We start from the raw sequence: 51,152 nt of genomic DNA, 5'->3' as shown, positions 1-51,152 counted from the left end.
ACCCCGGCGCATGTTCATCGACGGCGCACGCGCCGCGAGCGATGTGGGCCTGGTGTCGGTGGGGGTGCAGCTGCCATGGGAATGGCGCCGTTCCTTCCTGGGCGGCGAATTGACGGGGCACTGGGACGCCCACATCGCCCACTGGCGCGTCCCTGCGGGCTCGGCGGCGTCCGATCGCAGGCACTGGACGCAGCTGGCCCTGGTGCCCACGCTGCGGCTGCGCTTCAATGGCGGGCGTTCGGCGTGGTTCATGGAAGGCGGCATCGGCGTTTCGGTGCTGGACGGGCACTACGCGATGCGGCACAAGGCCTTCAGCACACGCTTCAATTTCACCGACCATCAGGGGATCGGCTTCAACTTTGGCGCGCGCCGCCAGCATGAGCTGATGTTGATGGTGCGCCATGTCTCCAACGGTGGCATCCGCAAGCCCAATCCCGGAGAAGATTTTGTCCAGGTGCGCTATGGACTGGCATTTTGAGCCGGTGCCTTGGTGTAGGCGGTGTCGATGCTCCTCAATTCATAGCTGCCAGGGCTTGGGTGGCGGGCGCAGGAGGCTGTTTTCGTCTCAAGGCCCCGGGGCGGTGGCGCGTGGGCTCCTGTCGGCAGCCGTGCGTGCTCCGTGCCGGGGCGCGTGCCGTCAGCCGTCGATCAGCTTCGGGTCCCACGCAAACACGGTCTGCTCCTGCTCGCCCAGCTTCTCGATGCCCAGGCGCATCACGTCGCCGGGCTTGAGGAACTGCGCCTGGGGCTTCTTGCCCATGCCCACGCCGGGCGGGGTGCCGGTGGTGATCAGGTCGCCGGGCTCCAGCGTCATGAAGCGGCTCAGGTAGCTCACCAGCTGCGCCACGGTGAAGATCATCGTGCGGGTGCTGCCGGTCTGTTGGCGCTCGCCGTTCACGTCCAGCCACATCGACAGATTCTGCGGGTCGCCCACCTCGTCGGCGCTCACCAGCCAGGGGCCGATGGGGCCGAAGGTGTCGCAGCCCTTGCCCTTGTCCCAGGTGCCGCCGCGCTCGAGCTGGTATTCGCGCTCGGAGATGTCGTTGATGGTGCAGTAGCCGGCCACGTGCTGCAGCGCGTCTGCCTCGCTCACATAGCGCGCGCGGGTGCCGATCACCACGCCCAGCTCCACCTCCCAGTCGGATTTGACCGAACCCTGCGGCAGCACCACGGGGTGGTTGCAGCCCACGGCGCAATCGACGGTCTTGGTGAAGACGATGGGCTCCTTCGGGATGGCCATGCCGGCTTCGGCCGCGTGGTCGGCGTAGTTCAGGCCGATGGCGATGAACTTGCGCATGCCCGTCCACGGCACGCCCAGGCGGCCCTGGGGCACGACGGGCAACGTGGCGGCATCGATGGCGGCCAGCGCGGCCAGGCCAGAGGGTGACAGGTTGGCGGGGCTGATGTCGGGCAGCACGCCGCTCAGGTCGCGCACCGTGCCGTCGGTGTGCAGCAGGGCGGGTTTTTCCTGGCCCTTGGGGCCGTGGCGAAGCAGCTTCATGGTTCGTAGTGGTGGAGGGGTTGGATGATGGGTGGCGCGAAACGCAGAGCGTAGATGAAATCAGTTGGACCAGCCGCCGTCGATGACCTGGGCGGTGCCCGTGGTGAACGATGACTCGTCGCTCGCCAGGTACACCGCCAGCGCGGCGATCTCCTCGGCCCGGCCCAGGCGGCCCATGGGTTGGCGTTCGACAAAGCCAGCCTCCACGGCGGCCAGGCTCTGGCCCGTGGCCGCGGCCTGCGCGGTGATGCGGTCCTGCAGCGACGGCGACATCACGGTGCCGGGGCAGATGGCATTGCAGCGGATGCCCTGGGCCACGAAGTCGGCGGCCACCGACTTGGTCAGGCCCACGACCGCCGCCTTGGTGGTGCCGTAGACGAACCGCCGGGGCGCCCCTTTGATACTGCCCGCCACCGAGGCCACGTTGATGATGGACCCGGCGCCGCGCGCCAGCATGCCGGGCAGGAACGCCCGGATGGTTCGAAACTGCGCGCGCACGTTCAGATCGAACGCGAAGTCCCACTCGTCGTCCGTGCAGTCGAGCACACTGCCCGCGTGCACAAAGCCCGCGCCGTTGAACAGCACATCCACCGGCCCCACGGCCGCTGCGGCATCGCGCACGGCCTGGGCCTGGGTCACGTCCAGCACGCGGGTCTCGCAGCCGGTGTCGCGCCGCAGGTCGGCCAGCAAGGCGGCGTTGATGTCGGTGGCGATCACCCGGGCGCCCTGGGCCGCGAAGGCAATGGCGGTGGCGCGGCCGATGCCCTGGCCGGCGGCGGTGAGAAAGGCGGTCTTGCCTGCAAGTCGGTGTGTCATGGAATGCGGGGCGTGAAGAGTGGGTGGGAGTGCTCTGCGGCAGGGGTGGGCGCCGTCAGCCCGTGAACCAGCGCAGCGGCGCCAGCACCGTCTGCGGAAAGATCACCATGATGAACATCACCGCGAACTCGGCCGCCATGAAGGGCAGCACGCCGCGCGTCACCTCGTCCATCTTCATGCGCCCCACACCGGCCACCACGTTCAGGATGGTGCCCACCGGCGGCGTGACCAGGCCGATGGAGTTGTTGATGATGAACAGCACGCCGAAGTACACCGGGTCGATGCCCGCGGCCTTGATCACGGGCATCAGCACGGGGGTCAGGATCAGGATGGTGGGCGTCATGTCCATCGCCGTGCCCACCAGCATCACCAGCACCATGATCGCGATGAGCAGCAGCGTCTGGTTGCCCATGAAGGGCTTGAGCAGCTCCACCATCTGCGCGGGCAGGTTGGCCACGGTGATGAGCCACGACGACACCATGGCCGCCGCCACGAGGAACATCACCACCGCCGTGGTCTTGGCCGCGGTGGTGAAGATGGGCAGCAGCGCGCGCAGCGGCAGCTCGCGGTAGATCACGCTGGCCACGAACAGCGAATACACCGCCGCGACCACCGCGGCCTCGGTCGGTGTGAACACGCCCATGCGCAGGCCCACCAGGATGAACACCGGCAAGGTCAGCGCCCACACCGACTCCCGCGCGGTGCGCCAGACTTCGGCTGCAGTCTTCTTCTCCGGCATGGCCAGCACCTCCTTGCGGCCCACCCACCACCAGGTCACGGCCAGGCCCACGCCGATCATGATGCCCGGCACGATGCCCGCGATGAACAGCTTGCTGATCGACACGTTGGCCGCCACGCCGAAGATCACGAAACCGATGCTCGGCGGAATGATGGGCCCGATGACGCCCGAGGCCGCGATCAGCCCGCCCGACACCTCCTTCTTGTGCCCGGCCTTGACCATCATCGGCAGCAGCAGCGCCGTGAGCGCCGCCGCATCGGCCACGGCCGAGCCCGACAGCGACGACAGCAGGCAGGCGGCCAGGATCACCACATAGCCCAGGCCTCCCTTCACATGCCCCACCAGCGCCAGCGCGAAGTTCACGATGCGCTGCGACAGCCCGCCCACGTTCATGATCTCGCCGGCCAGCATGAAGAAGGGCACGGCCAGCAGCGGAAAGCTGTCGGCGCCATTGATGAAGTTCTGCGCCAGGATCTGCGCGTCGAACAGATCGAGTTGCCACATCAGCGCGACGCCGGCGGCCAGCAGTGCATACGCGATGGGAATGCCCAGCGCCATGGTGCCGATGAGGGCCCCCAGAAAAATCAGCACGGTCATGTGTTGTCTCCGTTATTTTTGATGTGCCATCTGTGCGTGCGTGCATGCTTACTTGCTCACTCGCCGCGCTGCTTCGGCGCCTGGCCCAGGGCTCGTGCGGCCGCATCTTCGCGCGCCAGTTCAGCCTGCAGGGCTTCGAGCTCCGCCTGTTCTTCGGATTCCTTGACCATCACCAGTTCGTCCTCGCTGGCCTTGCCGGTCAGCACGCGCAGCAACTGCAGCGTCAGCAGGAAGCCGGCGCACACCGAGAACACCACGCCCGAGGCATAGAAGATGGCCATCGATGCGCCGGTGACCGGGGCCTCCACATCCCAGTTGATCTTCATCTGCTGCCAGCTGCCGTCGAAGAACAGCCAGGTGATGTAGAGCATCAGCACATGGCCCAGCGCCATGCAGGCTTTCTTGCCCCGCACAGACAGGCGCGACACCAGCATGTCGGTGCCCAGGTGCGCGTTCTCCTTGATGGCCGCCACCGCGCCCAGGAAGGTGATCCACACGAAGAGCCAGCGCGACAGCTCCTCGCTGACGGCGATGCCGGAGTTGAAGACGTAGCGCAGCACCACGTTGCCGAACACCAGCACCACCATGGCGGCCAGCGCCAGCGCGATGAAGAGGTTGATGGCCCGGACGTAGCGGTCGATGAAGGTATTGAGCATGCTGGGGTCTCCGTGGATGGCGGGCCGGTCTGGTTTTTTTGAGGCGTTCAGAGCGCCGCGCCCTGCAGCAGCCCGCGCGCGGCCAGGTTGGCGATGAAGGCCCGCAGGCCGAAGCGCCAGGGCGGCGCGCTCTCGCTGTGCGTCACGGTGTTGTGCAGCGCGCCCAGCCAGGCGCTCTGGATCGTGACCACGTCGCCCAGCTTGTGGGTGAAGCCGCCGCCGGGCTGGTCGCGGTCTTCGATGGGCGCGAACAGCGTGCCCAAAAACAGCATGAAGCCGTCCGGGTACTGGTGCGCCGCCAGCGTCTGGGCCACCAGGTCGGCCGGGTCGCGGCTGATGCTGGCCATGGTGTTGATGCCCCGCAGCGTGAAGCCGTCGGTGCCCGCCACGCGCAGGTGCACGGTCTCGGCGCGCACCTGGTGCAGCCCGAAGCCCGCGTCGAACAGCCGGATGAAGGGGCCGATGGCGCACGAGGCGTTGTTGTCCTTGGCCTTGCCCAGCAGCAGCGCGCTGCGGCCCTCGATGTCGCGCAGGTTCACATCGTTGCCCAGCGTGGCGCCCACGATGGCGCCACGGCTGTTGACGGCCAGCACCACCTCGGGCTCGGGGTTGTTCCAGGCCGAATCGGCGCGGATGCCGATCTCCTCGCCCGTGCCCACCGCTGCGAGCACCGGCGCCTTGGTGAAGACCTCGGCGTCGGGGCCGATGCCCACTTCAAGGTACTGCGACCACAGGCCCTTGCCTTGCAGCAGTGCTTTCAAGGCCATCGCCTGCTCGGAGCCGGGACGGATGTCGGCCAGGCTCTCGCCGATGAGCCCCACCACCTGGCTGCGCAGGCCCTGGGCCCGGGCCGCGTCGCCGCGCGCCTGCTCTTCGATCACGCGCTCGATCAGGCTGGCCGCGAAGGTCACGCCAGCCGCCTTGACCACCTGCAGATCGCAGGGGGCCAGCAGCCAGGGGCGGGACGTGTCGCGCACGCCATGCTGGCCGGTTTGGCTGTTGGCCAGCAGTTCGTCCACGCTGCACAGGTACTGGCCCTCGGCGGCTCGCACTGCCTCGGTGGGCGCGGGCGTGTCCAGCAGCGTGCTCATGGTGGGGTAGTGCCGGCTCAGGTCGAACACGCCACCGGTGCGCAGGGCCACCACCGCCGGGCCGGGCACGGCGCCGTGCACCCAGGCGCGGCCGACCAGGGTGCCGGCCAGGCCGTCGTCGGGAAGAATGTGGGCGCGCGCCGCCCCACCGGCCGCTGTGGCCGCTGTCGTTTCACTCATGGGAGTTCCTTGGAAAAGGGTTCTGAATCGGTGCCGCGCCCGCCCAGGCGCAGCGTCTCAATGGTTGTGGCGCGGCGTGTGTTCGGAAATGCGCCGGTAGTCCAGCGCAAAGTCGAGCGTCGCGCCATCCACCAGCTGGCCGGTCTTCTCGCGGTACAGCGCTTCCCAGGGCGACTGGCTCCTGGGGATGGGCGGCGCCGGCAGTTCGCGGCGGCGGCGCTCGATCTCCTCGGGGGCCACCAGCGCGTCGCACCGGCCGGCGTTCAGGTCGATGCGGACCATGTCGCCGCTGTGCAGCCAGGACAGGCCCCCGCCCATTGCGCTTTCGGGCGAGACGTTCAAAATCGACGGGCTGTCGGCCGTGCCCGACTGGCGCCCGTCGCCCAGCGTGGGCAGCGTGTTGATGCCGCGGCGGATCAGCGCGTCGGGCGGCTGCATGTTGACCACCTCGGCCGAGCCGGGCCAGCCGATGGGGCCCGCGCCGCGCATCACCAGGATGCAGCCTTCGTCGATGCCGAGCGACGGGTCGTTGATGCGTGCGTGGTAGTCGTCCGCGCCTTCGAACACCACGGCGCGTGCTTCGAAGATGCCTTCCGCGCCCGGTTGGCTCAGGTAGCGCTGGCGGAAGGACTCGGAGATCACCGATGTCTTCAGGATGCCGAAGTCGAAGAGGTTGCCGTGCAGCACCAGGAAGCCGGCTTTTTCCATCAGCGGTGCGTCGAAGGGGAAGATCACCTCGCGGTCGCGCGTCTCGCGGCCCTGCAGGTTGTCGGCCAGGGCCTTGCCGGTCACGCTCAAGGCATCGGCATGCAGGCGGCCCGCCTGCTGCAGCTCCCACATCAGCGCGGGCACGCCCCCGGCGCGGAAGAACCTCTCGCCCAGGTATTTGCCGGCGGGCTGCATGTTCAGCAGCAGGGGCAGGTCGTAGGCATGCTGCGTCCAGTCCTCGGCGCGCAGGTCCACGCCCGCGTGGCGCGCCATGGCCATGATGTGCACCTGCGCGTTGCTGCTGCCCCCGGCCACGCTGACCACGGCCAGCGCGTTGAGAAAACTCTCGCGGGTGAGGATGCGCGAGGGGCGCAGGTCCTCGTAGGCCATCTCCACGATGCGCCGCCCGGTCTCGTACGCCATCTGCCCGCGTTCGCGGTAGGGCGCCGGAATGGCGGCGCAGCCCGGCAGCGAGAGGCCCAGCGCCTCGGCCACCGCGTTCATGGTGGACGCCGTGCCCATGGTGTTGCAGTGGCCGGCCGACGGCGCGCTACTGCAGGCGCGCTGCAGGAATTCTTCCTCGTCGATGTCGCCCGCGGCCAGCTGGCGGCGGCTGCGCCAGATCACGGTGCCCGAGCCCACCAGTTCGCCGTCATGCCAGCCGTCCAGCATGGGGCCGCCCGAGAGCACGATGGCCGGGATGTCCACCGTGGACGCCGCCATGATGCCGGCCGGGGTCGTCTTGTCGCAGCCGGTGGTCAGCACCACCGCGTCGATGGGGTAGCCGTACAGGATCTCCACCAGCCCCAGGTAGGCCAGGTTGCGGTCCAGCGCGGCGGTGGGGCGGCGGCAGTTCTCGAAGATGGGGTGCACCGGAAACTCCATCGGGATGCCCCCGGCGTCGCGGATGCCCTCGCGCACGCGCCGCGCCAGGTCCACATGGATGCGGTTGCAGGGCGACAGGTCGCTGCCGGTCTGCGCGATGCCGATGATGGGGCGGCCCGAGCGCAGCTCCTCGGGCGTGAGCCCGTAGTTCATGAAGCGTTCGAGGTAGAGCGCGGTCATGTCCGAGCGTGCGGGGTCGGCAAACCACTCGCGGGAGCGGAAGGGGCGGCGGGGTGTTTTGGTCATGGATCGCGATGTGTCAGCAGGCGGGAAGGGCGCTGCAACAGGGGTTGGCATGTTTGACTCGAACCACAAACCGTTCGGGCTGAGCCCGTCGAAGCCTCGCGCGGCGCTTCGGCCGCTCGGTGAACGGTTGTGGCGGAGCAGAAAAGTTACTTGCCGCCCCGCACCTTGGCAAGTTCGGCGTTCATCTCGCCGGTGGTTTCCTCGCCGAATTCCTTGGCGTACTTGGCCAGCACCGGCTGCAGCTTGGTGCGCATCTTGGCCTGCTCGGCCGGGGCCAGCTCGGTCACCTGCATGCCCACTTTCTTGAGCTCGCCCAGCGCCTTGTCGCTGAACGCGCGGATGGTCTTGCGCTCGAACAGGGTGGCTTCGCGCGCGGCGTCCTGCACGATCTTTTGCTCCTGCGCCGACAGGCCGTCCCAGGTCTTCTTGGACATGAGCAACACCCAGGCGCTGTACATGTGGCGCGACAGCACCAAGTGCTTTTGCACTTCATAGAACTTGCTCGACAGGATGGTGGCGGGCGGGTTCTCTTGCCCATCGACCGCCGCCTGCTCCATGGCCGAGTACAGCTCGGTGAAGGGCATGGGCGTGGCGTTGGCACCCAGGGCGTTGAAGGTGTCCAGGAACAGCGGGCTCTGGATCACGCGCAGCTTCAGGCCCGCCAGGTCTTCCGCCTTGGTGATGGCGCGGCGCGAGTTGGTCACGTGGCGAAAGCCGTTCTCCCAGAAGCCCAGGCCCACCAGGCCCTTTTCGGGCAGCTTGGCCAGCAGCTTCTGGCCGAACGGGCCGTCGAGCACCGCGTCGGCCTCCTGCTCGTTGTTGAAAGTGAGCGGCAGGTTCAGCACGCCGAAGGGCTTGATCAGCGCCATCAGCGTGGAGCTGTCGGGCACCGTCATCTCCAGCGTGCCGCCGCGCAGTGCCGAGGTCATGCTCACGTCGTTGCCCAGGGAGCCGCTGGCGTACAGCTTGGCCACCAGCTTGCCGCCGCTCTTGGCCGAGAGCTGCTCGGCAAAATGCTTGACGGCCTGCGCCTGGGGGTGGTCGTCGTTCAGGCCGATGCCGACCTTGAACACGTGGTCCTTGATCTGCGCCGACACGGGTGCGGCCACGGCGGCCAGGATCGTGGCCGCCAGGGCCAGGGCTTTGAATTGCATGGTGTTTGTCTCCGGATATGGAATGGCTGGGGCACGGTGGGGCACGGCCAAAAAAAGCGGTCCACCGGCGCCATCGGGTCTCTGCGGGACCCTCCCGACGCAGGCGAGAGATTAGGTTTCGCGGGGCGCGGGGTCCACTCACTTTTTTGCTAGCATCCATTCCAAATGCTGATGACTTGCCGTGGCCTCCACCCCCGTGTCGGGTAAACCCCTGTCGATGGCGCAGGCCTGCGCGCGGCTGCGCTTTCGGCACCTGCAGTTCCTGGACATCCTGGGCCAGACGCGCAACCTGCGCCTGACGGCCGAGCAGATGCACATCACGCAGCCGGCGGCCACCAAGATCCTGATGGACATCGAGGACATCCTGGAGGCGCGGCTCTTCGAGCGCCTGTCGCGCGGCATGCGGCCCAACGAACTGGGCCTGTTCACGCTGCGCTACGCCGCCAGCGCGCTCGCCGGCCACCGCAAGTTCGTCGATGAGTTCAATGCGCTCAAGGAGGGCGGCCACGGCCACCTGGCGATCGGCGCCATCACGGGATCGGCCGCGCACGTGCTGACGGCGTCGGTGGCCGAGATCCAGCGCCTGCGCCCGCTGCTGGTGCTCAAGGTGCTGGAGCAAAGCAGCGACCAGCTGATCGTGTGGCTGGCAGAGCGCAAGATCGACCTGATGATCGGCCGCTTCACCGACGACGCGCACCGCACGCAATTCCACTACGAACACCTGTCCAGCGAGCCGCTGCTGGTGGTGGGCGGCCTGCACCACCCCCTGCGCGGCGCGCGCGACCTGGACATGGCCGAGCTGTCGCACTGGCCGTGGATCCTGTACCCCGCGTCCACCGCGGTGCGCAAGGTGTCGGACGACATCTTCGGGCGGAGCGGCCTGGCACTCGGCTCGGGCGTGGTGGAGACCCCGTCGTTCCTGTTCGCGCTGGAGATGATGCAGGCCACCGACATGCTGTCGCTGCAGCCCCAGGCGCTGGTGGAGCGCTACATCGCCAAGGGCCTGCTGGCCCGCATCCCCGTGGACCTGCCGGACCGCATGCCCGACTACGGCCTCATCACCCGGCTGGGGGAGCCGCCCACGCCCGCCATGCAGGCCTTCACAGACGTGCTTCGCGAGGTGGCGAACCCGGTGACCGATGCGCCGTGACGGGGGCTGGCGCCGGTCGCCATCAATAACCAGCGGTTATTGAAAATGCATGCTCCCGCCTCCGTGCCGGGGCCGTTATGCTCTGCGCCCTTTCCCTGAATCTTCTGCGACCCTTTTCCCCATGCAAGACACCCCCGACACGCCCGACACCATCCAGGAGCCTCGCCGTTGGAGCGACGGCCAATGGACCGCGCAGGTCATCAAGAACGAAGACGACGACGGCTGGGCCGTGTCCATGACGCTGCGGGGCGAGGCCGAGCCCGCGCTGGTGGGGCCCTGGACCATGGGACGCGACAAGAAGAACCCCAAGCCGCTCGATGTCTCGGCCTTCCACACCCTGGTCAAGACCGCCAGCGAGGTGCTGCGCCGCCACGAGCAGCAGTTGCATGCACAGCTCCACAAGAACGTCGCGGTCACGGTCAATGGCCAGCGCCTGCGCGTGCAACTGGCCATCGTGCCCGACGAAGAGGGCGCCACGGCCACCCTGAGCGCCCAGGATGAACTGGGCGAGGAACTGGCGCGCGTGCCCGTGCAGCCCACGTTCAAGCTCACGCCCGCCAGTGCCACCGCCTGGGCCGAAGCCGGGTTCGAACGGCCCCGCTGACGGTGCAGGCAATCGCCTGGGCGACGGCCCGCCCCGCGGGTAACCCCTAGAATCGCGCCGCTGGCCTCCACAGCTTGTGGGGGCCGGCAGCGTTCTCAGGGCGGGGCGGAATTCCCCACCGGCGGTATCTGCGGGTGGCTGTTGCTACAGCCGCACCGCAGCAGCCCGCGAGCGCCCGGGCCGCGCCAGGCATGGCGGCGGCCCGGGGTCAGCAGATCTGGTGCGATGCCAGAGCCGACGGTCACAGTCCGGATGAAAGAGATCGCGAAGCCATGGCCGCCCATCGGGATGGGTGCCCGTGTGCAGTGGTGCGGGTGTTCGCTGGTGCGGGCGGGCGGGCGCGGTTTGCCGTGCGCGCCGCCGTGCGGCTGCCCGGGCCCGGCGCGCGGGTGCCTGCTTGCCGTTGTGGTGTGCCTTGTTCGCGCGCGCCCTGATTCTGGTAATCCTTTTCTTTGCTACGAGAAAATCCATGAATCAGTCCTTCCATTCCCACCATGCCGCCGCTGCCAATGCCGAACAAGGCCGTGCAGACTCCGCGCGCCGCAGCGAACGCGTTGCGGTCATCTGCGCCGGCTGGCACCGGGACATCGTCCACCAGGCCCGCGACGCCGCCGTGGCGGAGTTCGCCCGCAACGGCCTGGCTGCGAGCCAGATCGAGCAGTTCGAGGTGCCTGGCGCCTTCGAGATCCCGCTGCTGGCCAAGCGCCTGGCGCAAAGCGGCCGCTACGACGCCATCGTGGCCTGTGCGCTGGTGGTCAACGGCGGCATCTACCGCCACGAGTTCGTGACCACCGCCGTCATCGACGGCCTGATGCGCGTGCAGCTGGACACCGAGGTGCCCGTGATGTCCGCCGTGCTCACGCCGCGTGACTTCCACGAGCATGAAGACCATCTGAAGTTCTTCCGCGAGCATTTCGTGAAGAAGGGCACGGAGGTGGCCGACGCGTGCCTGCGCACCATGGCGCAGTTCAAGGCGCTGGAAGCGGCGCACGGCGACTGACCAGCCCCCATGGGGGGGCTGGCGCGCTGGCGGGGCCGCGCGCCATGGCACCGGAACAGGCTCAGGTCGCTATTAAAAACATAGCTGTTTGCGCTGGATGGTTGGGCGTTAGAGGTCGTTTTGATTCAATTTTCTTCGACCCCCGGCCCGCCCGTCCTGTCAGGCCGCCGCCAGCCGGGGCACGCGCGCCCCCGCCGCCGGGTGTTCGCCGGGCGACAGGCGGAACACCGAGACCGCGTCCACCAGCTGCTGCGCCTGTACCTTCAGGCTGTCGGCCGCCGCCGCGCTTTGCTCCACCAGCGCCGCGTTCTGCTGCGTGGCCTGGTCCATCTGCATCACGGCCTCGCCCACCTGGGCCACGCCCGCGCTCTGCTCGCTGCTGGCGGCGCTGATCTCGCCCACGATGTCGGTCACGCGGCGGATCGAGGCCACCACTTCCGTCATCGTGGCGCCGGCCCTGTCGACCAGGGCCGTGCCCTGTTCGACCCGCTCCACGCTCGCGTGGATCAGGCTCCTGATCTCCTTGGCCGCCTCGGCGCTGCGGCCGGCCAGGCTGCGCACCTCGCTGGCCACCACCGCGAAGCCCCGGCCCTGCTCGCCGGCGCGGGCTGCCTCGACGGCGGCGTTGAGCGCAAGGATGTTGGTCTGGAAGGCAATGCCGTCGATCACGCTGATGATGTCGGCGATCTTCTTGCTGCTGTCGTTGATGCCCTTCATGGTGGTCACCACCTCGGCCACCACGTCGCCGCCCTGCACGGCCACGGTGGACGCATTGACGGCCAGCTGGTTGGCCTGGCGCGCGTTGTCGGCATTGGCCTGCACGGTGGAGCTGAGCTCTTCCATCGACGCCGAGGTTTCCTCCAGCGCGCTGGCCTGCTGCTCGGTGCGCGCCGAGAGGTCGTTGTTGCCCAGCGCGATCTCGGTGCTCGCGGCGGCCACGTTGTCGGCGTTGTGGCGCACGTGGCTCACCACGCTCGACAGGCTCAGCTGCATGCCGTGCAGCGCATTGAGCAGCAGCGCGATCTCGTCCTTGCCGCGCACGGGCTGCGCCACGGTCAGGTCGCCGCTGGCCACGGCCTGCGACACCCGCACCGCGTTGTCCAGCGGGTTCACCACGGTGCGGCTGAAGGCGATGGCGCCGGCGATGCCGAGCGAGCACACCACCAGCATCACGGCCAGGCTGATGGTGGTGGCGCGCTGCGCGGTGGCGGCGGCGTGTTCGGCCACTTCGCTGCTGGCCCGGGCGATCAGTTCGCCCGCCTGGTCGATCAGTTGCGAGGGCTCGCGGTCCATGCCCTGCACCGCCTTGTCGCCGGCCTCGGCATCGTGCCCGGACGCCTTGAAGGCCTCGAAGCCCTTGCGGTAGGCGGCGCCCATGCGTTCGTGCGCCTGGGCGAACTGCGCCACGCGGTCGCGGCCCTCGCCCGGCGGCAGGCCAGCCAGCAGTTTCTTCGCCTGCAGGCCGATGGCCTGCTCCTGCTTTTCAAACGCTGCCCAGTAGCGCGTGAGCTGGGCCGGGTCCTTGCCGCGCAGCAGTACGTTCTTCCACTCCTGCACCTGCACCTTGAAGTCATTGAGCATGGAGGAGGCCAATCGCTCGTGCTCGAAGCTTTGCGCCACGGTGGTCTGGTAGGTGCCCAGGGCCTGGTTCAGGCGGCTGATGCCGAACAGCGCCGCCGCGAACAGCAGCAGCAGCGCCACGGTAAAGGCCAAGGGGAGTTTGAGGCTGAGCTTCATGGCGGACTCCTGAGGTTCCACGGAACGGCGCCACGGCATGCACCCATGGCGCGAAAATGAAAGCTGCAAAGTCTCTGCGGGCCTGCCATCGGGCGTGGCGGCGGGGAGACTCCCGCTGCCATTATGGCGACGGATGTAATTTTTTGTACACGGAATTCGCGCCATGCCGCAAGGGGTGCGCTGCACGGCGGTAAGATGCCTCCCCGCGGTGCAAGCCGCGCCCGGGCCCGCGGGAAGGGTTGAACCCACTTGCCGACTCCAGGAGCACGTTCGTGCTCCTTGCAGAGCTGACTTTCCATCCTTTGTGCTGCCGGATTTGCGGGCCGTCGGCGATCCATGCACGGAGGTTCTCGTGAAACGCATTCCCCCACGGCCCGACCTGGGCCATCTCAAGAAACAAGCCAAGGACCTGCTCGCCGGCTACCGCAGCGGCGAGCCCGAGGCGCTGGCGCGCTTTCGCGCCGCGCTGCCGGCGGCTGCGGGCCAGGGCGATGCCGCCATCGCCGCCCTGGGCCTTCGGCTGCACGACGCGCAGTCCTGCCTGGCGCGCGAGCATGGCTTTGCGTCCTGGGCCGACTTCCAGGGCTTTGTGCTGGCGCGGCGCGCGCTGGTGGACGACCCGGTGCGCGCCACCCTGCAATGGCTGCGCCTGGTCTACGCGGGCGACATCGCGGGCGGCAACCACAGCGCCCGGCCGGGGCTGGCCGAGCGCCTGTGGGCCGATGGCGCCATCCCCCGGGACGAAGACCCGTGGCTGGCCTGCGCCGTGGGCGATGAGGCCCGGCTGCGCGAGGCCATCGCGCAAGACCCGGGCTGGGTGCACCGCCCTGGCGGGCCCTTGCAGCTGCCGCCGCTGGTGGCCGTGGCGCATTCGAGCCTGGCGCGGCTGCAGGCCTTTGCCGACCGCCTGCAGGCCTGCGTGGCGCTGCTGCTGGAGGCCGGGGCCGATGCGAACCAGTGCGTGGCCAACCGCTGGCCGCCCGCCTCGCTGGCCGAGCCTGATGCATCGCACCCGCTGTCTGCGCTGTATGGCGCGGCCGGGCAGAACCAGCACGCGGGCATGGCGCGCCTGCTGCTGGACGCGGGCGCGGACCCCAACGATGGCGAATCGCTGTACCACGCGCTCGGAAGCCTGGACTGCACGCGGCTGCTGCTGGAGGCGGGCGCGCGGGTGCCGGGCACGAACGCGCTGTGCCGCGTGCTCGACATGGACGACCTGCCCGCGCTGCAACTGCTGCTGGCGCATGGTGCGGACGCCAACGAGCAGCCTGCCGATGGCGCGGCGCCGGGCGGTGCGGCGCCGCTGCTCTGGGCCATCCGGCGGCGGCGGTCGCTGGCCCATGTGCAGGCCCTGGTGGCGGCGGGCGCCGACCCGGCTGCCTGTGCCGCCGATGGCACGCCCGCGCACATCCAGGCGCTGCGCTACGGACTGCCCGGGGTGGCGGCCTTTCTGCGCGCGGCGGTGGGCGAGGGCGACGTGCCTGTCGACGAGCGCTTCGTGGCCGCGTGTGCCCAGGCCGACGAGGCGCAAGCACGCACGCTGCTGGCCGCGCGGCCCGGGCTGGTGGACGCGCTGTCGCTGCCCCAGCAGCGCCTGCTGCCCGAGCTGGCCGCCCAGGCGGACTGCGGCCATGCCGTGCGGCTCATGGTGCGCCTGGGCTGGCCCATCGACACCACAGGGGGCGACTGGGACGGTACGGCGCTGCACCTGGCCATCTTTCGGGGCGACGCGGCGCTCACCCGCTTCCTGCTGGAGCACGGCGCGCGCTGGCGGGCCCGGCATGGCTTTGAGGACAACGCCTGCGGCGCGTTGTCGTGGGGCTCCATCAACACGCCCGAGCCCGATGGCGACTGGGCGGGCTGCGCGCAGGCGCTGCTGGACCATGGATTGCCACCCGCCGCGCCGGACCCCCAGGGCTCCGAGGCCGTGTGGCTGGACGGCCGCCCCATGCGGTTTTCTGACGAGGTGGCGGACTGCCTGCTGGGCGCCGCCGCGCCGCTGCCGCAAGCACCGAAGTAGCGTGGCCGCGAAAAGACCAACGCCCCGCGGCGGGATGCCGCGGGGCGTTGCGCAAGAGCGGGTAAATCAGTGAGGGGCTACACCACGCCCGAGGCCCGCAGCGCCGCGATGCGCGCCGCGTCCAGCCCCATTTCGGCGAGCACCTCGTCCGTGTGCTGGCCCAGTGCCGGCGGCGCGTTGCGCAGCACGGGCGGCGTGGCCGACAGGCGCAGCGGGCTGGCCACGCCGGTGATCTGCCGCACGTTGTCGGTGGCAGCCTCGCCGTCCTTCCAGCGCGGCAGCGTCACGGCCAGGCCGCGCGCCTGCACCTGCGCGTCGTCAAAGGCCTGGGCGATGGTGTTGATGGGGCCGCAGGGCACGGCCTTGTCTTCCAGCAGCGTGATCCAGTCGGCCGTGGTGCGCGTGCGCGTCACGGCCTCCATCGCAGGGATCAGGTCGGTGCGGTGCTGCACGCGCAGGGTGTTGGTGGCGTAGCGCGGGTCGGTCGCCCACTGGGGTTGGTTGGCGGCGGCGCAAAAGCGCTGGAACTGCCCGTCGTTGCCGATGGCCAGCAGCATGTTGCCGTCCTGCGTGGCGAAGTCCTGGTAGGGCGCCAGGCTCGGGTGGCTGTTGCCCATGCGGCCGGGCGCCTTGCCGGTGGCGAGGAAGCCCGAGGCCTGGTTGGCCAGCACGGCCATGCCCACGTCGAGCAGCGCCATGTCGATGTGCTGGCCCTGGCCCGTGCCAGTGGCCGCGTTGTCGCGCACATGCAGCGCGGCCAGGATGGCGTTGCTGGCGTACAGGCCGGTGAACAGGTCGATCACCGCCACGCCCACGCGCATCGGGCCGCCGCCGGGCTGGCTGTCAGCCTGGCCGGTGATGCTCATCAGGCCCGTCATGGCCTGCACCATCAGGTCGTAGCCCGCGCGCTCGGCGTAGGGCCCGTCTTGCCCGAAGCCGGTGACGGAGCAGTAGATAAGGCGCGGGTTCAGCGCGCGCAGGCTCTCGTGGTCCAGGCCGTATTGCTTCAGGCCGCCGACCTTGAAGTTCTCCACCACGATGTCCGCCTCTTGCGCCATCTGCTTGATGAGCGCCTGGCCTTCGGGCGAGGCCATGTCGATGGTCACCGAGCGCTTGTTGCGGTTGCAGGCGGTGTAGTAGCTGGCCTGGTTCGTGTCGTTGCCCTCGGCGTCCTTCAGGAAGGGTGGGCCCCACTGGCGCGTGTCGTCGCCCACGCCGGGGCGCTCCACCTTCACCACGTCCGCCCCCAGGTCGGCCAGCACCTGCGTGCACCAGGGGCCCGCGAGCACGCGGGAGAGGTCGAGCACCTTGATGCCTGCGAGGGCGCCTGCGTTGGATGTGGTCATGGTAGTGATTGCTATAACTTGAATAGCTGCTTGCGCTTGTTCAGTAAGCGCTAGAGGCCAAAATCGTGTTGAATGGGCGTGGGAGGCGCGGCGGGCGCGTCTCCAGGCCACCGGCGTCGTCCCCCTTCCCGGCGAGGCCGAGAAAAGGGGGAAGGCGCGCAGCGCCTCAGGGGGATGTCAGCTGAACGCCGCGATGCCGGTCTGCGCACGGCCCAGGATGAGCGCATGCACATCGTGCGTACCTTCGTAGGTGTTCACCACTTCCAGGTTCACTAGGTGGCGGGCTACGCCAAACTCGTCGCTGATGCCGTTGCCGCCCATCATGTCGCGCGCCAGGCGGGCGATGTCCAGCGCCTTGCCGCAGCTGTTGCGCTTGATGATGGAGGTGCCTTCCACGCTGGCGGTGCCCGCGTCCTTCATGCGGCCAAACTGCAGGCAGGCGTGCAGGCCGATGGCGATCTCGGTCTGCATGTCGGCCAGCTTCTTCTGGATGAGCTGGTTGGCGGCCAGGGGGCGGCCGAACTGCTTGCGGTCCAGCGTGTACTGGCGGGCGGTGTGCCAGCAGAACTCGGCCGCGCCCAGCGCGCCCCAGGCGATGCCGTAGCGCGCGCTGTTCAGGCAGGTGAAGGGGCCCTTGAGGCCCTGCACTTCAGGAAACGCGTTCTCTTCCGGCACGAACACGTCGTCCATCACGATCTCGCCGGTGATGGAGGCGCGCAGGCCCACCTTGCCGTGGATGGCGGGGGCCGTGAGGCCCTTCATGCCCTTTTCCAGCACGAAGCCGCGGATGGGGCCCACAACATCCTTGCCATCGCCGCCTTTGATGACTTCCTTGGCCCAGACCACGAACACGTCGGCCACGGGGCTGTTGGTGATCCACATCTTGCTGCCCTTGAGCTTGTAGCCGCCATCGACCTTGTAGGCGCGCGTGGCCATGCTGCCGGGGTCGGAGCCATGGTCGGGCTCGGTCAGGCCGAAGCAGCCGATCCACTCGCCGCTGGCGAGCTTGGGCAGGTACTTCTGCTTTTGCGCTTCGGTGCCGAACTCATGGATGGGCACCATCACCAGCGACGACTGCACGCTGGCCATCGAGCGGTAGCCCGAATCCACGCGCTCCACCTCGCGGGCGATCAGGCCATAGGCCACGTACGACAGGCCGGGGCCGCCGTACTGCTCGGGGATGGTGGGGCCCAGGAGGCCCACTTCGCCCATCTCGCGAAAGATGCTCACGTCCATCTTCTCGTGGCGGAAGGCATCCAGCACGCGCGGGGCCAGCTTGTCCTGGCAGTAGGCGGCGGCCGCGTCGCGGATGGCGCGCTCGTCGTCGGTCAGTTGCTGGCTCAGGAGGAAAGGGTCATCCCATTGAAAGGCGGCGTGGGCCATGTGCGTGTCTCCAGGTGAAAAAAAGAGTGGCAACAAAGGTGTTCTGGGGCAGATCGTAGGCCTCGCGCCAGCGCGCCGCAAGCGAGTTCTTTTCATCCAGATATGCATAACTGGAATGTATGAAATACTTTGAGCTAGAGATCATCTACTTGGCCGGCCCCTTAAAAGTTCATTTTCATCATGCGCCGCAATATCCCATCGACCCAGGCACTGGCCTGTTTTGAAGTCGCCGCCCGGCACGAGAGCTACACCCGCGCCGCGCAGGAACTCTCGCTCACGCAAAGCGCCGTCTCGCGCCAGATCCAGGCGCTGGAGGAGTTTCTGGGCGTGCAGCTGTTTCGCCGCACGCGCCACGGCGTGGTGCTCACGCCCGCCGGCGCGCACTACGGCCGCCAGGTGGCGCGCTGGCTGCAGGGCCTGGAGCGCGACACGCTCGACGTGATGGCCCACCAGGGCGAGGGCGGCACGCTGTCGCTGGCGGCGGTGCCCACGTTCGCCACGCGCTGGCTCATTCCGCGCCTGCCGCAGCTGGCCCAGCTGCACCCCGACATCGTGGTGCACATCGAGACGCAGACGCGCCCTTTTCTGTTCGCCGACACCACCTTTGACGCGGCCCTGTACGCCGGCACCCCGGAGCAGGTGGCCAACTGGCCCGGCGTGCAGGCGCAACTGCTGATGCACGAGGATGTGCTGCCCGTGTGTTGCCCGCGCCTGCTCGAATCCGCCGCGCCGCGCGCGCGCGGGCGCGCCCACCAGCCCGTGGCCGCCGATGCGCTGGCCCGGCTGCCCCTGCTGCAGCAGAGCACGCGCCCCTACGGCTGGCGCCAGTGGTTCGACGCCATGGGGGTGGACGCACCCCATGCGCTGGACGGGCCGCGCTACGAGCTGTTCTCCATGCTCGCCGTGGCGGCCACGCATGGGCTGGGTGTGGCGCTGATTCCGCCCTTGCTGATCGAGGCCGAGCTGGCCAGCGGCGAACTGGTGGTGGCCTGCGCGCGGCCCCTGCGGGGGGAGCGGGGCTACTACCTCGTCAGCCCCGCGCAGGTGCAGCCGCCCGTGCTGGCGGTGTTCTCGAAATGGCTTCAAGACACTGCGCGGGCTGCGGCAGAGTAGGGCGCTTGCCGGCTTGCGCCCCGCGGCGGACAGGGCTACGCTGGTGGCACTCGCTGCAGGCGGCGGGAAGAAGATGGACGGAACGTATGTGGTGTGCAAGGGTCACACCCAGCGGGCGGCCCGGCGGGCCGTACCAGGCACCTCATACCTTTACTATTTCATCAAGGAGCCGTTATGTCATTGAACGCAACCTACCATGCCCCCCATTTCGAGCCCACGGTGGACGAACTCGCCACGCTGAAGCACCTGGAGATGGAGAACATCAGCGTGGTTTCAGCGCTGAAGGAGCATATGTCCGGACGGTTGTACGAACACGGCTTCATCACCAAGAATGCGTCGGGCCAGCTGACCATCACCGACACCGGCCGCCACCTGGTGCGCAGGCAGAACAACTGAGCCGATTTTCCCGGGTAGCGTTCCCGGCGGCCTGGGCCTGCCGGTGGTGGCCGGGCTCGGCCAAGGCGTGGCGCGGGGCCGCGTTCGCCAGCGCAACCGCCCTCATCGGCCCGTGCAGCCGCCCTGCGCGGGTGCTTTGGCGGCTGCGCGCTTACTCCGCCTTGGCGCCGGCCGCCTTGATGACGGGATCCCAGCGCCTGATCTCGGCAGCGGTCTGCTGGCGCAGCGCCTCGGGCTTGAGCCGGTCGCCCTGCGGGATGATGACCCCCATGTCGGTGAAGCGCTTGACCAGGCCGGCATCGGCCAGGGCCCCGCGCACCGCCTTGTTCAGGCGTTCGACGACGGCGGGCGGTGTGCCCTTGGGCGCGTACACGCCGTGCCATACGGCCAGCTCGAAGCCCGGCAGCCCGGACTCGGCAAAGGTCGGCACCTCCGGCATCGTCGGGATGCGCTCCCTGGTCGCCATGGCGTAGGCCTTGAGGGCGCCGGACTGCAGGTGCGGCCCGGTGGCCACGGGCTGGTCGCAGATCAGGTCCACGTTGCCCGCCACCAGGTCCTGCAGCGCCGGGCCGGTGCCGCGGTAGGGCACCATCGTCACGGTGGTGCCGGCCGTCTGGTTGAACAGCATCGCGCACAGGTGCGATGTGGCGCCGACGCCCGCGTGCGAGAACTTCACCTCGCCCGGCCTGGCCTTCATGTGCTGGATCAACTCGGCCACGGTCGCGGGCGCGAAATTCTTGTAGCGCACCAGGATCATGGGCACCTCGCCGGCCAGGGCGATGGGCTCCAGATCCTTGTTCACGTCGAAGGCCAGCTTGCTGTACAGCGCCGGGGCCGTGGCGATGCCCATGTTGTGCAGCAGGACGGTGTGCCCGTCATTGGGCGCGCGCACCACCTTGGCGGTGCCGATGGTGCCGCCGGCTCCGCCCGCGCTGTCCACGATCACCGGCTGGCCCAGGTCGCGCGCCATGGCCTCGGCCAGCACGCGGGCCAGCACGTCGGTGGAGCCCCCGGCCGCATAGGGCACCACGATGGTCACGGGCTTGGTGGGAAAGGCGGCCACCGCCGTCGAGGCCAGGGCCAGCGCGGCCGCGAGCAGGGTCTTTGTCTGGTTGCGCATTGTCTTGTCTCCGGAAAGGGTGAGAGCAGCCAAGGCCCGGCCTGCCAGGCGGTGGCACTTGCTTGTTTGTTTGCTGGCTTGCGGCGGGCGCCCTGCCGGGCGCCCGGGGGGACTGTCAGGGCTTGCCGACGAACCGGTACAGCTCGGTGTGGTCGGCCCTGGGGCCCAGCGCGGCGCTGGCATCGGCCGTCATGGCGTACACCTTCTGGGCCAGGTCCATCGGCACCTGCAGGGAGCGGCCCAGTCCGGCCGCGATGCCCACGTCCTTGGCCTGCAGCGCCAGCGAGAAGCCCGAGTTGAAAGCCTGGTTCAGCATGAACTGGTGGGCCTTGTTCTCGGTCGTGTTGTTCTTGCCGGTCGATGCGTTGATCACATCCACGATGGTGGCCGCATCGATGCCGAAGGCCGCGCCCACGTGGATGGCCTCGGCCGTGGCGATCAGCGCGGCGGCGGACACGTAGTTGTTCAGCGCCTTGAGCGCATGGCCCGCGCCCACGGGGCCCACGTAGCTGATGGCCTTGCCCACCACTTCGAGCACCGGCCGTTGCCGGGCGAAATCTTCGGGGTCGCCGCCCACCATGATGGCCAGCGTGCCATTGACGGCCTTCTTCACGCCGCCGGAGACGGGTGCGTCGATCAGCGCGATCCCCGTGCCGCGCAGCGAGGCTGCGAGGGCCCGCGTGCGGATCGGGTCGGCGGAGCTCATCTCGACGACGCAGGCCCCGGCCCGCAGGTGGGGTGCCAGGTCGGCCACCACCGCGTCCACGATGTCGGAATTGGGCAGCATGGTGATGACCACGTCGCACCCTGCGTACGCGGCATTGTCGGTGGCCACCACGGCACCGGCATGCGACGCGGCGAACTGCGCCTCGGCTTCAGGATGGGCGTCCTTCACCACGAGCGGGTGGCCTGCGGCGTGCAGCAGGTGGGCCATGGGCTGGCCCATCATGCCCAGGCCGATGAATGCGATGCGGCTCATCGTCGCGCCCCTGCTCAGAGGTCCATCTCTTTGAACACTTCCGACGCCACGCGGAACGAATCGATCGCCGCCGGCACGCCGCAGTAGATGGCCGTCTGCAGGAAGACTTCCTTCACCTCGTCCTTGGTCAGGCCGTTGTGGATGGCGCCGCGCACGTGCAGCTTGAGCTCGTGCGGGCGGTTGAGCGCCGTGATCATCGCCAGGTTGAGGAAAGAGCGGGTCTTGCGGTCGAGGCCCGGGCGGTTCCACACATCGCCCCAGCAGTACTGGGTGACGAGTTCCTGCATGTCGATGTTGAAGTCGGTCGCGTTCTTGATCGAGGCATCGACGTACTCTGCGCCGAGCACCTCGCGGCGGGTGGACAGGCCCTGGTCGAAGAGGGCGGGGTTCTTGGGGGCGTAGGGGCGGGTCATGGAAGGCTCCTGGGGTGGCAAGGGATCAATAGATAGAGAGAGAAAGAGGGGGGGAGGCGAAGGCCGGCAACGCGGCGTTGCAGTGGATGAACTTTATTAGGATTGTCAGACAATCATACATATGGAAAATGTGGATTGACGAATGATTCATATGTTTGTATGACAATCAGCGTGTATGAAACCCATTAGGATGGCGCCATGAACCAGATGCTGCTGCGAGTCCCCCGCGAAGAGACCTCCCTGCGCCAGCGTGCTACCCAGACGCTGCGCCAGGCCATCCTCGACGGCCACTTCACGCCGGGACAAAAGTTGTCGGAGCGCGAGCTCTGCGAAAGCCTGGACGTGAGCCGATCCTGCGTGCGCGAGTCGCTGCAGCACCTGCAGGCCGAGGGGCTGATCACCATCATTCCGCACCGGGGCCCCGAGGTCACCACCATTTCATCCAAGGAGGTGCGCGACATCTACGAAGTGCGCGCGCACCTCGAAAGCCTGGCGGGCCGGGGCTTTGCGCTCAATGCCTCCAAGGACCAGGTGCGGGCGCTGCGCGCCAAGCTCACCGAGCTGTCACAGCCCGAGATCACGCAGGACCGCGCCTTGATGCTCAACGTCAAGAACCAGTTCTACGACATCCTCATCGCGGGCTGCGGCAACCTGGTGGCCGGGCAATTGCTGCAGCAGCTCAACAACCGCGTGACGGTGCTGCGCCGCATCTCCATGGCCCAGCCTGGGCGGTTTCCGCACACGCTGGTGGAGCTCGACGCCATCGTGGCGGCCATTGAGCAGGGCGACGGGGAGACGGCGGCGCGTCTGTGCGAGGAGCACGTGCGCAAGGCGGCCGACAACGTGCTGCAGAGCATGCAGCCGGCGGCGGCGAAACTGCAGGCCTGACTGCGTGCGGGCCTTGCAGGGTGATCAGCGTTCAGGCGGCGACACAGGCCAGGCTGGAGGCTTTGCCACCAGTGCTTGCTTGCCCTGGCGATCAAAACCCACGTGCTCGTAAAACCGCAAAGTTGCTTCGTCTTTTCGACCTGTCGGCAACATCACCTTGTAGCAGTTCCGACGCCAAGCTTTGCTCAGAGCATGTGAAAGGACAGCCCGACCCCAGCCTTGACCACGGTGCGCAAGGTCGGTGACGACGTTCTCAATGACGCCATATGGACGGCAGGCGCGCGTGAGGTTGGGTATGACAGCGCGGCGCATTCACCAGGCCGCCGCCCGCCGTCGTGCGGGGGCTCCATTGCGGGTGTCGCTTCCCCGCGCCGGGCCATGTCCCGGCGCACGCGGGTCGCATACGATGTGTTCACCATGGACACGAACGACCCGACCACGCCGCTGCCCCGAAGGTTTCTGCGGTTTCTCGGTCCGCTCGTGGCCACGAACCTGCTTCAGGCGCTGAGCGGCACGGTCGTCACCATCTGCCTGGGCCAACTGCTGGGCGCGCAGGCGCTGGCCGCAGCGGTCAGCTTCTTCCCGTTGTTCATGTGCTGCATTGCCTTCGTGATCGGGCTCGGTGCCGGAGCCTCGGTGCTGGTGGGCCAGGCCTGGGGTGCACGCGACGCGGACAAGGTGCGCCGCGTGGCTGGGGCCGTGCTGCTCGGTGGGTTCCTGCTCGGCTGCGTGGTAGCGGCCGTGGGCGCCACAGCCATCGGCAGCCTGCTGCGTGTGCTGGGTGTCAGTGGCGAGGTGCTGCCGCAGGCCATCGCCTACGCGCGCGTGCTGTTCCTGGCCATGCCCGTGCTGTTCCTGCACCAGCTCAGTGCCGCCCTCCTGCGCGGCCTGGGCGACACGGCAACGCCGCTGCGCGCGCTCACTCTGGCCTCGGGCCTGTGGATGCTGCTCACTCCTGCTTTCATGCTGGGATGGCTGGGCCTTCCCCCGCTGGGCACCGCCAGTGCGGGTTGGGCCAGCCTCATCGGCAATGCCGTGGCCCTGGCATGGCTCGCGTGGCACCTGCATGCCAGGGGCCATGTGCTGGCCTTCTCGCACCTCAGGCCCCACCTGCGCTGGAACACCCCCTTGCTTGCCACCGTGGCGAGGCTGGGCGTGCCCACCGGTCTGTTCTTCGTCACCAGCTCACTCGCCGACGTGCTGCTGCTGCGCTTGGTCAATGGCTACGGCTGGCAGGCCACGGCGGCGTGGGGCACCGTCAATCAGGCCATGGCCTTTGTGCAGCTGCCCGCCATGTCCATCGCCGTCGCGGCCTCCGTGTTCGCCGCGCAAGCCATTGGTGCCGGCAAGCCGGAGGATGTTGCGCATGTCACGCGGGTCGGCCTGTGGATGAATCTGGCGCTGACCGGCAGCCTGGCCCTGCTGGTGGCGGTGGTGTCACCGCAAGTCGCCAGCCTGTTTACCCGCGATCCCGCCGTGGTGGACCTGGCCGCCACCGTTCTGCGCGTCACGGTGTGGGGCAGCCTCGCGTTTGGGCTGGCCAGCGTGTTCACCGGCGTCATGCGCTCGGCAGGAACCGTGCGCGTGCCCACGGTGATTTCCCTGTCCTGCCTCACCTTGCTGCTTGTGCCGCTGGCCTACGCGCTGCAGCACCTGCTGGGCCTGCAAGGCATCTGGGCCAGCTACCCGCTCACGTACCTGTGTGCGCTGGCACTGCAGGCCATCTATTTCCACGCCATCTGGAAGAAGCGGCCGATCAGGCGGCTGGTGTAGCTGGGGGCATGGGGTGGTGCAGGGCCTGCGCTGGGGCCCTCTGTGATCCATCACGCATCCTCTACCTGCTTTTCTTGATGGAACGCCCGGGCCTGGGGGACGCGGGCTTTCAGCTGTAGTCCCTGGGGCCAGGCCCATGGCCGCGAGGCCTGCCAAAGCTTGGCGGGTGGATTGACGCTGCTGGGAGAGGATGGGATCTGAAGGCTTTTTGCGGGGGCGCTCCAGCGCACAACACGTGGCCGGTACGTTGCGTTCCTGTAGCGACAATGCGGCCGAACCCGGCTGAAAGTAGACATTTTTTGGCCGATTCGCTACCTTATGTCAGCTCTCTGAGTGGTGGCCGCGCTCTTTGTCTGGCGTGTATGTGGCCCCAGAAGGCGACTAACCCCCCGCGAAAAAACCGTGTAGTCTTCCGCGGCTGCCCGAGGGCGATCGTGATTTTTGAGCGCCGGTGGGACCGCCATGCACCTTTGTTTCACAAGCCCGACAGAAGGACCTATGAAGTTGATTCGACGCACTGCCCAAGCAACCCCCATTCGGCAATTGGCACGCCCGGCAACCCTTGGTCTGGTGACCCTGCTGTGGCAGTTTCATGCACTTGCCGCGGTCGGCTGGAATGTCGACGCTCCCATGGCGGATCCCCGGGCGCAACACGCGGGGGCGCTGCTGGATGACGGCTCCGTGGCTGTTTTCAACGGCGTTAACCGCCTGGGATTCGTCGCCACCGGTGAGCGATATTCGGGCGGCTCCTGGTCATCAATAGGCGGCACTGGGATTGCCGGCAATGTGACCGAAGCCGTCACGCTGGGCACGGGCCATGTGCTTGTGCGCTCTGATGGCAGCCTGAATGCCCGGCTGTACGACCCTGTGGCCAACACCTGGCTCCCGGCTGGCACACAGTCCGCATCTCGCTCGCTGCCGTCGATGACGTTGCTCGCCAATGGCAAAGTTCTGGTGGCAGGAGGAAGCAATCTCAATACGGCCGAACTGTATGACCCCGAAACGCGCACCTGGACGGCGACTGGGAGCATGTCGGTGGTTCATCGAGCCCATGGCGCCGTGTTGCTGCGGGATGGCCGTGTTCTGGTGGCTTCAGGGTTCAACGCAGGGGGCGAAGTCCCCGTCGCGGAACTCTACGACCCTGTTGCAGGCACATGGTCATTGGCGGCGGCGCCCCTCGTGCCGCGTCACTATGCGAGCCTGACGCTGCTAGCGGACGGCAGAGTATTGCTCGCAGGTGGCTTTACAGCCGGCGGCGTTACAACGCATGCAGAAATCTACGATCCTGTGGCCAATACGTGGACCGCCACCGGGGCCCTGAACTTTCCCCGCAACGGTGCAATGGGCTCGCCGCTGGCCCATGCGACAGTACTTTCCTCTGGCTTGGTGCTGATGGCGGGGGGCTCGGATATCGCAAGAAATACGCAGCCCATAGCGGAGTTGTATGACCCAGCAACGGGAAACTGGTCGCCAGCAGGTTCCATGGGAACAGCGCGCGAGAACGGGACGGCCAATCTGTTGCCCAATGGCGATGTACTGTTGACGGGCGGGTTCTCGAGCAATCCTAGCCTCACTTTCTATAGCGCGGTGGACCGTTATGTCCCAGCCGTGCCGCCTGGGCCTGCTGCGATGACGAATGCATTGCCGCTGCTTCAGCGTGCAGGCGCGGCGTTGATTCTCAACGGAACGGGTTTTACGGGCGGCACAGGTACCAGTACGCCTCAGCTTCAGCTGCAACGCGCGGAGAACGGCGCGATCAGCTTCTGGGCTCCCGCCAGCCATACCGCTACCAGTTTCACCTCGCCCCCGCTGGGCACCTTACCCGCCGGGCTCTACATGGCGCGGCTTGTCGTTGACGGTGTTCCGTCCGAGGGGCGATTGGTTCGTTTCACAGACCCTGTGGGAACGCCAGCCGGTGTCCCCGGCAACGCGCAGGTCACTGTGAGCTGGGCGCCTCCTGTGGACACCGGAGGCAACCCGCCAGACAGCTACACCGTGACATCGAACGCCGGACCGGGTTGCTCCGTGGCAGCACCCGCGACGAGCTGTACTGTCACTGGATTGGTGAATGGCACTCCCTACACATTCACGGTGCGAGCGCAGCATCCAAATGGCCTGGGTCCCGTGTCGTTGACCTCGGCTGCGGTGACGCCCACGGCTATGGCGGGCCCCGGCCCTACACCAGTTCCGGGACTGTCCCCGTTTGGTGTGGCGTTGACGGCGCTGATGGCCGCAGCATTGGCGGGCCTGAGCCGAAGGGGTTGGCGAAGCGCTGGACGATGACCTGATGGCGCAAAAAGAAAAGCCCCGACATCACTGCCGGGGCTTTTTTGCTTTTTGGCGCCAGACCTGTGCCTGGCCCCTGTTCACGTGACGCTCAGGTCGTCGCAGCCGCCTCCACTCGCCGCAACTGCACCCCAGCTCCAGCGCCAATGGCCTCGAGACGCTTTCAGATGAACTTCCTGCGTCGCGGGCCCGTCCATCCTTTGCGTGCCCGCCACTGCCCGAGGGTTCCGGCCCGTGCCCCCTCAGCGCCACGGCCTGCGTGAGCGCTTTTCGAACTCCGCCAGGGTTGCGGCCCTGAGGTGCATCGGTGCCCCCATTTTTTTAGAATGTGCCCCCCAATGTGCCCCCAATTTTCTCGGATGGGGGTGGACTAGTCTGGACGGGTACGGACAGCTAAGATGCTGATTTCAAAGGAGAAATAAAAAAGTCCGGAAGAGTTTGGACTCTTCCGGACTAGTCGATGGTGCCCGGGGCCGGAATATGACACCCGCTTGGGTAAAGGCTTTGCGGATTTCGTGAGTAATCCAGTGCGTAATTCATCGGGCAAGTTTCTTCGCATGCTTGTGCAGCCACGCATTGAAATCCTCGCGGTTCCAGCGCCTGCATTTTTGCGATAAGGCCACCGCAGGGCGGGGGAAGTCTGGCCGCTTTACCAGCCGATCCCGGGTGTACGCGTGGGAAAGATTCAGCACCGTGCTGATGTCGTCGATCGTCATCAGGTCGTTCATCCTGACCTCCAAAAAAAAGCCCCTTCTCGGGGCTAGTGCAGTGTGTGAATAGGCTCGGGCTCTTCAGGCTCTGGCCGGTCGTTGTCGCCGTCTTCAGCGTCTCTGTCGTCCTGCCAGCGCTCTGGGTAGTGCTTTGCTGTGTAGGCTTCCTGGCGCTCACGGGCTCGGCGTGACATTGCTTTCTCCTTGTGCGGCCGTGTCTCCACGCGCCCAGTTGAAGAACTCGCTTGTCATCCGATTGCCCTTCTGTTCTCGCAATCTGCGCAAGCGGTCTTCCAAGTGTTGGACTTCGGCGTATTTGGCATCACGTTCTTGCTCAAGTCGTGGGATGTCGGCCTCGGTGTCAGACATCATTGCTTGCTCCTTCATGTTGAATGGCGACGTCGATGGCAGCATCTAGCGCGTCGCCAGAAAAATAGCGTGTGAACTTGTTGCCCCAGTCATTGATATCCCCCTCAGAAACGCAGATGCCCGAGGTTTCAGAGTCGGGATCGGCAACATCCCGCAGCCAGCGATACCGCTCCGCATACTTGCGCAGCTCCTCTACCTGCACCTTCAATGCGCGGATGTTCTGGTGAATGCTCCCTACGTCTGGCTCGCCATCGTCGTTTGGTGGGAACTCGCTGGCGTAGGCCATCCGCGCGGCGCGCAGCCCCTCTACCTCACGCTCCAGCGCCTCAATGGCGTCTGCTGCGGTCTCCATGGTGTAGTTCAGGCCAGAGATGATCTCGGTCTCGTCCCAGGCTGATGCCTCCGCATCGCTACCTTTGCGCAGCCTCTCAATCAGTTCAGCGTGTTGTGTCATATCACTCCTTCTCGCCCAGGCGGGCACGGGCTGCGGCGATGGCTTCGTTTGTTAAGTCGTGCCAATGGGGAGTTTTGGGGCCGTACCACTCACCATTTCCCCACCATCCATGCAGAGCGTGTAGCGCATCCCTGAGCTGTCGTATCAAGGCCTCATCTTCCTTGCGGACCTCTTCCTCGATGGCTCGGGCGAACTGCTGCCATCCCCAGCCTTTGAGAAATCCATCCATGCCGCCCGGCATGCTCTCGGCGATTTCGTTAATCCGCTCATCGGTCAGCATGCTGTCCTCCTTCCTTTTGGGTGATGCCGTGGGCGCGCTCTCCTGCCCGCACGGCCTTCCGCATGGTCTTGCTGTCGCAGGGGCAGAACGGGTTGTTCGTGCTGAAAGTCTGCTCGCGCAGCATTTCTATTTGCGCATCCGTCAGCGGCTCCCGCGCCGCCTCGGGCTGGGTGGGTGGTGCGGCAAGCATTGCATCAATGCGCGGGACCAAATCCTGCGGATTGACTTCAGCCAGATCTCGCCACCAAAGCAGCGTGTTGCGTGACACGGTGACTTTTGGCGACATTGCCGCCACCGGCTCACCTGCAGGGGATGGCGCACCCCAACGGGCCAGGACTGCGCGGGCGAAGTCAATCATCGTGCCGTTGAATACGACGCGGCTACCAAACATGCGAAGCAAATACGCTTCCGAAAGCTCATTGATCTCTGCATCTGTTGGCGGCTTGATAGTGCTTGTCATGGCTTGTCCTTTTGGGCGGCGCGCCATGCCCCAATGAAGCCGAGGTTTTTGCCGCACTTGTCGCAAATTGCATCGCAGGCCATGGTCTCAAGCACTGCCCCGTCATGCTTGCAGCGCCATTGACGCCACCAGATGCGCAGGTACGCCACGGCAGCGGCCAGCGCAAACAGCACAAATATGGCAATGCCGATAGCGTCAGATATGGTCCAGATGAACATCACGCACCTCCCCGCTGGGCGGCCAGGGCGGCGCCAGCGTATTGCTCCCACTGGATGGCCATCAGGGCATCTTTCCATGACGGCGGAATTGGCAGAGCAACAGCACCATCAAGTGGCTTGACCGTGCCCGCCTCCTTGACGCACAGCCACAGCAAACCATCGACGAACGCGGGGAACGGGCGCGCATCTGCCGTTGCTGGCTGGGGTGCGGCACGGGCTGCGCGGTCGGCGTCAACGTAGGCGCGCAGCATGGACACTACGGCCTCATCTACCGCTGTCGCTGCGGCTGCGGTGTCTCCAGTTGAGATGGCGCGGCGATGGCGGCCAATGGCGATCCATAGTGCTGAGTTATCGCCCAGGTCCGGCAAAGGCGGGTAGTCCTGCCCATCCTGCGCAGGGGCGGCCATGTTCGATTCCTGCTGCGAGGGGGCGGGTGCTTGCCCATGGGATGCGCGCAGTTGGTCAATCAGATCCTTTGCGTCGTCGGCGTCGGCCTGGTATTCGTGCGTCGTGTTGGCATCTAGCATCGCCTCCAACACATCAATCACACGCGCCGCCCCGGTCGTGTTCGATTCCACCCCGGGGGCGGGCTGGGGTGCTGGAGTACCGGGGGCTGCGGCGGCGATGACTTCTGCCGCCATCCTCGCGGCTTCGATTGTTGCGTTCACACAGATCAGATCGTGGTAACGCTGGATTGCCGCGTGTAGGCCGCCGATGCGGCTTGCGGGGCCGATGAGGCCAACGCTTTCGGCAAGCGCCATAGCATCCTGCGCAGTCGCTGGTGCTGCAGCGAGCATTGCGAGTGCGGTGTGAGCATCCTTTTCGTTGCGGTATGCCCCCATCAAGCAATAGGCAGGCTTCTCCCCGCCGTCATCGCACGTGATCGACGCCGTGATTGGTGCGGCAGGCACCGCCCGCTCTGCTGCCCCTTGCGCTGTGAGGGCGGCTACCTGGGCGACGTGATCCGCATAGCGTACCCACGAACCGGATGTGTCAGGGATGCCGCTCGGAGTGCTTGAGCGCTGGCCCCAATCGTCCGACTGGTAGCCGATCTTGTAGCGCTGGATGGAGCGCAGCGCATCGGGTTGGGCGGGCACTGCCGCGCCTGTAGGGGTGGGGGTCATGGCGCTTCCTCGATGTCATTCATTACGTACTGGTGGCGATAGCCGCGTGCCATTCGTTTGAATGCACTGGACGCCATCACGCGCACCTTTGGTTTGCCGAACTGGCGGCCATCTGGGTCAATGAACTGGCGCAGATAAAAGGTGCGCTCTGGGTACTTCCCGGGCTTGAAGGTGCCAAGCACCTCCAGCACCATGAAGCCCTCGCCGTCCGCCACCCATTGCTCATCCGAATACTCGTAGTCGCCGTGTTCGCAGCGGGTTCCTGGCTTCCATGTCTTCACGTCATCAACGAACTCGCCATCCATCGGCCCGCTGTACACCTCGCGGATGAATGGAAACTTGACCTTGTGAACGATGTTGTTGGCATCACCCATGGTCCGCCTCCTTTCCGCCACCAGCGGCGATGGGAGGGCGAACGAACGGTTTCCAGATGTCCAGATCGCTCATGATTGACACCGACTCTTCGGCTGTTTCCATCATGCAGTGCACGTTGCCTGCAATGTCCGCGACCGCGTTGAAGATGCCCGCAAACCCTGCGGTGTTGATGCCGATGTAATCCTGGTCATCGCGGCAAGGTGGCAACTGCTCTGAAGCCTTTGTCCACCCTCCCACCATTCCCTCTGGGGGAGAGGGGTGGGTGTAGAGCAAACTGCCACCCCGGCGCGCGATGTAGTCACGCTCTGTGCCACGGCGGATAAGGCACACCGAGCCTTCGCCATCCAGCACAGCTCCCGCAACAGGCTCACTCCCCGCACTTGCTGCGACACCGCTGCCGTTGCATTCACGGCATGGTCCGTCATGGGTGTGCCCGGCGTCTCCGCATGACTGGTCGTAGAAGCCTTCGGGGTCTTCGCCGCTGCCGCTGCAACGTGCGCAATCGGTCCCCGCACTTGCTGCGAGAGAGGCGACAACCTTCGCGCGGGCTTCTGCAGTCTTGGCGTTGTACGTGTGGCAGCCGGAGATATGTCGTGCTTCTGCGTAAGCGTCGATCAGTTCCATCAAGGTTTTGTCTTCATTGCTCATGTCTGCTCCTTACGGGCGCCTAGCCCTTGGAATGGGTTGCTGTAGTCCTGCCAAATCTGATGCGCTCTGATACGTCCGGCAGTGGCCTTGCTCACGCCATGCTCAATCGCTGCGGCGTTGATCGTTGGTGCATCTCTGATGGCCTGGATTTGGTCAATGGTCAGCTTCGCAAACCTTGCGCGCTTGTCGTCGGAGATGCGCTTTCTCCGTTGTGGCGACCGTGTGTAACCCGTCCTTGCATCCGTGGCCTTCGCCAACGCGCTGCGCGACGAGATAAGCAGGTGATCGGGGCACACACATTTAGGATCGCCACACTTGGTTGTCGCAACGTGGTTGGGCGGGATGCTCCTCCCGAGTTGGATCGCAAGCCATCTGCGGACGGCCTGTTGTTTTTCTCCTGGCGGGTGCATGGTCGGTGTACCCTGGTTTGTGCACCCCAATTGCCAGATCCAGCAGTCGGCATCCTCTTTGACGCGGGCGTGTATGTAGTCAAGTGGCTTCATGGCAATAAAAAAGCCCGCTGTTGCGGGCCTGGGAGTGGGGTGGGGTTGTTCAGAATGGAACGTCCATGTCGTCCCATCCGCCAGGGTCTGCGGTGGGTGCTGGCGCTTTCTGTTGTCTCTGAGGCGCCGACTGTCCAGGCTGCTTGTCCTTGCGCTTGACGGATACGCTCAAAAACGGCGCCCCGGCAGCAGACTTCTTTATCCAGCCATCAAGGAAATACTCCACTCCGTCTACATTCAGCGAGCCAGTGCGGTCCGGTTTATTGCTGCCGGGCTCTTTGCGGTCGTTGACAAACAACGCTCCACGGTTGGTGTTGTCGTAATTGCTCATGGTTTACTTTCTAAAAGTCCCGCCAGCCTGCCCAGCGGGTGTTGGTGTGGTTACCCACGGATGTTTTTCAATGTCTCCTGCACCAGACCGAGAAAGTCTGCCCGCCGCTGGCGCAACCGGGCAATCTCGTCGGCGTAGTCGTCTCGGTACAGCCGATGCACGATCAACTGCTTGCTCTCGGAAAACTCCGCGCAGTAACTGGCGAAGTCCACCCAAGCTCGGTCAGTGCAGTCCAGGTGCCCGATCAACTGCCAGCGGTACGCAGGGTCGAACGAATCGCGCATCAACGTCGCGTAGTGCGTCTTGGCGCCAACTGACTTGACCTCCAGGACGCCATCTGTGCCGATCAGGCCATCTGGCGAATCCCCGTAGGTGCCCCAACAAAAGAACCCACCGTTCTGCACGGTCACAAAGTTCTCATCTTGGTAGAGCATCTTGGCGACTGGCTCTTGTTCATGGCCGCGCTCGGTGTGCTCGTTGCTGAAGCTGTATTCAGCCTTCTTGCCAGTGTCGATTTCCAGGGCTATTTGCAGTGCATAGGCTTTGGCCGGTTCGCCAAATGCCTTACCCTCGTTTGCCATGAAACAACCGAAATTCGAGGCGGTGGCCTTCCCTAGCCGCAGAGCCATCCACGCGTCGGTGTTCTGCTCGACGTCATAGAACGTCATGTTGCAGGCTCCTTGCATTCATCCGCGATTTGTTGCTGGTGCTCCGCGCTCATGTCAACGCGAGACAGTACCTGCGAAAGGTTTCCGTCGCGCCGATATGCCGCCTTGGCGTTATCCCAACCGCGTTTGTTATCCGGAGTCAGGATGCGCTTTTCAGGCGCAAAGGGGCTGATTCGCAGGCCCTCGACCGACTCCTTGCCGAAGCGCACGTTCTGGTCAACGTAGACCGTGATACGCACGTTCTGCCAGTCGTCGATAAAGGCCGATCCCGTCAGGCCCTTCATGGTCTTGCTGTTAGTGGCGTTGAGGATCATCGGCTTGAGCTTCTCGCCTGGGCGCAATTCCTTTTCAACGAACCATGCGGTGTTGAACAGGTCTTTTGTTTTCTTTGTGCGGTCAGGCTCCAGCGTGACGCGCGCCACCGTCAGAACGGTTGGCTCAACAATGTCCGCGCTGCTCAGGTATGGCGAATCGAACGCCTTGCGATAGTGTGTCTTTTCAGTCATCTCATCCTCCAGAAACAATCCACGCCGATCTCAGCGCAACACTGCGCGAAAGACAGCGTCGGTAGATGCGGTAAAGCCTGTAGCAGTCGATAAGCCTTGTCATGGCACCCCCGCTACAAAAGCAAGCAGGCCAGCCCAGGCAATGACTACTAGATAGGCCATCAGGGCGAGAATGCAGCGCTCTGTGTCTGTCATGGGGTGGGCGCCACATGCTCAATCGCCAGCAAGCTCTGGATCTGCCGGTCAATCTCGGTGATGCAGGCTTGGAACTCTGCGCGGGCCTTTTTCTTTGCGGCCTCCAATAAGGCAACTTGCGCCGCAGTCGGGTCGAACACGTCGGGGATATCGACCTCGATGGAGTAAGGCATGACGGTGGCGTATCCGTACCCCTGCATTTCGGATCGAAAGAACTGGTACTCGCCGTCGCTGTGGGTAATAAAGCCCTTGATGGTGGTTTTCATGTATTCGCCTCTTGTGGTTTGGGTTGGCACTTTGCGAGGGCTGCGCGGGCGGCGTCTATGGGCGGCGCAACCGCTTCTGCGAACCACATTTCGCCGCCCTGCGCTTGTTTGGAGTCCGCAGCGCTGATGATTGCGTTAAGCAGCTCTGCAAGCTGGCGAGGCGATAGGCCGGTCTCGTTGAACACTTTTCCGGCTTCTGCGATGAGGCGGGCGTTATCCTTCGCATCTGGTTGGGCGCATACGTCTGCCACTGGGACGACTGCTGAACCGATTGCGACCTCAATTGCAAACGGTATGCGCGAGGCCCAATTGCCGCCTTCATCAACAGCTCGTGGTGTATAGCGCCACTCGCCCGGCGTCGGCTTGATTGCTTCACTCATGGCTCTCTCCCTTGGCTACCTGATAGGCCCGCCCGCGCTTGGGCGTGCACGTGAGTACATCGCCATCCCACTGCGCCAGGGCAGCAGGACCGCATACAGCCTGCCCAGCGAACTCGCGTGATGCCTTCGCAGCTTCCTCCATCTGTACTGCCTGCAGTTCGTCGGACTCGGGCCATTCGTGGCGGTTGTCCTCGTGCTGCACAAAAAGAAAAGCGCCCAGAAGGACGCTTATGAAGAAGAAGGTGCCCCAGTTGGGGTGAAGTCGGTTCATGGCATAGCCTTTCCGATCTCAGCGGCTGCACGGACGATGGCGCGACGGGTGGCATGCGTCGCATCGTTCCCAATGCGTTCATGCGTATCTGGCCTGAACTTGTCGTCTGAAACTACGACTACTGAGCCTACTGGGATGGCGTCGATACCTATCCTCATTTTGAGCTTCACCGCCAGCCGCAGAGCATCGCCGTCGTCTACGATGGGATTCCATATTTCAGGAACGGCATTTGATTCGATATTTGGGCCAGCATCGACCCAGAAAAAATCCAGCCCCGCAGCCTTCGCCGCCAGCTCCAGCATTTCACGGTCTGTCATGGTGTCTCTTCTCCTGTATCTGATGGGGGAGGGGATTGACGGAAGCGTGATGGCGACCAATCACAATATGTGTCGGTTGTCGTATGCCCATAAATCAGAGTGCATCGCCGGATGTGCACGCAATCGCCGCAGGTGATACCTTTTGGTAGGCGCATCTTGTCTGGGTCGGCGGGATCGTAGTTGAGCTCCGCATTCACCCGCTTAGTCTGTTCCTGCATCTCTTTGCTCCGCTTTGCTGCAAGGGCGCGTTGTTGGTCTTGGGTCATGGCTTGGCCCGATCCTGGAGCATTTGAGAAAAGCTAGCGACCATCTGATCGCGGTGTTCTTTCTTCTCAGCATCCAAGTCGTTGAATTTGAGGTTCGCTCTTGAGCGCTGCAGCGTCCAGCCGCGTCGCGCCATGAACCACAGGAATATGTCGATCACGTAGCATTGACCAGCAACCCAGTTCACTACCTTCGCGTATTCGTGGCCTTCGACATTGATGCGGCTGTGCATCAGTTTGAACACGTCTTTTTGATCGTGGAAATCACGCAGCGGTTGCGGTAGGTACTGGCCCGACTTGAGCCACTGATCCATGTTGAACTTTTTGCTCATTCATCTTCTCCAGGATGGTCAGGATCTCTCGGGTCCGGGTGTTCGCGCATCCGGCGTTCCAGTGCTTTCTCACGCTTTGCTTCTTCGCGGGCAAAGAAGTCAAAGCTGCACTCAATGTCTGCCCGGACGCGCAGGGCCTCCAGTTCTTCTGCGGCAATCGGCGGCGGTGCCGCTGGGTTTGTCGCGAAGATGCGGGCGAAGGTTTCGTGCACGTTGTTCATGCGGCTCTCCAGAAATGAAAAAGCCCGGCTATGCGGGCTGTGCGGTGTGTTCAGCAAAACCATCCGGTGATGTAGTCGTAAGTGCCCGGCCCGTGACCCGCGCAGTTCTCTCCGCTGTGCCGGGCTAGATGGAATGGCCCAGCAACCGCGTGATTTGCGCGCAAGTCGTCCGGACTCCAAGAGCCGACACGGCCCTGCCGCTCGGTTATGATCCGGAGCATGTCGGCTGGGGTGATCGGCTCGCGGTATTCATTCCAAATCACAGCCTCAGGCTTTGACCACCGCGTTTTCCAGTCCTCAAGGGTGTTGATCCCCTCCTCCGGGATGATGTGCAAGCTGAAGCACCAGCCCATCGAAGACTTACCAATGTGCAGAGGCTCGTAATCTGGTATATGAGCGCAGTGCGCGCATGTCTCTGGCTGCTTTTCATGCAAGTAGTAATTGGTGCCCATGGCGCTCTCCAGAAATGAAAAAAGCCGCTCAATGGCGGCTTGTGGGGTTTGGGGTTGGGGGTTGATGGTGGCCGGGCTACTTTCACTTCACCGATGAACCGGCTCGCTCGCAAGCGGCACGGAATTCAGGGCTGGGTACTAGCCAGCCAGATCCAGTCATGCGGGCACCATCGGGTAAGCAAGCGACACGGCTTACTCCCTTGCGGGCTGTCGTGAGGACTCTTTCGAGCTGCCTTGCACTTGCTTGCCTGAAAGTCCTGGGCATCCCGCCCAGGTGGTTTGTTCTGCCCTATTGGTGACCGCGCAGTTGGCCTTCGATGTAGTCAATCATTGGGCGCAGTGATGCGGTGGCACGCAGGGCCTCGCCCTTGTCTCCAATCGACATGATCGAGCCCAGCACGATCTCCATTGCGGCGGGGACCACGACGCCAACATTCGACTTGCTGGCAATCTCGCCAAACTGATCTTTCACGCGGTCGATTTCCGCTCTGTACTGCGCATCGTTCATCTCTCATCTCCTTCACTGTTTAAAACCCATAGTCAAAAGCAACGTACTGCACAGTAGGCTGATAGCCTGTCTTTGCAATACGCGCTACAGAAGCGCTCACTTGCTGCTCCGCTATCGGGAAGAACTGCGCGACTTGGAACGCAACCATTGCGCTCTGCACTGGAACTGTCGGGGCTTGTTCTTCAATCACATCTGCATAGAGCGTTGCCCATCCACCTGATATTGGTGTCACGGAAACGCGCAGCCAGTACGCAACCCCAGTCCGCAGGGTGAACCCCGGCGATGGCGTGAGGTAGCCCGCAGCGTGCGGCGTCGGAGACAAGCACATCGACCCTGGTGGAATCGCCCCCAGCACATCCGATGCACACCGCCCGTTTTCCTGCGTCCAGACGATTGCATTGGGCGGATCGTCGTCGTATCCGTTTCCTGCGGTGTCTGAGCGCATCCACAGCTCCAGACCCAGCCCGTGCTCACCAAGAATCGCCCCGGCTCCGTGCGTCCACAGCACATCACTGGATATGTTCTGCGGACCCGTCGTTGCCCCGCGCTGAGTGAGCGCAACCACCGCGTGCTGTGGTGTGGTTGTCTGCACGTTTGTCAACCCATCCCACACGAACCGCGATTGCAGTTTGAGTTGGTGGCCTTGCTGCAGAGAACCAGCAGGTTCAGACAGAGCAGGGAGGTATCTGAAATCTAGGAACGGCTCTCCGCTCAGAGAACCATTCGCAGAGTCTTGAGCCGATGCACAGGTCATGCATGCAGCAGCTATCAAGGGAGCAATGATGTGCCGCATGTGGATGGCCCATGAAAAAAGCCACCCGGAGGTGGCTTGGTTGGTTGTGCGTCCCACTCAGTGAGTGGGGTGGGGAGGGGTTATCTGCATTTGTGGCACAAGGGGTCAGCGTCGATCACGCGCGCCTCGTCTTTGGCCGTCAACGCTGTGGTTTCCTCTGAGATGACGGCGCCGCACTTGGGGCACGACCACTGGAGCATCAAGCGCCCCCAGCTACCGACAACTTGCGCGCCTTGCTCTTGGCCTAAGTCGCCGGAGGGCAACTCGCATCCCTGGCAGTTCTCGCAGACGCTTGTCATGTCCGCTGGCCAGCCGCTGCTATCGAGCGCCCTGGGGCGCAAGATGTTGATGGAGCAATGCCGTGATGGCATCACAGCCAAGCGAGGATGGTGATGTGAGCCGCGCCACGGTTGAAGGTGCGCTCAATGATCACTGGTTGTGATTGGTTGGTGCGGTAGTTCCACATGGTTGTGTGCTCGAACTGATTCATCATGGGAGTGCTCCTTGGTTAAATAGCCCAAGTACCTCTTTCACAGGCACTTGGGCTAGCCCCGCGTTGGCAGGGCCCCGTGACATGCGTCCACCAGCACCCGCCGATGTACATGCCTGCCGGTATCTGCCCGGCGTTCCTCGCAACTTCCGGCGTGCTGCCTCCACCCCCGGCCTCAGAGAGACGCAGACCTTGGCGGCTGCTCAGCTACGGGATTCCTTCGCTGCTCTCGTCATTGGCTTGGCCCTTTCGGGTCTATCGCTGCCTTTTGCTGCGATGGGTGTATTATTAGGCTGTACCTTATTCGAGTCAATAGGCATAGCCTTATTTATGAGGCATGCGAATACGTATAGGACTACGTAGTCCACAGCAGGCAACAAAAAACCGCCTCGGTGGGCGGTTGTTGGTCGGAGCAGTGGGCTTTAGCCGTTGGTCTCAATGACTGGCGTTAGGGCGTTGGTGGATTTCAGAAGGGCAATCGCATGCAGGCAATCCGCTTTGTTGACATAGGCCTCCCCGCTGGCAATGGGCTCGTTGTTGCCGCCAACAAAGCGCCAGCGCCAACCGCCCTTATCGCCTTGTGCAGCAGCTAGTAGGCCTTTAGGGCCATCGTGATAGATCTCAAAACGCATAGGAGTCCTTTCATGGAGAAATACCTTCGCGGGTGGAACGCCCAAACCCTGTATGCCCTGGAATACGAGCATGGCGGCTCAAAGTGGGCGCTGAACTTTTACGCCGTCGACTACGATGATGCGGTCGCCAAAGTGGAAAGCCTGAAAAAAAGCCTGGTGCTGCTGGGCCAGTCCGAAGGCTTCATTCCTTGGGATGACAATGCCAAAAACGACGGCTTCCCAGAGATTGGTGGCCCGATCATTTCCAACCCCGGCATGTAGTCACCTGCAATCCGTATAGACCGTGCGGCTTAGAAAACCCGCTTGCCTACCATCGTGGTCCCTGGTGGCAGCATTGCCGCACATGGAATGTTTTGCAGATAGCCTTCGCGCGTCTGCTCCACCTTGAGAATGGTGACGGTTATGGTGGACGCGCCAAAGACCAACTCATGCGTGGCGTCGCACATCATGTTTATGGCAAGGCCGGTGACAACCGCGCGGTTCCCATTGATTGGCCCCATGTAGCCATCCCAAACAAGAAGCTCTTTGGGTCGTACTGTGATGTCTCCATAGAACATGCCTACCGTCCCGTTTGTGGGCGTGGAGGTGTAGTTCGTCGCCAGAATAGCGCCGCCGTTCTGCTGAACCATAAAGAACGATTTCTCATTCACGACGCTCTGGTACAGCCCATCGAACTGGCCGTTGGCCATGGCGCCTGTTGCTGCGAGCAATGCAGCGGCTGCGATAAGTTTCCTCATAGTCCTCTCCTTTTGGTTGGTTTGAATATTTGGGCGCTTTGAGACATGCCTATGTACTCAGAATTCCTCGCCTCTCCACACTTTGACGACGCGCCCAAATACCTCGAAATCCATCCCATCAACGATGTCGAATGGGTCGTACAGAGTGTTGTAGCTCTTGGCCCGGAGCACCAGGCCGCCTGCCGTTGGAATGCGCTGGATTTGCTTTACAAAACCTTCTTCTCCTACGCGGAAGAAGTAGATCCCATCCACATCAGCCCGCTTGATGCCGCAATCAACCAAGAGCGGATCACCGGGGTTGAACAGTGGCTGCATCGACGGGCCGAAGCCGGTAACGATAGCCAAGTTCTTAACTGACGTAATCCGGTGAACGTTCTCCTGTGCCCACCGATCCGAAACGCGCCATTCTTTGATGACTCCGGGTTGCTCTGCCAAGACGATGCCTCTGCCCATAGATCCGCCCGTACCGAACTGGCGGATAACTACGTCACTACTTTCATTTCGTAACGAATGTGCAGAGGGTATGACGTTTGTGTCGTCTTCCAAAGCACTGGATGGCTTAGACCCCTGACTTAACTCAAATGATTCGAGGCCCCAGTGCTCGGGGCCCACAACATCAGCGAAGTAAGCCCACAGCTTGGGTAGCTTTTCTTTCCCGATAACGCCACGGTTGAGCCAGTCTTGCACAGACGGTGGCTTGACCCCGAAATGTGTGGCAACGGCGACTTGCGAGACGCCCTTCTTCTCGATGGCGGAACGGATGGCCGCTCCTAGTAATTCGCCTGTAAGCATCGCCTTATCTTCCGTTAGGCTGGATCGGTTAGGCAATTCCTATTGACCGCAATAAGGCTTGGCCTCATAATGAGGCTATGTCTAATGCAATTCTGAGAGCCGCCGACATCCTTGGGGGGCAAGCAAGCCTTGCCAGGGCCATGGGTGTGCAGCCGCCTACCGTCAATCAATGGGCTAAGGGCGCACGCCCAATCCCGGCCGAACGATGCCCGCAAATCGAGCGCCTGACCGCTGGAGGCGTGAAGTGTGAGGAGCTGCGCCCAGATGTGAACTGGGCCGTTCTGCGCAAGCCATCTCGCAATTCCACCCCCGCCCAGGAAGTGAGCCATGGCTAAGCCGTATCGCTGGAGCGACATGTCGGCAGGAGACGACCACGTGCGGTTGCTCAAGTCCATGTTCCCAGGCTTTGGAACTCTTGCCGGAACTGCTCTGCAATCTCGTGGATGCCACCCGGTAGTGCTTCTCCGTGCGGCGTATGGGAATGCGCGGCAATTGCCGCTTGCACGAAGTGCTCGAACACTGCGCTCAGTTGCTGTGGGTTCGGGTGTGTTCGCACAACTGCGTAGAGCAGAGCTTGCAGCGCTGCAAAGCCGCCCGTCATTGCGTCGAGTCTGACCGTGAGTGTCTCGATGTCCTCTTTCATGTCTGCCCCTTTCGTTGGTTTGGTTGGTCGCACTTCCATTGTCCAACGTCTGCGGGCGGGCGCCCATTCCCTCCCCAGCCACTTCGCAGTGGCCTTTGCTCAGGCCTTCGGGTCTGGGCGTTTTTCTATTCGTGTTCATGGCGTCCATTGTTTGGCACGCCATTGATAACTAGCGATACCTGGAGATACGACATGAAATCAGCCGCTATCAGCGCTTCTCAACTCACCCTGAACTTTGAGCCTGGGCTGGTTGAGCGCTATGGGTCGTTGCGTGATTGCGTGGCGACTGGGGTGTACCAGCGCGGGCTCAAGCGCGTAGCCATCGACTTGGACCAAGCCCCCAGCAACTTGTCTGTGCAACTGAGCGATGACCCATCACGCCGCTTCTCTGTGGACAGCCTCGAAACCTACATCGAGAAGACTGGCGACAAGACCCCTGTGCTTTATCTCGTGGAGCGCTTCCTGGCGCCTGATCTTGAGAACAAGGGCATCAAGCAAGTGGAGGCCATGAAAGCCAAGCTGGCTGATCTGATGCGCGAAATGGAAGGGCTTGCGCAATGACAACCCTCTGGAACCCCCGCAAACCACTGAATCAGCCTCCGCACTTCCGCAGTGGCGGCCCTATTGCTCCTGGTGGCTCTGCCCCATTCCACACCTACGAACAAAGCAAGCGCGCATGGGCTGATGCCAACCCCGCCGCGACGCCTGAGCAGTACGAAACAGCGATCAAGGCGATTGCCGAAAGGCTGGGGGTCTGATGGCAAACCAGTGGTTTCGGATGTACTCCGAATTCGCCACCGACGCCAAGGTCCAGATGATGACCGAGGTGATGCAGCGTCGTTATCTGATGTTGATGTGCCTGCGTTGCAGTAACGCGCTTGTAACGTTACACGACGAAGAGATAGCGTTTCAACTGCGTATCAGTGATGAAGAACTGGCCGATACCAAGGCTCTTTTCATCAAGAAGGGCTTCATCGATTCCGCTTGGAATTTGCTGAATTGGGAAAAGCGCCAGTTTGCTTCCGACTCCAGCAATGCCCGTGTGGCAAAGCATCGTGCGCTACAAAAACAGAAGCAAGAACAGGCAGGTAACGGCGATGTAACGTTACAGGAACGGAAAGCTAACGGCCTAGATACAGAACAGAACAGAACAGATACAGAAGAGAAGAGTGCTCCTTCTGCGAAGTCGCCACGCGGCACGGCGTTGCCGCAAGACTGGACCTTGCCAGACGACTGGAAAACCTGGGCCGAGAAAGAGCGCCCGGATGTTGACGCGGTGGCAGCGGCGGATTCGTTCCGAGATTTCTGGATTGGCAAACCCGGCAAGGATGGGCGCAAGGCCGATTGGCAAGCGACGTGGCGCAACTGGGTGCGCAACCAGCGGGCGCAGCCATTCCGCAAAGCCGCACCGGCTGGTGATGTGTGGGCAGGGGCGGTGAACTGATGACATCCGCACTCGCCCAAATGCGCCGCGCTGGCAAATCGCCTGTGTCGATTTTTGTCTACGTCGGCAAACCCCCGAAGTGGGTACAGGAAGCCGCAGACGTGATCGTGGTGGAGCGCAACCCACGATCAATGGACTGGCGCCCATTGATCGGCTTGCACGTTGATGTGGTCGAGATTGGCGACCAGGGGGAATTGCTGCGCGAAACCGTGCAGTGCGCGGAGAACGCAAAGGCCCGCTCCATCGGCCTGCTTTGCCGGGCCGGTATTGCCGGGCTCAACCCTGACCACGAACAACTTCTTCAACGCCTGCAAAGGAGGCTCAATGCATTTCCTCACTGATGACATCGACTTCGCGGCCTACGAGCGCGAGACCGACGCCGCAGCCAACGTCAAGCCAGCATCCGTATGGATGGATGAGCTGATCTTCAAGCTGCAGAACCCTGACCGCTCGAAAAAGGTACTGCTGCCGTGGGAGCAGACGGCCGGCCTGTTTGCATTCCGCCCGGGCGAGGTGACGCTGTGGGCCGGACAGAACGGCCACGGCAAGACGCAGATCGTTTCGCAGGTGGTGCTGTCCCTGATGGGGCAGGAAGAGAAGGTTGTTGTGGGCAGCTTCGAGATGAAGCCCGGAACCACGCTGGCAATGATGTGCCGCATGTACGCGGGCACCAACCCGTTCAGCCCGGAGTACCAGGGCAATGCTGGCGTTCAGATCCTCACCGACCTCTACAAAGAGTTTGGCGAGTGGACAGACAACCGCCTGTGGGTCTACGACCGCCAGGGCACCGTGAGCGCAAACCAGGTACTGGGCATGGCCCGCTACTGTGCCAAAGAGCTGGGGGTGACACACATCGTGATCGACAGCCTCATGAAGTGCGTCATGGGCGAGGACGACTACAACGGCCAGAAGGCGTTTGTGGACGAGCTGACGGCCCTTGCCCGCGACAACATGGTGCACGTCCACCTGATCCACCACTTGCGTAAGCCCAGCAAGGAAACGGACATCCCGGACAAGCACGACACCAAGGGCTCAGGCGCTATCACCGATCTGGTGGACAACCTGATGCTGGTTTGGCGCAACAAGGGCAAAGAGGATGACGTGAAGGCCAAGGGCCGTACATCTGCCAAAAAGGACGAGCACGACGCCGCAATCCTGTGCCGCAAGCAACGCAACGGCGAGGACGAGCCCACGATTCGACTGTGGTTCGACCGCGATTCAAAGCAGTTCAAGGGCGACCCGAACGACCCGTTGATGTACTTCCGCAACTGGCCTCACCGTGAGACGGCATGACATGCCAATGCTGCACCGAAGCGCGGGCCGACCCAGCCAGCTACCGCCTTTTCGCAGACGGCTGCTTGCACTGTGCGGCGAGGCGTATCCAGTACATCCAACGGTGCTTACCCATTGGCCCGGGCCAGAAGGCGGAACGCTGTCGGGCGGCTCTGTCCCAGGCACTAGCGCTTGGACTGCCGGAGGAAAGTATCAGATCAATGGCAAAGCGTGCCGAGTGGCAGGTGGAGCCGCAAAGAAAGAAGGGGTGAAGTGATGAAGCAAGACGAACTCATTTCCATGGCTCGCGTTGCCTGCGGCCCAGAAGCAGAGGACCCACTTTACGAGGACCGGGTGATCTTGGGGCTTGGAGAGCTTGAGCGCTTCGCCACCCTGGTAGCAGACAAAGCCGCAGCACGGGCGATGGAGGCGTGTGCGAAGGTGTGTGAGATGCGCATGACCTACTGGCACCGAGATGATGGCCGTGTATCAGAGGATGAGTGCTGCGCCGCCGCCATCCGCGCCCTAGCCCGGAAGGGAGGCGTATGAAAGTCATCAAACGCGGCGAGCTGCCGCAAGAAAAGATCCACCACGAGACCTGCAATCGCTGCAAGAGCGAGTTGGAATTTAAGCACTCAGAGGTGCAGTGGGACCTGTACCCGCGCGGAACCGGTCAATGGTACGTGCTATGCCCGGTTTGTGGGAGCAACGTGTGGGGGCCCAGCAAATGATTCAGTTTGCACTTGCCTTCTTCGGCCTGTCCGCAATGTTCATGGCTATGGGTCACAACGCCCGCGCGCGCCGGTGGGCGCCCATTGTCGGGCTTTGCGGTCAGCCGTTCTGGATCACATTCGCGCTGCAGTCGTCGGCATGGGGCCTGCTGGCCCTGTCGCTGGCATACAGCGCTGTCTATCTGCGCGGCGCTTGGCTGCAGTGGAGGGTCGTATGACTATCGGCGTATTCCTCCCCGAAGGCATAGAAGCCGAAGTCTGCGCAGACATCTCCCGACGCCAGCAGATGGGCATCAACAAGTACGGCACCACGGTTGCAGAGAACCCGCTGAGCCTGCGGGCGTGGCTGGTCAATGCATATGAAGAGAGCCTTGACTTGCCGATATACCTGAAGCGCGCAATTGCTGAGATTGACGCGCAGGAGGCTAGGCGCCATGGCTGAACGCATCACCCTAAGCCTATGGGAGCCCGTGCAGGCCCACAAGGCAATCATGACCATCTGGCACCACGCCAAGGGCTGGCTAATGGCTGGCGACCAGCGCCTGACATTGGAAATCCGCCCCGAGAAGCGCAGCGATGCGCAGAACCGCCTATTGCACGCCTGCCTGTCTGAGATCAGCAAGCAAGTGGAATGGGCCGGAGCAAAGCGCGATGTGGACACGTGGAAGCGCCTGCTTACCGCCGCATGGCTTCGCGTACGTGGCGAACCCATCGAAATGCTGCCAGCGCTGGACGGCAACGGGGTGGACATCGTTTTCCGCAAGACCAGTCAGTTGACCAAGGCCGAGTGCGCGGAACTGTCCGAATTCGTGATGGCTTGGGCCGCTGACAACAACGTGCGCTTCACTGCGCCGGAGGGGTGGCAATGAGCCTATCCGCCCACCAAAGCCCAGTCATGGGCAAAGACGAATGGCTGACACCGCCCGAGATCATCGCCGCGCTTGGCACGTTCGACCTGGACCCTTGCTCGCCAATTCACCGGCCTTGGGCCACTGCAGCCAAACATCTGACGGTTGCCGACGATGGCCTCCGGCAGGAATGGGTCGGGCGAGTGTGGTGCAACCCACCGTTTGGACGCGAGGCTGTGAAGTGGTTGCGCCGCATGGCAGGGCACGGCAACGGGATTGCCCTGATACCCGCCAGGACGGAGACGGAAATGTTCTACGAATGCGTGTGGGGGGTGGCCGATGCCGTGTGCTTCATCAAAGGCCGGCCGCATTTCCACCATGTGAGCGGCGAACGCGCTGCCTTCAACAGTGGCGCCCCGATCTGCCTAGTTGCCTATGGCCCGGGGAACGTCGCAGCTTTGAACGCCTCTGGACTGGGGTATGTCGCATGCTGACCTACAAGAACCCCAAGGCGAAAAGCTGCGTCGTGTGCGAGCGGGTGTTTGTGCCGTGGAGCAGTACGCAGCTTGTCTGCCGCCAGTCCTGCGCCATGAAGAAGGCCCGTGCCGACCGCCTGGCAGCAGAGAAGGCCGAGAAAGAGTCTGTCAAGCGCCGCAAGGAGGCGATCAAGAAGGTGTCCGAGCTGGAAGCCGACTGCCGCAAGATCGTTCAAGAGATCGCCCGCATCCGCGACCGGCATGAAGGGTGTATCTCCTGCCACATGGGTCCGAACTACGACGGCATCTGGCACGGCTCCCACTACCGCGCCCATGGTGGGTGTTCATCGCTCCAGTTCCACCTCTGGAACATCCACAAGGCTTGCGAGCAGTGCAACTACTTCAAGGGCGGGAACCGTGAAGGGTTCATTCAGGGCTTGTTGGTCAAGCCCGGCTACGGCCCCGAGCGCATCGATTGGCTGGACAACCAGCCCAAGTCGCAGAAATTCAGCAGGGAGTACCTCTACCGCTTCAAGGCGGTCATGGGTAAACGCCTGCGCCGCATGAGGAAATCGAAATGAAGTGCAAACCAGAACTTGGCCCCAGCATGGTGCTGGTGGTCGCTACCCTGGCCGCGCGCGGCCCGATGGAGGCCAGACAAGCAGCCGACGCCACCGGACTGTCGTACCACACCGCCCGCCAGTACCTCCGCCGTCTGGCCTTCCGTGGGGCGGTGGTGTCGGACCGCACCGGCAAGAACCCAATCTACAAAGTGGCTCCTGGGTGGAAGGTGTCTCTCTCTCCCATAGACCCATTGGCCGCAATGCGAGAGCGCAAGTCTGATTTCCAAGGGGTGAACACCACTGTTGCCATGGCTATCAGCAAGGCGCCCGCGCTGCATTCTGTCTGGAGGTGCGCATGACCAAGCCAACCCTCTTTGAAAAGATGCGCAACAACCGCGAGGCAGCACGTGCATGTGAGAGCTGCAGACAGGACATGGAACGGGAATCGAAGAGCTGGGGAACATGGGGCAAATGGCTCGATAGGCTGCACGCAAACACGATATCTGCAATGACATCTGACCCAGGTAAACCATGGACGATGCCATATCCATCAAAGGAGCGCGAATGATGCAAAACGACTCGCACGTAATTCTTGAGGATCTTCTGTCCCGCTGGCACCACTGGGCAAAAGGCTACAGACCTATCCCCACATGCGGATCAGACCCCATGTTCCGCAACGCAAAGAGCGCCAAGGGGTACGACACCACCGCAGAGGTGATCGAGGATGAAATCACCAATGCCCAGATGAAGGCCATCGACTTCCAGGTGTCAGAGATGGCAGAACCACACAGATCCGCTATCTACATCCACGCAAGGAACTGCTACACCGGGCACAACGTGTGGCTGTCACCACGGCTGCCGAAAGGCCCGATAGAGCGCGCCAAGATTCTGGGAGAGGCAAAGAGCATCCTCATAGGGAAACTACTGAGTGCCGGTGTGATGTGAAAAGTGTTGACAGCATCGATTTTTTCGATATAGTCGCGCGTGGATGGCAGAGGTGCCTCCAAAATTTCCAAGCCCGCAGGTTCGCCTAGCGGGCTTTTTCGTTTGCGGGCTCGCTCAACACCTCGATTGGCACTGTCCACCGGAGCGACGCCCGCACCCTCCACCCCGAGAACAGCCGCAACCTGGGCGGTCGGCAAGCGGGAAAACCTGCCGGACCTTCAGCGTCTGCACAGACGCAACCAGGGGAGATGCGAACGGCAACGCCCAGGCACTCGCTAGACCGATGGGCGCTTATGGAAACTACATGACAGCGCAACACCTTCCGGCCAAGCATGTTTGCAGCCAACTGGTACAAGCCGCAGCGCCTTTGATGGGGCACCTGAGGCCGTACATCAAAGAGTTGCGAGAGCGCGGCATGAATTTCACCGCCGATTGCATAGAGCGTGATCTCAAGCTGATGGAAGAGGCAGTGCAAAACGCACGGCATACGGCTGACTAGATGCAACAAGTAATTCGGACAATCCGATAGGAACCCGAGCAATGGAAAAACAAACCAAGAAGAACCTCAAAGGCGCCGCCGCAATGGGCGCTGGCCCTGGTCGGCCCAAAGGCATCCCGAACAAGAACACTGGGCTGATCCGCGAAATGATCGCCAAAGCCTTGGATGAGGCTGGCGGCGTGGATTACTTGGTTGACTGCGCCCGAGACCCTCGCAGCAAGGCCGCCTTCTTGGGGTTGATCGGCAAGGTGATGCCGGTGCAGGTTGAAGCGGATGTGAACGCCAATGTGAACGGCTCGATTGAGGTTCGCTTCGTCAAGCCATGAACGTCGAGTTCCCGGACAAGCTGGCTTTTCTGTTCCAGCCAGCCCGGTACAAGTGCGCCTACGGTGGGCGCGGTTCGGGGAAGTCGTGGGGATTCGCTAGAGCCCTTCTGCTGGAAGGTGCTCAAAAGCCATTGCGGGTGCTGTGTACCCGTGAGGTGCAGAAGTCGCTAGCTGACTCTGTTCACAAGCTCCTGAGCGACCAGATAGACGCCATGGGCCTGTCCAGCTTCTACGAGGTGCAGCAGACGGTCATCCGGGGCAAGAACGGGACGGAATTCACCTTTGCAGGGCTGCAGAGCCACACAGTGGACTCCATCAAGTCCTATGAGGGTGTGGACAGAGTATGGGTAGAAGAAGCCCATGCGGTGAGCAAGACCTCGTGGAATGTGTTGCTCCCCACGATCCGTAAGCCAGGATCAGAGATTTGGGTGACGTTCAATCCGCAGTTGGACACGGACGAAACCTATGTGCGATTCGTGAAGAGCCCGCCGCCTGATTGTGTATCGGTGCTGATGAACTACACGGACAACCCGTGGTTCCCCGATGTGCTGGAAGCTGAGAGAACGCACGCCCAGGCAACGATGAAGCCCGAGGAATATGGGCACATCTGGGAGGGCCGCTGCATGCCCGCCGTGGAAGGGGCGATCTACTTTGATGAAGTGGCCGCAGCAGAGAGCAAAGGCCGCATACGTGAGGTGCCATACGACCCGCTGCTGAAGGTGCATGCGGTGTGGGACTTGGGGTGGAACGACAGCATGTCGATTGTCCTGGTTCAGCGGGCGGCATCTGAACTGCGCGTGGTGGAGTACATCGAGGGATCGCATCGCACCCTGAGCGACTACGCGCAACAGCTCAAAGACATGAAGCTGAACTGGGGCAGTCACTACCTGCCGCACGACGGATTCACCAAGGACTTCAAGACGGGCAAGAGTGCTCAGGAGATCCTCTCCGCGCTTGGGCTGACTGTGCCAGGAGGCACGCAGAACCCCGGCGTGCCACGGATGGACGTGGAGCAGGGCATCAAGTCGGCGCGCGAGGTGTTCCCGCGCATCTATTTCGACAAAGACAAGACGACGCGGCTGGTGGAGTGCCTGAAGCGGTATCGCAGGCACATCAACCAGACGACGAAAGAGCCGGGCCAGCCGCTGCACGACGAGTTCAGCCACGGCGCGGACGCATTCCGCTATCTCGCACTGGTTGCGGACCAGTTGAGCAACGACGAATGGGGCGGAAGCCTGAACTATCCACGGTTGAGCTACGCATAAACACGAAAGGCATCGCTGAGAAGCGACCCGACACACATGGCAAAAATGAGCGAAGACGAGCTGCGCGCGATCACCGATGGTGAGATGCGTCAAGCTGTCGGCTATTGGTCTGGCAAGCTGGCAAACCAGCGATTGAAGGCCATGGCGTACTACCTAGGCGAGGCAAAGCTAGACCTTGCGCCGCCCGAGGTGGATGGCCGCTCGTCCGTGGTGTCGCCCGATGTGCGCAACACTATCGAGTCGATGCTTCCCCAGTTGATGGTGAAGTTCTGCGGCGGTGACACTGTGGTGGAGTTTGAGGCCAACAAGCCCGGCGACGAACCGCAAGCAGAGCAGGCAACGGACTACATCAACCATCTGTTCTACGTGCGCAACCCGGGCGAGCGCATTGCATACAACTGGATGAAAGACGCACTGCTGTCCAAGAACGGCATTGTCAAAGTCTGGTGGGATACGCGCACAGAGGAAACGCGCGAGGAATACATTGGTCTGTCCGACATCGAGTTGGCCCAGCTCATGGACGACGACGAGATCGAAGTCACTGAGCAGAAGTCCTACGAGGACGAGGAAGACCAGGAGCAGCGCGCGAAGGCGATAGAGCAGATGGGCGCACAACTGCAGCATGCCATGCAGGCCGCGCAACAGAATCCGCAGGCGGCCCAGGCAGCGCAGCAGATGCAGGCGCAGATGCAGCAGATTCAATCTGCGCCGCCGAAGATGCTGTACGACGTTGTGTGCAAGCGCTCCAAGGTCGGCGGCAAGGTCAAGGTGGACAACGTTCCGCCAGAAGAGTTTCTGATCTCGCGCAACGCCAAGAGCATTTCTGACGCGACATTCGTTGGTCATCGCGTACTGCGCACTGCGTCCGAGCTCAAGTCCATGGGCTACAAGGACGTTGACAAGCTCACCAGCGACGATGCTGCGGCTGCTCTGAACATGGAGCGCATCGAGCGGCTGTCCTGGGATGACGAGATGGCGTATCTGCAGACGGATACGCAACTGAATCTGGACGACAGCCAGCGCAAAATCTGGGTGACGGAATGCTATCTGCGCTGCGACTATGACGGCGACGGCATCGCTGAATTGCGCAAGGTGGTGAGGGCTGGCAATGAGATCCTGGACAACGAGGTGTGCGATGTGGCGCCGTTCGTCTCCATCACTCCAGTACCGATGCCGCACAAGTTCTTCGGACTGTCGGTGGCCGACCTTGCACTCGAAGGCCAAAAGATCAAGACCAGCATTCTGCGCGGGATGCTGGACAACATGTACCTGCAGATCAATGGCCGGTACTTCGCTGTTGATGGTCAAGTAAACCTTGACGACTTGCTGACCTCTCGCCCAGGCGGCGTCGTTCGGATGAAGGCCCCCAACATGGCGGGCCGACTCGATCAAGGCATGGGCGATCCTCAGATCGGCATGGGCATGATGGAGTACATGACCGGCTATATCGAGGATTCGACCGGCTGGAGCCGCGCCAGTTCCGGCACGGACACGAACGATCTGAACAGCCCGATTTCCGCCACGCAGGCCACGATTGTGACCAACAAGGCGGACATGCGAACCGACCTGATCGCGCGGAACTTCGCTGACGGGTTCCGCGACCTGTTCCGCTTGATGCTCAAGCTGTGCAGCCAGTATCAGTGCAAGGAAGACATTGTCAAGCTGCGCGGCGAATGGGTGCCAGTGAACCCGCGCGACTGGCGCAATGGCTTTGACACAGTGCTGAATGTGGGCCTGGGAACTGGGTCGAAAGACCAGCAGGTCCGCCACCTCATGTTGCTATCTCAGCAGCAGCAATTCGGCCTTCAGGTGGGTACGGCGAACCCCAAGAACGTGTACGAGACACAAAAGGAGCTGTCAAAGGCCCTTGGGTACAAGAATGGAGACAAGTTCTTCACGGACCCATCCCGACAGCCACCGCAGCAGCGCCCAGACCCTGCTCAGATGCAGATGCAGGTTGAGCAGATGAAGGCCCAGCTCAAGGCCAAGACAGACCAAGACCAGATGCAGATGAATGCGCAACTGGAGAAGGCCAAGATGCAGATGCAGGCCGAAGTAGATCGC

69 protein-coding genes and 1 riboswitch (2 of these 70 running past the window's edge) are annotated in these 51,152 nt (G+C 63.6%); of the genes, 29 read left to right on the top strand and 40 right to left on the bottom strand.

The features are described 5' to 3' along the window. Positions 1–478 carry the 3' portion of an acyloxyacyl hydrolase gene (locus AC1RVY_RS23815; RefSeq protein WP_492808565.1) on the top strand. 62 nt of this gene lie to the left of the window's left edge, so the window shows 478 of its 540 coding nt (coding positions 63–540); its start codon lies beyond the left edge, outside the window; the stop codon is at positions 476–478. 159 nt (positions 479–637) lie between these two features. Here the strand turns inward: AC1RVY_RS23815 and AC1RVY_RS23810 are convergent, their stop codons facing one another. The 7 genes from AC1RVY_RS23810 to AC1RVY_RS23780 form a co-directional block, all read right to left on the bottom strand. Then, positions 638–1,501 (bottom strand): fumarylacetoacetate hydrolase family protein, encoded by an 864-nt coding sequence (locus AC1RVY_RS23810; protein ID WP_492808563.1) that lies wholly within the window; start codon positions 1,499–1,501, stop codon positions 638–640. Positions 1,502–1,561: 60 nt separating this feature from the next. Then, complete coding sequence (locus tag AC1RVY_RS23805; protein ID WP_492808561.1) at positions 1,562–2,317, bottom strand: SDR family oxidoreductase; 756 nt, start codon at positions 2,315–2,317, stop codon at positions 1,562–1,564. 55 nt (positions 2,318–2,372) lie between these two features. Beyond that, positions 2,373–3,653, bottom strand: coding sequence for a TRAP transporter large permease (locus AC1RVY_RS23800; RefSeq protein ID WP_218293712.1), 1,281 nt, complete (start codon positions 3,651–3,653; stop codon positions 2,373–2,375). A gap of 56 nt (positions 3,654–3,709) precedes the next feature. After that, complete coding sequence (locus AC1RVY_RS23795) at positions 3,710–4,309, bottom strand: TRAP transporter small permease (RefSeq protein ID WP_492808559.1); 600 nt, start codon at positions 4,307–4,309, stop codon at positions 3,710–3,712. Between the two features lie 47 nt (positions 4,310–4,356). Next, entirely contained in the window at positions 4,357–5,580 is a 1,224-nt protein-coding gene (locus AC1RVY_RS23790; protein WP_492808558.1) for a fumarylacetoacetate hydrolase family protein, read from the bottom strand. Positions 5,581–5,637: 57 nt separating this feature from the next. Next, positions 5,638–7,419, bottom strand: coding sequence for an IlvD/Edd family dehydratase (locus tag AC1RVY_RS23785; RefSeq protein ID WP_492808556.1), 1,782 nt, complete (start codon positions 7,417–7,419; stop codon positions 5,638–5,640). Positions 7,420–7,565: 146 nt separating this feature from the next. Then, on the bottom strand, positions 7,566–8,573 hold the full coding sequence (locus tag AC1RVY_RS23780; protein ID WP_218293717.1) for a TRAP transporter substrate-binding protein: 1,008 nt from the start codon (positions 8,571–8,573) through the stop codon (positions 7,566–7,568). 217 nt (positions 8,574–8,790) lie between these two features. On the opposite strand from AC1RVY_RS23780, the gene AC1RVY_RS23775 reads away from it, so the two are divergent. The 3 genes from AC1RVY_RS23775 to AC1RVY_RS23765 all read left to right on the top strand — a co-directional run bounded on the left by AC1RVY_RS23775 (position 8,791) and on the right by AC1RVY_RS23765 (position 11,327). Further along, positions 8,791–9,723: a LysR substrate-binding domain-containing protein gene (locus AC1RVY_RS23775; protein WP_492808621.1), complete on the top strand. Its 933-nt coding sequence runs from the start codon at positions 8,791–8,793 to the stop codon at positions 9,721–9,723. Between the two features lie 121 nt (positions 9,724–9,844). Beyond that, positions 9,845–10,327 carry a hypothetical protein gene (locus tag AC1RVY_RS23770; protein WP_369641817.1) on the top strand — a complete coding sequence of 161 codons (483 nt, stop codon included), beginning with the start codon at positions 9,845–9,847 and terminating at the stop codon, positions 10,325–10,327. An 87-nt stretch (positions 10,328–10,414) separates the two neighbouring features. Further along, positions 10,415–10,595: riboswitch (FMN riboswitch) on the top strand. A gap of 201 nt (positions 10,596–10,796) precedes the next feature. Beyond that, entirely contained in the window at positions 10,797–11,327 is a 531-nt protein-coding gene (locus AC1RVY_RS23765) for a 6,7-dimethyl-8-ribityllumazine synthase (protein WP_218293719.1), read from the top strand. Between the two features lie 159 nt (positions 11,328–11,486). On the opposite strand, the gene AC1RVY_RS23760 is transcribed toward AC1RVY_RS23765, so the two are convergent. Further along, a complete protein-coding gene (locus AC1RVY_RS23760) occupies positions 11,487–13,064 on the bottom strand; it encodes a methyl-accepting chemotaxis protein (protein ID WP_492808554.1) in 1,578 nt (525 codons plus the stop codon). A 352-nt stretch (positions 13,065–13,416) separates the two neighbouring features. Between AC1RVY_RS23760 and AC1RVY_RS23755 the strand changes: the two genes are divergently transcribed. Next, positions 13,417–15,084: an ankyrin repeat domain-containing protein gene (locus AC1RVY_RS23755; RefSeq protein ID WP_492808552.1), complete on the top strand. Its 1,668-nt coding sequence runs from the start codon at positions 13,417–13,419 to the stop codon at positions 15,082–15,084. A 77-nt stretch (positions 15,085–15,161) separates the two neighbouring features. Here AC1RVY_RS23755 and AC1RVY_RS23750 read toward each other — a convergent pair whose 3' ends face one another. Together AC1RVY_RS23750 and AC1RVY_RS23745 are read right to left on the bottom strand one after the other, a co-directional pair. Beyond that, on the bottom strand, positions 15,162–16,430 hold the full coding sequence (locus tag AC1RVY_RS23750; protein ID WP_492808550.1) for a CaiB/BaiF CoA transferase family protein: 1,269 nt from the start codon (positions 16,428–16,430) through the stop codon (positions 15,162–15,164). Between the two features lie 177 nt (positions 16,431–16,607). After that, entirely contained in the window at positions 16,608–17,813 is a 1,206-nt protein-coding gene (locus AC1RVY_RS23745; RefSeq protein ID WP_492808548.1) for an acyl-CoA dehydrogenase, read from the bottom strand. A gap of 180 nt (positions 17,814–17,993) precedes the next feature. On the opposite strand from AC1RVY_RS23745, the gene AC1RVY_RS23740 reads away from it, so the two are divergent. After that, positions 17,994–18,926, top strand: coding sequence for a LysR family transcriptional regulator (locus tag AC1RVY_RS23740; protein WP_492808547.1), 933 nt, complete (start codon positions 17,994–17,996; stop codon positions 18,924–18,926). Positions 18,927–19,100: 174 nt separating this feature from the next. Beyond that, positions 19,101–19,322 (top strand): hypothetical protein, encoded by a 222-nt coding sequence (locus tag AC1RVY_RS23735; RefSeq protein ID WP_218293727.1) that lies wholly within the window; start codon positions 19,101–19,103, stop codon positions 19,320–19,322. A 151-nt stretch (positions 19,323–19,473) separates the two neighbouring features. Here the strand turns inward: AC1RVY_RS23735 and AC1RVY_RS23730 are convergent, their stop codons facing one another. The 3 genes from AC1RVY_RS23730 to AC1RVY_RS23720 form a co-directional block, all read right to left on the bottom strand. Then, a complete protein-coding gene (locus AC1RVY_RS23730) occupies positions 19,474–20,442 on the bottom strand; it encodes a tripartite tricarboxylate transporter substrate-binding protein (protein ID WP_218341692.1) in 969 nt (322 codons plus the stop codon). Positions 20,443–20,557: 115 nt separating this feature from the next. Then, positions 20,558–21,421: an NAD(P)-dependent oxidoreductase gene (locus AC1RVY_RS23725; protein ID WP_492808545.1), complete on the bottom strand. Its 864-nt coding sequence runs from the start codon at positions 21,419–21,421 to the stop codon at positions 20,558–20,560. 14 nt (positions 21,422–21,435) lie between these two features. Continuing rightward, positions 21,436–21,834: a carboxymuconolactone decarboxylase family protein gene (locus AC1RVY_RS23720; RefSeq protein ID WP_218293731.1), complete on the bottom strand. Its 399-nt coding sequence runs from the start codon at positions 21,832–21,834 to the stop codon at positions 21,436–21,438. A gap of 198 nt (positions 21,835–22,032) precedes the next feature. Here AC1RVY_RS23720 and AC1RVY_RS23715 point away from each other — a divergent pair, with 198 nt between their 5' ends. Further along, positions 22,033–22,722 carry a GntR family transcriptional regulator gene (locus tag AC1RVY_RS23715; RefSeq protein WP_492808543.1) on the top strand — a complete coding sequence of 230 codons (690 nt, stop codon included), beginning with the start codon at positions 22,033–22,035 and terminating at the stop codon, positions 22,720–22,722. Between the two features lie 24 nt (positions 22,723–22,746). Here AC1RVY_RS23715 and AC1RVY_RS23710 read toward each other — a convergent pair whose 3' ends face one another. Next, the gene (locus AC1RVY_RS23710) at positions 22,747–23,034 is read right to left on the bottom strand and encodes a GNAT family N-acetyltransferase (RefSeq protein WP_492254806.1); all 288 of its coding nucleotides are present in this window, start codon (positions 23,032–23,034) and stop codon (positions 22,747–22,749) included. Positions 23,035–23,139: 105 nt separating this feature from the next. On the opposite strand from AC1RVY_RS23710, the gene AC1RVY_RS23705 reads away from it, so the two are divergent. Together AC1RVY_RS23705 and AC1RVY_RS23700 are read left to right on the top strand one after the other, a co-directional pair. Next, on the top strand, positions 23,140–24,495 hold the full coding sequence (locus AC1RVY_RS23705) for an MATE family efflux transporter (protein WP_492808540.1): 1,356 nt from the start codon (positions 23,140–23,142) through the stop codon (positions 24,493–24,495). 498 nt (positions 24,496–24,993) lie between these two features. Beyond that, complete coding sequence (locus tag AC1RVY_RS23700) at positions 24,994–26,778, top strand: fibronectin type III domain-containing protein (protein ID WP_369641826.1); 1,785 nt, start codon at positions 24,994–24,996, stop codon at positions 26,776–26,778. A gap of 539 nt (positions 26,779–27,317) precedes the next feature. On the opposite strand, the gene AC1RVY_RS23695 is transcribed toward AC1RVY_RS23700, so the two are convergent. The 23 genes from AC1RVY_RS23695 to AC1RVY_RS23585 form a co-directional block, all read right to left on the bottom strand. Continuing rightward, positions 27,318–27,509 (bottom strand): helix-turn-helix transcriptional regulator, encoded by a 192-nt coding sequence (locus tag AC1RVY_RS23695; protein WP_492808538.1) that lies wholly within the window; start codon positions 27,507–27,509, stop codon positions 27,318–27,320. Positions 27,510–27,665: 156 nt separating this feature from the next. Then, positions 27,666–27,860 carry a hypothetical protein gene (locus AC1RVY_RS23690; RefSeq protein WP_492808536.1) on the bottom strand — a complete coding sequence of 65 codons (195 nt, stop codon included), beginning with the start codon at positions 27,858–27,860 and terminating at the stop codon, positions 27,666–27,668. After that, on the bottom strand, positions 27,853–28,314 hold the full coding sequence (locus AC1RVY_RS23685) for a hypothetical protein (RefSeq protein ID WP_492808534.1): 462 nt from the start codon (positions 28,312–28,314) through the stop codon (positions 27,853–27,855). Before AC1RVY_RS23685 ends, AC1RVY_RS23690 begins: the two co-directional genes overlap by 8 nt. Before the next feature lies 1 nt (position 28,315). Then, the gene (locus AC1RVY_RS23680; protein WP_492808532.1) at positions 28,316–28,594 is read right to left on the bottom strand and encodes a hypothetical protein; all 279 of its coding nucleotides are present in this window, start codon (positions 28,592–28,594) and stop codon (positions 28,316–28,318) included. After that, a complete protein-coding gene (locus AC1RVY_RS23675) occupies positions 28,581–29,054 on the bottom strand; it encodes a hypothetical protein (RefSeq protein ID WP_492808530.1) in 474 nt (157 codons plus the stop codon). The genes AC1RVY_RS23680 and AC1RVY_RS23675 overlap by 14 nt, the downstream gene beginning before the upstream one ends. After that, positions 29,051–29,272, bottom strand: coding sequence for a hypothetical protein (locus AC1RVY_RS23670; RefSeq protein ID WP_492808528.1), 222 nt, complete (start codon positions 29,270–29,272; stop codon positions 29,051–29,053). Before AC1RVY_RS23670 ends, AC1RVY_RS23675 begins: the two co-directional genes overlap by 4 nt. Then, positions 29,272–30,396, bottom strand: coding sequence for a hypothetical protein (locus AC1RVY_RS23665; protein WP_492808526.1), 1,125 nt, complete (start codon positions 30,394–30,396; stop codon positions 29,272–29,274). The genes AC1RVY_RS23670 and AC1RVY_RS23665 overlap by 1 nt, the downstream gene beginning before the upstream one ends. After that, positions 30,393–30,770 carry a hypothetical protein gene (locus AC1RVY_RS23660; RefSeq protein ID WP_492808524.1) on the bottom strand — a complete coding sequence of 126 codons (378 nt, stop codon included), beginning with the start codon at positions 30,768–30,770 and terminating at the stop codon, positions 30,393–30,395. Before AC1RVY_RS23660 ends, AC1RVY_RS23665 begins: the two co-directional genes overlap by 4 nt. Next, positions 30,763–31,419 (bottom strand): hypothetical protein, encoded by a 657-nt coding sequence (locus tag AC1RVY_RS23655; RefSeq protein ID WP_492808522.1) that lies wholly within the window; start codon positions 31,417–31,419, stop codon positions 30,763–30,765. Before AC1RVY_RS23655 ends, AC1RVY_RS23660 begins: the two co-directional genes overlap by 8 nt. A gap of 552 nt (positions 31,420–31,971) precedes the next feature. Further along, positions 31,972–32,253: a hypothetical protein gene (locus AC1RVY_RS23650; RefSeq protein ID WP_492808520.1), complete on the bottom strand. Its 282-nt coding sequence runs from the start codon at positions 32,251–32,253 to the stop codon at positions 31,972–31,974. Positions 32,254–32,303: 50 nt separating this feature from the next. Beyond that, entirely contained in the window at positions 32,304–32,921 is a 618-nt protein-coding gene (locus AC1RVY_RS23645; protein WP_492808518.1) for a YqaJ viral recombinase family protein, read from the bottom strand. Beyond that, complete coding sequence (locus AC1RVY_RS23640; RefSeq protein ID WP_492808517.1) at positions 32,918–33,427, bottom strand: hypothetical protein; 510 nt, start codon at positions 33,425–33,427, stop codon at positions 32,918–32,920. The genes AC1RVY_RS23645 and AC1RVY_RS23640 overlap by 4 nt, the downstream gene beginning before the upstream one ends. Positions 33,428–33,618: 191 nt before the next feature. Next, positions 33,619–33,888 (bottom strand): hypothetical protein, encoded by a 270-nt coding sequence (locus tag AC1RVY_RS23635; protein ID WP_492808515.1) that lies wholly within the window; start codon positions 33,886–33,888, stop codon positions 33,619–33,621. Beyond that, a complete protein-coding gene (locus AC1RVY_RS23630) occupies positions 33,885–34,268 on the bottom strand; it encodes a hypothetical protein (RefSeq protein WP_492808513.1) in 384 nt (127 codons plus the stop codon). Before AC1RVY_RS23630 ends, AC1RVY_RS23635 begins: the two co-directional genes overlap by 4 nt. Continuing rightward, positions 34,261–34,539: a hypothetical protein gene (locus AC1RVY_RS23625; RefSeq protein WP_492808511.1), complete on the bottom strand. Its 279-nt coding sequence runs from the start codon at positions 34,537–34,539 to the stop codon at positions 34,261–34,263. The genes AC1RVY_RS23630 and AC1RVY_RS23625 overlap by 8 nt, the downstream gene beginning before the upstream one ends. Continuing rightward, the gene (locus tag AC1RVY_RS23620) at positions 34,536–34,856 is read right to left on the bottom strand and encodes a hypothetical protein (RefSeq protein ID WP_492808510.1); all 321 of its coding nucleotides are present in this window, start codon (positions 34,854–34,856) and stop codon (positions 34,536–34,538) included. The genes AC1RVY_RS23625 and AC1RVY_RS23620 overlap by 4 nt, the downstream gene beginning before the upstream one ends. 262 nt (positions 34,857–35,118) lie before the next feature. Then, the gene (locus tag AC1RVY_RS23615) at positions 35,119–35,451 is read right to left on the bottom strand and encodes a hypothetical protein (protein WP_492808508.1); all 333 of its coding nucleotides are present in this window, start codon (positions 35,449–35,451) and stop codon (positions 35,119–35,121) included. Beyond that, positions 35,448–35,672 carry a hypothetical protein gene (locus tag AC1RVY_RS23610; protein WP_492808507.1) on the bottom strand — a complete coding sequence of 75 codons (225 nt, stop codon included), beginning with the start codon at positions 35,670–35,672 and terminating at the stop codon, positions 35,448–35,450. The genes AC1RVY_RS23615 and AC1RVY_RS23610 overlap by 4 nt, the downstream gene beginning before the upstream one ends. Positions 35,673–35,722: 50 nt before the next feature. Then, complete coding sequence (locus AC1RVY_RS23605) at positions 35,723–36,124, bottom strand: hypothetical protein (protein ID WP_492808505.1); 402 nt, start codon at positions 36,122–36,124, stop codon at positions 35,723–35,725. A 289-nt stretch (positions 36,125–36,413) separates the two neighbouring features. After that, positions 36,414–36,632 carry a hypothetical protein gene (locus AC1RVY_RS23600; protein ID WP_492808503.1) on the bottom strand — a complete coding sequence of 73 codons (219 nt, stop codon included), beginning with the start codon at positions 36,630–36,632 and terminating at the stop codon, positions 36,414–36,416. A 19-nt stretch (positions 36,633–36,651) separates the two neighbouring features. Beyond that, the gene (locus AC1RVY_RS23595) at positions 36,652–37,425 is read right to left on the bottom strand and encodes a hypothetical protein (protein WP_492808501.1); all 774 of its coding nucleotides are present in this window, start codon (positions 37,423–37,425) and stop codon (positions 36,652–36,654) included. A 370-nt stretch (positions 37,426–37,795) separates the two neighbouring features. Next, positions 37,796–37,918, bottom strand: coding sequence for a hypothetical protein (locus tag AC1RVY_RS23590; protein ID WP_492808499.1), 123 nt, complete (start codon positions 37,916–37,918; stop codon positions 37,796–37,798). A 419-nt stretch (positions 37,919–38,337) separates the two neighbouring features. Then, positions 38,338–38,547 (bottom strand): YegP family protein, encoded by a 210-nt coding sequence (locus AC1RVY_RS23585; protein ID WP_492808497.1) that lies wholly within the window; start codon positions 38,545–38,547, stop codon positions 38,338–38,340. A 12-nt stretch (positions 38,548–38,559) separates the two neighbouring features. Here AC1RVY_RS23585 and AC1RVY_RS23580 point away from each other — a divergent pair, with 12 nt between their 5' ends. Then, positions 38,560–38,808: a hypothetical protein gene (locus AC1RVY_RS23580; RefSeq protein ID WP_492808496.1), complete on the top strand. Its 249-nt coding sequence runs from the start codon at positions 38,560–38,562 to the stop codon at positions 38,806–38,808. A 29-nt stretch (positions 38,809–38,837) separates the two neighbouring features. Here AC1RVY_RS23580 and AC1RVY_RS23575 read toward each other — a convergent pair whose 3' ends face one another. Both AC1RVY_RS23575 and AC1RVY_RS23570 read right to left on the bottom strand, forming a co-directional pair. Further along, the gene (locus tag AC1RVY_RS23575) at positions 38,838–39,284 is read right to left on the bottom strand and encodes a hypothetical protein (RefSeq protein ID WP_492808494.1); all 447 of its coding nucleotides are present in this window, start codon (positions 39,282–39,284) and stop codon (positions 38,838–38,840) included. Positions 39,285–39,341: 57 nt separating this feature from the next. After that, positions 39,342–40,076 (bottom strand): LexA family transcriptional regulator, encoded by a 735-nt coding sequence (locus tag AC1RVY_RS23570; RefSeq protein WP_492808492.1) that lies wholly within the window; start codon positions 40,074–40,076, stop codon positions 39,342–39,344. Positions 40,077–40,153: 77 nt separating this feature from the next. On the opposite strand from AC1RVY_RS23570, the gene AC1RVY_RS23565 reads away from it, so the two are divergent. Next, positions 40,154–40,411, top strand: a complete 258-nt coding sequence (locus AC1RVY_RS23565) for a transcriptional regulator (RefSeq protein WP_492808490.1) — start codon at positions 40,154–40,156, stop codon at positions 40,409–40,411. Positions 40,412–40,461: 50 nt separating this feature from the next. Here the strand turns inward: AC1RVY_RS23565 and AC1RVY_RS23560 are convergent, their stop codons facing one another. After that, positions 40,462–40,719 (bottom strand): hypothetical protein, encoded by a 258-nt coding sequence (locus AC1RVY_RS23560; protein WP_492808488.1) that lies wholly within the window; start codon positions 40,717–40,719, stop codon positions 40,462–40,464. Between the two features lie 192 nt (positions 40,720–40,911). On the opposite strand from AC1RVY_RS23560, the gene AC1RVY_RS23555 reads away from it, so the two are divergent. The 17 genes from AC1RVY_RS23555 to AC1RVY_RS23475 form a co-directional block, all read left to right on the top strand. Next, positions 40,912–41,280, top strand: coding sequence for a hypothetical protein (locus tag AC1RVY_RS23555; RefSeq protein WP_492808487.1), 369 nt, complete (start codon positions 40,912–40,914; stop codon positions 41,278–41,280). A gap of 196 nt (positions 41,281–41,476) precedes the next feature. Continuing rightward, the gene (locus tag AC1RVY_RS23550; RefSeq protein WP_492808485.1) at positions 41,477–42,163 is read left to right on the top strand and encodes a hypothetical protein; all 687 of its coding nucleotides are present in this window, start codon (positions 41,477–41,479) and stop codon (positions 42,161–42,163) included. Next, positions 42,163–42,504 carry a hypothetical protein gene (locus AC1RVY_RS23545; protein ID WP_492808483.1) on the top strand — a complete coding sequence of 114 codons (342 nt, stop codon included), beginning with the start codon at positions 42,163–42,165 and terminating at the stop codon, positions 42,502–42,504. The genes AC1RVY_RS23550 and AC1RVY_RS23545 overlap by 1 nt, the downstream gene beginning before the upstream one ends. Further along, on the top strand, positions 42,488–43,456 hold the full coding sequence (locus tag AC1RVY_RS23540; protein WP_492808481.1) for a DnaB-like helicase C-terminal domain-containing protein: 969 nt from the start codon (positions 42,488–42,490) through the stop codon (positions 43,454–43,456). The genes AC1RVY_RS23545 and AC1RVY_RS23540 overlap by 17 nt, the downstream gene beginning before the upstream one ends. Positions 43,457–43,711: 255 nt before the next feature. Continuing rightward, the gene (locus AC1RVY_RS23535) at positions 43,712–43,984 is read left to right on the top strand and encodes a hypothetical protein (protein ID WP_492808480.1); all 273 of its coding nucleotides are present in this window, start codon (positions 43,712–43,714) and stop codon (positions 43,982–43,984) included. A gap of 178 nt (positions 43,985–44,162) precedes the next feature. Then, positions 44,163–44,384, top strand: coding sequence for a hypothetical protein (locus AC1RVY_RS23530; protein ID WP_492808479.1), 222 nt, complete (start codon positions 44,163–44,165; stop codon positions 44,382–44,384). After that, entirely contained in the window at positions 44,381–44,608 is a 228-nt protein-coding gene (locus tag AC1RVY_RS23525) for a hypothetical protein (protein ID WP_492808477.1), read from the top strand. The genes AC1RVY_RS23530 and AC1RVY_RS23525 overlap by 4 nt, the downstream gene beginning before the upstream one ends. Then, positions 44,601–45,035 (top strand): recombination protein NinB, encoded by a 435-nt coding sequence (locus AC1RVY_RS23520; RefSeq protein ID WP_492808475.1) that lies wholly within the window; start codon positions 44,601–44,603, stop codon positions 45,033–45,035. Before AC1RVY_RS23525 ends, AC1RVY_RS23520 begins: the two co-directional genes overlap by 8 nt. A gap of 26 nt (positions 45,036–45,061) precedes the next feature. Beyond that, complete coding sequence (locus AC1RVY_RS23515) at positions 45,062–45,508, top strand: DNA N-6-adenine-methyltransferase (protein ID WP_492808473.1); 447 nt, start codon at positions 45,062–45,064, stop codon at positions 45,506–45,508. After that, positions 45,502–46,071, top strand: coding sequence for a recombination protein NinG (locus AC1RVY_RS23510; protein ID WP_492808471.1), 570 nt, complete (start codon positions 45,502–45,504; stop codon positions 46,069–46,071). Before AC1RVY_RS23515 ends, AC1RVY_RS23510 begins: the two co-directional genes overlap by 7 nt. Next, positions 46,068–46,412 carry a hypothetical protein gene (locus AC1RVY_RS23505; RefSeq protein ID WP_492808470.1) on the top strand — a complete coding sequence of 115 codons (345 nt, stop codon included), beginning with the start codon at positions 46,068–46,070 and terminating at the stop codon, positions 46,410–46,412. Before AC1RVY_RS23510 ends, AC1RVY_RS23505 begins: the two co-directional genes overlap by 4 nt. Beyond that, positions 46,409–46,621, top strand: coding sequence for a hypothetical protein (locus AC1RVY_RS23500; RefSeq protein ID WP_492808468.1), 213 nt, complete (start codon positions 46,409–46,411; stop codon positions 46,619–46,621). Before AC1RVY_RS23505 ends, AC1RVY_RS23500 begins: the two co-directional genes overlap by 4 nt. Further along, on the top strand, positions 46,621–46,998 hold the full coding sequence (locus tag AC1RVY_RS23495) for a hypothetical protein (protein ID WP_492808466.1): 378 nt from the start codon (positions 46,621–46,623) through the stop codon (positions 46,996–46,998). Before AC1RVY_RS23500 ends, AC1RVY_RS23495 begins: the two co-directional genes overlap by 1 nt. 304 nt (positions 46,999–47,302) lie before the next feature. Beyond that, positions 47,303–47,497, top strand: coding sequence for a hypothetical protein (locus AC1RVY_RS23490; RefSeq protein WP_492808464.1), 195 nt, complete (start codon positions 47,303–47,305; stop codon positions 47,495–47,497). 41 nt (positions 47,498–47,538) lie between these two features. Beyond that, a complete protein-coding gene (locus AC1RVY_RS23485) occupies positions 47,539–47,823 on the top strand; it encodes a hypothetical protein (RefSeq protein ID WP_492808462.1) in 285 nt (94 codons plus the stop codon). Further along, entirely contained in the window at positions 47,820–49,088 is a 1,269-nt protein-coding gene (locus tag AC1RVY_RS23480) for a PBSX family phage terminase large subunit (RefSeq protein WP_492808460.1), read from the top strand. The genes AC1RVY_RS23485 and AC1RVY_RS23480 overlap by 4 nt, the downstream gene beginning before the upstream one ends. A gap of 36 nt (positions 49,089–49,124) precedes the next feature. Then, positions 49,125–51,152: the 5' portion of a portal protein gene (locus AC1RVY_RS23475; RefSeq protein ID WP_492808458.1), read on the top strand. The gene runs 243 nt beyond the window's last position; 2,028 of the gene's 2,271 nt are visible here — the first part of the coding sequence; its start codon is at positions 49,125–49,127; its stop codon lies off the right edge, out of view.

It is taken from the genome of Acidovorax sp. GW821-FHT11A03 (genome assembly GCF_058809075.1).
The sequence above is the reverse complement of the archived record's forward strand: the minus strand, read 5'-3'. Positions and strand labels throughout refer to the sequence as shown.

Bases quoted from the DNA above. Each gene is read 5' to 3' on its own strand.
- AC1RVY_RS23810 (WP_492808563.1), bottom strand. From the start codon at position 1,501: ATGAAGCTGCTTCGCCACGGCCCCAAGGGCCAGGAAAAACCCGCCCTG.
- AC1RVY_RS23805 (WP_492808561.1), bottom strand. From the start codon at position 2,317: ATGACACACCGACTTGCAGGCAAGACCGCCTTTCTCACCGCCGCCGGC.
- AC1RVY_RS23800 (WP_218293712.1), bottom strand. From the start codon at position 3,653: ATGACCGTGCTGATTTTTCTGGGGGCCCTCATCGGCACCATGGCGCTG.
- AC1RVY_RS23795 (WP_492808559.1), bottom strand. From the start codon at position 4,309: ATGCTCAATACCTTCATCGACCGCTACGTCCGGGCCATCAACCTCTTC.
- AC1RVY_RS23790 (WP_492808558.1), bottom strand. From the start codon at position 5,580: ATGAGTGAAACGACAGCGGCCACAGCGGCCGGTGGGGCGGCGCGCGCC.
- AC1RVY_RS23785 (WP_492808556.1), bottom strand. From the start codon at position 7,419: ATGACCAAAACACCCCGCCGCCCCTTCCGCTCCCGCGAGTGGTTTGCC.
- AC1RVY_RS23780 (WP_218293717.1), bottom strand. From the start codon at position 8,573: ATGCAATTCAAAGCCCTGGCCCTGGCGGCCACGATCCTGGCCGCCGTG.
- AC1RVY_RS23775 (WP_492808621.1), top strand. From the start codon at position 8,791: ATGGCGCAGGCCTGCGCGCGGCTGCGCTTTCGGCACCTGCAGTTCCTG.
- AC1RVY_RS23770 (WP_369641817.1), top strand. From the start codon at position 9,845: ATGCAAGACACCCCCGACACGCCCGACACCATCCAGGAGCCTCGCCGT.
- AC1RVY_RS23765 (WP_218293719.1), top strand. From the start codon at position 10,797: ATGAATCAGTCCTTCCATTCCCACCATGCCGCCGCTGCCAATGCCGAA.
- AC1RVY_RS23760 (WP_492808554.1), bottom strand. From the start codon at position 13,064: ATGAAGCTCAGCCTCAAACTCCCCTTGGCCTTTACCGTGGCGCTGCTG.
- AC1RVY_RS23750 (WP_492808550.1), bottom strand. From the start codon at position 16,430: ATGACCACATCCAACGCAGGCGCCCTCGCAGGCATCAAGGTGCTCGAC.
- AC1RVY_RS23745 (WP_492808548.1), bottom strand. From the start codon at position 17,813: ATGGCCCACGCCGCCTTTCAATGGGATGACCCTTTCCTCCTGAGCCAG.
- AC1RVY_RS23740 (WP_492808547.1), top strand. From the start codon at position 17,994: ATGCGCCGCAATATCCCATCGACCCAGGCACTGGCCTGTTTTGAAGTC.
- AC1RVY_RS23735 (WP_218293727.1), top strand. From the start codon at position 19,101: ATGTCATTGAACGCAACCTACCATGCCCCCCATTTCGAGCCCACGGTG.
- AC1RVY_RS23730 (WP_218341692.1), bottom strand. From the start codon at position 20,442: ATGCGCAACCAGACAAAGACCCTGCTCGCGGCCGCGCTGGCCCTGGCC.
- AC1RVY_RS23725 (WP_492808545.1), bottom strand. From the start codon at position 21,421: ATGAGCCGCATCGCATTCATCGGCCTGGGCATGATGGGCCAGCCCATG.
- AC1RVY_RS23720 (WP_218293731.1), bottom strand. From the start codon at position 21,834: ATGACCCGCCCCTACGCCCCCAAGAACCCCGCCCTCTTCGACCAGGGC.
- AC1RVY_RS23715 (WP_492808543.1), top strand. From the start codon at position 22,033: ATGAACCAGATGCTGCTGCGAGTCCCCCGCGAAGAGACCTCCCTGCGC.
- AC1RVY_RS23710 (WP_492254806.1), bottom strand. From the start codon at position 23,034: ATGCGCCGCGCTGTCATACCCAACCTCACGCGCGCCTGCCGTCCATAT.
- AC1RVY_RS23705 (WP_492808540.1), top strand. From the start codon at position 23,140: ATGGACACGAACGACCCGACCACGCCGCTGCCCCGAAGGTTTCTGCGG.
- AC1RVY_RS23700 (WP_369641826.1), top strand. From the start codon at position 24,994: ATGAAGTTGATTCGACGCACTGCCCAAGCAACCCCCATTCGGCAATTG.
- AC1RVY_RS23695 (WP_492808538.1), bottom strand. From the start codon at position 27,509: ATGAACGACCTGATGACGATCGACGACATCAGCACGGTGCTGAATCTT.
- AC1RVY_RS23690 (WP_492808536.1), bottom strand. From the start codon at position 27,860: ATGTCTGACACCGAGGCCGACATCCCACGACTTGAGCAAGAACGTGAT.
- AC1RVY_RS23685 (WP_492808534.1), bottom strand. From the start codon at position 28,314: ATGACACAACACGCTGAACTGATTGAGAGGCTGCGCAAAGGTAGCGAT.
- AC1RVY_RS23680 (WP_492808532.1), bottom strand. From the start codon at position 28,594: ATGCTGACCGATGAGCGGATTAACGAAATCGCCGAGAGCATGCCGGGC.
- AC1RVY_RS23675 (WP_492808530.1), bottom strand. From the start codon at position 29,054: ATGACAAGCACTATCAAGCCGCCAACAGATGCAGAGATCAATGAGCTT.
- AC1RVY_RS23670 (WP_492808528.1), bottom strand. From the start codon at position 29,272: ATGTTCATCTGGACCATATCTGACGCTATCGGCATTGCCATATTTGTG.
- AC1RVY_RS23665 (WP_492808526.1), bottom strand. From the start codon at position 30,396: ATGACCCCCACCCCTACAGGCGCGGCAGTGCCCGCCCAACCCGATGCG.
- AC1RVY_RS23660 (WP_492808524.1), bottom strand. From the start codon at position 30,770: ATGGGTGATGCCAACAACATCGTTCACAAGGTCAAGTTTCCATTCATC.
- AC1RVY_RS23655 (WP_492808522.1), bottom strand. From the start codon at position 31,419: ATGAGCAATGAAGACAAAACCTTGATGGAACTGATCGACGCTTACGCA.
- AC1RVY_RS23650 (WP_492808520.1), bottom strand. From the start codon at position 32,253: ATGAGCAATTACGACAACACCAACCGTGGAGCGTTGTTTGTCAACGAC.
- AC1RVY_RS23645 (WP_492808518.1), bottom strand. From the start codon at position 32,921: ATGACGTTCTATGACGTCGAGCAGAACACCGACGCGTGGATGGCTCTG.
- AC1RVY_RS23640 (WP_492808517.1), bottom strand. From the start codon at position 33,427: ATGACTGAAAAGACACACTATCGCAAGGCGTTCGATTCGCCATACCTG.
- AC1RVY_RS23635 (WP_492808515.1), bottom strand. From the start codon at position 33,888: ATGAAAACCACCATCAAGGGCTTTATTACCCACAGCGACGGCGAGTAC.
- AC1RVY_RS23630 (WP_492808513.1), bottom strand. From the start codon at position 34,268: ATGAGTGAAGCAATCAAGCCGACGCCGGGCGAGTGGCGCTATACACCA.
- AC1RVY_RS23625 (WP_492808511.1), bottom strand. From the start codon at position 34,539: ATGAACCGACTTCACCCCAACTGGGGCACCTTCTTCTTCATAAGCGTC.
- AC1RVY_RS23620 (WP_492808510.1), bottom strand. From the start codon at position 34,856: ATGACAGACCGTGAAATGCTGGAGCTGGCGGCGAAGGCTGCGGGGCTG.
- AC1RVY_RS23615 (WP_492808508.1), bottom strand. From the start codon at position 35,451: ATGAGCAAAAAGTTCAACATGGATCAGTGGCTCAAGTCGGGCCAGTAC.
- AC1RVY_RS23610 (WP_492808507.1), bottom strand. From the start codon at position 35,672: ATGAACAACGTGCACGAAACCTTCGCCCGCATCTTCGCGACAAACCCA.
- AC1RVY_RS23605 (WP_492808505.1), bottom strand. From the start codon at position 36,124: ATGGGCACCAATTACTACTTGCATGAAAAGCAGCCAGAGACATGCGCG.
- AC1RVY_RS23600 (WP_492808503.1), bottom strand. From the start codon at position 36,632: ATGAACGATGCGCAGTACAGAGCGGAAATCGACCGCGTGAAAGATCAG.
- AC1RVY_RS23595 (WP_492808501.1), bottom strand. From the start codon at position 37,425: ATGCGGCACATCATTGCTCCCTTGATAGCTGCTGCATGCATGACCTGT.
- AC1RVY_RS23590 (WP_492808499.1), bottom strand. From the start codon at position 37,918: ATGATGAATCAGTTCGAGCACACAACCATGTGGAACTACCGCACCAAC.
- AC1RVY_RS23585 (WP_492808497.1), bottom strand. From the start codon at position 38,547: ATGCGTTTTGAGATCTATCACGATGGCCCTAAAGGCCTACTAGCTGCT.
- AC1RVY_RS23580 (WP_492808496.1), top strand. From the start codon at position 38,560: ATGGAGAAATACCTTCGCGGGTGGAACGCCCAAACCCTGTATGCCCTG.
- AC1RVY_RS23575 (WP_492808494.1), bottom strand. From the start codon at position 39,284: ATGAGGAAACTTATCGCAGCCGCTGCATTGCTCGCAGCAACAGGCGCC.
- AC1RVY_RS23570 (WP_492808492.1), bottom strand. From the start codon at position 40,076: ATGCTTACAGGCGAATTACTAGGAGCGGCCATCCGTTCCGCCATCGAG.
- AC1RVY_RS23565 (WP_492808490.1), top strand. From the start codon at position 40,154: ATGTCTAATGCAATTCTGAGAGCCGCCGACATCCTTGGGGGGCAAGCA.
- AC1RVY_RS23560 (WP_492808488.1), bottom strand. From the start codon at position 40,719: ATGAAAGAGGACATCGAGACACTCACGGTCAGACTCGACGCAATGACG.
- AC1RVY_RS23555 (WP_492808487.1), top strand. From the start codon at position 40,912: ATGAAATCAGCCGCTATCAGCGCTTCTCAACTCACCCTGAACTTTGAG.
- AC1RVY_RS23550 (WP_492808485.1), top strand. From the start codon at position 41,477: ATGGCAAACCAGTGGTTTCGGATGTACTCCGAATTCGCCACCGACGCC.
- AC1RVY_RS23545 (WP_492808483.1), top strand. From the start codon at position 42,163: ATGACATCCGCACTCGCCCAAATGCGCCGCGCTGGCAAATCGCCTGTG.
- AC1RVY_RS23540 (WP_492808481.1), top strand. From the start codon at position 42,488: ATGCATTTCCTCACTGATGACATCGACTTCGCGGCCTACGAGCGCGAG.
- AC1RVY_RS23535 (WP_492808480.1), top strand. From the start codon at position 43,712: ATGAAGCAAGACGAACTCATTTCCATGGCTCGCGTTGCCTGCGGCCCA.
- AC1RVY_RS23530 (WP_492808479.1), top strand. From the start codon at position 44,163: ATGATTCAGTTTGCACTTGCCTTCTTCGGCCTGTCCGCAATGTTCATG.
- AC1RVY_RS23525 (WP_492808477.1), top strand. From the start codon at position 44,381: ATGACTATCGGCGTATTCCTCCCCGAAGGCATAGAAGCCGAAGTCTGC.
- AC1RVY_RS23520 (WP_492808475.1), top strand. From the start codon at position 44,601: ATGGCTGAACGCATCACCCTAAGCCTATGGGAGCCCGTGCAGGCCCAC.
- AC1RVY_RS23515 (WP_492808473.1), top strand. From the start codon at position 45,062: ATGGGCAAAGACGAATGGCTGACACCGCCCGAGATCATCGCCGCGCTT.
- AC1RVY_RS23510 (WP_492808471.1), top strand. From the start codon at position 45,502: ATGCTGACCTACAAGAACCCCAAGGCGAAAAGCTGCGTCGTGTGCGAG.
- AC1RVY_RS23505 (WP_492808470.1), top strand. From the start codon at position 46,068: ATGAAGTGCAAACCAGAACTTGGCCCCAGCATGGTGCTGGTGGTCGCT.
- AC1RVY_RS23500 (WP_492808468.1), top strand. From the start codon at position 46,409: ATGACCAAGCCAACCCTCTTTGAAAAGATGCGCAACAACCGCGAGGCA.
- AC1RVY_RS23495 (WP_492808466.1), top strand. From the start codon at position 46,621: ATGCAAAACGACTCGCACGTAATTCTTGAGGATCTTCTGTCCCGCTGG.
- AC1RVY_RS23490 (WP_492808464.1), top strand. From the start codon at position 47,303: ATGACAGCGCAACACCTTCCGGCCAAGCATGTTTGCAGCCAACTGGTA.
- AC1RVY_RS23485 (WP_492808462.1), top strand. From the start codon at position 47,539: ATGGAAAAACAAACCAAGAAGAACCTCAAAGGCGCCGCCGCAATGGGC.
- AC1RVY_RS23480 (WP_492808460.1), top strand. From the start codon at position 47,820: ATGAACGTCGAGTTCCCGGACAAGCTGGCTTTTCTGTTCCAGCCAGCC.